Origin of the sequence: Mongoliimonas terrestris (assembly GCF_001927285.1) — a bacterium.
GTDB lineage: Bacteria > Pseudomonadota > Alphaproteobacteria > Rhizobiales > Pleomorphomonadaceae > Chthonobacter > Chthonobacter terrestris.
Genome location: NZ_MSIG01000013.1, coordinates 1 through 57671, shown reverse-complemented (window position 1 = coordinate 57671; position 57671 = coordinate 1). Strand labels below are relative to the sequence as shown.

Genomic DNA, 57671 nt, shown 5'->3' with positions numbered 1-57671 from the left:
CGCCTCGCGCTCCCGGTCACCGCGGAGGGTGCCGGCCTTGCGGTCTTCTTCGCGCTCGCCCCGGCCCCGCTCGGGCCGCCGCCCCGCTGGTCCAGGCCGTCGTCGCGCGCGCCGCCTGCCTTCGCCTGACGCCGCGGCCACCACGCCGCGCTTCTTCCGCTTTTCCAACCTTTTCCGCGACGGGGATCGCCCGGCCGCGCCCCTTGGCCGGCGGGCGTCCGCGACCCCGTGGGGCCGGACCGTCGCCCGCGTCACGAAGGCACTTCGCTCATGCGCACGCTTCTTCTCTCCGCTTCCTTCCTCGTCCTTGCCGGCGTCTCCGGCGCCAGCGCCCACGCCACCTTCGAGGTGAAGGAGGCCGCCGCCGGTTCCACCTACAAGGCCGTCCTCCGCGTACCGCACGGCTGCGACGGTCAGGCCACCCTCAAGGTCCGGGTCTCCATCCCGGACGGCGTCTACAACGTGAAGCCCATGCCGAAGGCCGGCTGGACCCTGGAGACCGTCACCGGCGCCTACGCCAAGCCGTTCGAGAACCACGGCACCACCGTCACCGAGGGCGTGCGCGAGATCGTCTGGACCGGCGAACTGGCCGACGCCCACTACGACGAGTTCGTCTTCCGCGGCAGCCTCGGCAAGGATCTCGCCGCCGACAGCATGCTCTACGTGCCGGTGGTGCAGGAGTGCGCCAACGGGGCGGAGCGCTGGATCCAGGTGCCGGCCGAAGGCCAGAAGGACTCCGACCTCGACTACCCGGCGCCCGGTATCCGCATCGCCCCGGCCAAGGCGGGTCACTGACCGGCCGCGCACCCGGGCGACCGTCGCGCCGCCCGGGTGCGCCTCCGACGGACCGCGCCGCGCCGAGACGCACGACGCGGTCCGTCCCCCGACCGGTCCCTGATCGGCCTCGGACGACCGCCGACAGGCTGTCCCGACCCTTCCCCTTCAGGCAAGGCCGCCCGAAGGGCCGCAAGGACGCGTCCTTCCTGTTTGTCTCGGCTCGATCGCCCCTTTGCCGCGAGGCCTGCTCGACCATGACCCTCCCGCCGCCGCCGCGGCCCTCCCTGCGGATCCTCCTCCGGCTCGCGCTCCTGCTCGTCTGCCTCGCTTGCGGCGACGACCGTGCCCTGGCCCACGCCGCCCTCCTGGAGACGACCCCCGCCGACGGCGCCGCCCTCGCCGCCGCGCCCGCCGCGGCGACGTTCCGTTTCAACGAGCCGGTGTCCGTGGCGGCCGTCGGCCTCGTCGGCCCGGACGGCGCAACTGTCGATCTCGCCGCCCGCACCGACGGTCCGCTCGTCACCGTGCCGCTGCCTGCGCTGCCGGCCGGCGGCTTCGCCCTCACCGTGCGGGTGGTGTCGGAAGACGGGCACCCGGTCGCCAGCACCCTGGTGTTCACGGTCGGCCCGGTCGATGCCGCCGCCGCTCCCCCCGTGGCGGCGGTGACCGACGACCCGGCCCGCGCCGCTGCCGCCTGGCTCGCCCGCTTCGCCCTCGCGGCCGGGCTCCTCATCGGCGTCGGCGGCGCCGTGGTCGCCGTGCTGGCCGATCCGGCCGCGCCGCCCGCGGGCCTGATGGTCCGCCGCCTGCCGTCGCTCGGCGCGATGGCCGCCGTCGCCGCCGTCGGGCTCACCGGGGCGGACGCGCTCGGCCTCCCGCTCGCCGCGCTGGTCGGCCCCGCGATGGCCCGAACCTGGGCCGCCGGCGCCGCCACCAGCGCCCTCCCGGCCGCGATCCTGGCGCTCCTCGCCGCCGCCGGCGCGCTCCTGGCGCTCGCCGCGCCGTCGCCCGTGCGCCGCCCGCTCGCCGTTGCGGCGCTCGCGGCGACAGCCGCCGCCTTCGCGGCGAGCGGCCATGCGGCGACGGCGGAGCCCCGCTGGCTCGCGCGCGGCACGGTAGCCGCCCACGCGGGCCTCGCCGCCCTCTGGCTCGGCGCCCTGCCGGCGCTGCACCGGTCCCTCGGTGACGCCGCCGCACCCGCCGGCCGACGGCTGCTCGCCGCCTTCGCCGTGGCGGGACCGGCCGGCGTCGGCGCCCTCGCCACCGCGGGCGTCACGCTCGCCGTCCTGCAGGGCGCCGTCACCGCCGAGGCGCTGGTCGGCACCGCCTACGGCCAGGTGCTCCTCGTCAAACTCGCCGTCGTCGCCGGCCTCCTCGGCCTTGCCGCCGTGAACCGCTGGCGCTTCGCCGACGCCGCCGGTCGCGATCCGGCCGCGCGCGTCGGCCTGCGCCGGCTGGTGGCCGTGGAGATCGCCCTCGCGGTCCTGGTGCTCGCCGTCCTCTCCGGCTGGCGCTTCACGCCGCCGCCCCGAGCCCTCGCCGCCGCGCCCGTGACCGCCACGCTGGCCGACCCCACGCTCCCCGCCACCGAAGCCGCCGCCGCCACCGTCGCCGTCGCCCCCGGACGCGCCGGACCCGTCGCCCTCGCGCTCGTCCTCCCGCCCACACCCGACGGCGCGCCGCCCCTGGAAGTCGCCGTGCTCCTCGCCCAGCCGGAGGCCGGCATCGCGGCCATCCGTCGCCCCGCCGTCCGCGACGGCGACCGCTGGCGGGTGCCGGATCTGGTGCTGCCCGTCGCCGGCCGCTGGACCGTGGAGGTCCGCGTGCTCGTCACCGCCTTCGAGGAGCGGCGTTTGGCCGGCGCCTTCACCCTTCGGTGACCCTCCCGGCCGATGAACGGCGGATGAACGCCGGGTTCAGGGGGTGGACAGGGCCGGCGTGGTGAACTCCCCACCATCGCAAAGCGTTGGACCGGATCATCACGGCGGCGCATAACCGACCGACCTCTGGGAGGTGCATGACATGAAGTCCTATCTGTTCGCGGCGCTGGTGGGCCTCGGCCTTCTCGCCGCCCCGGCGGTAGCCTCGGCGGCGCCGGGCATCACCACCGGCGACGTCAACCTGCGCGCCGGTCCGGGCACCAACTATCCGCGCCTCGGCGTCGTCCGCCGCGGCACGGAGGTGGAGATCCACGGCTGCCTGCGCGGCTATTCCTGGTGCGACATCTCCGTCGGCTACGAGCGCGGCTGGATGTCGTCGCGCTACATCGACCGCTTCTACGACGACCGCAACGTCTATGTGCCGCAGCCGCGCGCCTATCGGCCGCCGGTGGTGACCTTCGGCTTCGGCTATTGGGACCGCCACTACCGCGACCGCGACTTCTACCGCTATCGCGACCGCGACTTCCGCGACCGGGACTGGAGCCGCGACCGCGACTGGCGCGACCGTGACCGGGACCGCGACCGCGACTGGCGCGATCGGGACCGCGACCGGGATCGCGACCGCGAGCGGGCCGAGCGGGAGCGCGAACGCGAGCGGGAACGCGCCCAGCGCGAGCGGGAACGCGAGGAAGCCCGCCGCGACCGGGATCGGGATCGGGACCGCGATCGCGATCGGGACCGGGACCGCGACAGGGATCGTCCCCGCGAGGACGAGGGCACCCGCCGCGGCTTCGACAACGACCGCGGTCCGCCGTGCCCGATCGGCCAGAACTGCGACTGACCGCCGACCTGACCCCAGTCGACCCGAACCCCGCCGCCCGGACCCCCGCCGGGCGGCGGTTTGCTGACAGGCCCTGTCAGCACGCACCGGCCTGTCGGCGGCTCCGGCTCTTGCCTTTGCGGCGGGGAGGGGCAATCTAGGCGCCATGGCTCCCCGCAAATCCTCCTCCGCGCGCCCGGCCGACGCCGCGGCCGATCCGTCCGTTCCCGGCGTCTCCGCCGGCGACATCCCGGCGCCCGGCTTCGGCGAGGCGCCGCAGGCGGCCTTCGAGGGCGCGCCGCTCGCCGCGCCGTCGTCCGTCGCCGACTGGCTGACGGACGTGGCCGGCGCCGATCTGGTCGGCATGGACCCGGCCGTCACCCCCGTGGCGCGCCCCGCGCCCGCCCGCTCCGCACCCGCCCGCAAGGCCAAGTCCCCCACCGACAAGCCCACCCCCGACAAGCCGGCCAAGCCCGCCCGCTCGGCGCGCGGCACGTCCATGGGCGCCTCCACGGACCCGAAGACGCGCGCCAAGGGCGGCCTCAACCCGGTCGCCGGCATGTCGATCAGCCTGGAGGACGCGGCGGCCCTGCCGCCCGGCGGCGTCACCGCCACCGTCAAGGCCCTGGAGGAGCTGATCCAGGGCGGCCGCGATCTCTTCCGCGACGGCAAGATGTGGACGCCGCACCGCCCGGAGCGGCCGCAGAAGTCCGAAGGCGGCATCCGTTTTGAAGTGAAGTCGGCGTACTCGCCCAAGGGCGATCAGCCCACCGCCATCGCCGAACTGGTCGACGGCATCAGCCAGGACGAGCGCACCCAGGTGCTGCTCGGCGTCACCGGCTCCGGCAAGACCTTCACCATGGCCAAGGTCATCGAGGCCACCAACCGCCCGGCGCTCATCCTCGCGCCGAACAAGACGCTGGCCGCCCAGCTCTACGGCGAGTTCAAGAGCTTCTTCCCCGACAACGCGGTGGAATACTTCGTCTCCTACTACGACTACTACCAGCCGGAGGCCTACGTTCCGCGCACGGACACCTATATCGAGAAGGAGTCGTCGATCAACGAGCAGATCGACCGGATGCGCCACGCCGCTACCCGGTCGCTCCTGGAGCGCGACGACGTCATCATCGTGGCCTCTGTCTCGTGCATCTACGGTATCGGGTCGGTGGAGACCTACACGGCGATGACCTTCAGCCTGGAGCTCGGCGAGCGCATCGACCAGCGCCAGCTCCTCGCCGACCTGGTCGCCCTCCAGTACAAGCGCCAGGACATCGGCTTTGTGCGCGGCACCTTCCGGGTGCGTGGCGACACGGTCGAGATCTTCCCGGCCCACTTGGAGGACCGCGCCTGGCGCGTCTCCCTGTTCGGCGAGGAGATCGAGGGCATCACCGAGTTCGATCCGCTGACCGGCCAGAAGACGGCGGACCTGAAGTTCGTCAAGGTCTACGCCAACTCCCACTATGTCACGCCGAAGCCGACGCTCGCCCAGGCCATGAAGTCGATCAAGGCGGAGCTGAAGCACCGGCTGGACGAGCTGCACGCCCACGGCCGCCTGCTGGAGGCCCAGCGCCTGGAGCAGCGCACGGTGTTCGACCTGGAGATGATGGAGGCCACCGGCGCCTGCGCGGGCATCGAGAACTATTCGCGCTATCTCACCGGCCGCAACCCGGGCGAGCCGCCGCCGACCCTGTTCGAATACCTGCCCGACAACGCCCTCGTCTTCCTGGACGAGAGCCACATCACCGTGTCCCAGATCGGCGCCATGTACCGGGGCGACTTCCGCCGCAAGGCGACGCTGGCCGAATACGGCTTCCGCCTGCCGTCCTGCATGGACAACCGGCCGCTCCGCTTCGAGGAGTGGGACGCCATGCGCCCGCAGACCATCGCGGTCTCCGCCACCCCGGCGGCGTGGGAGCTGGAGCAGTCCGGCGGCACCTTCGCCGAGCAGGTGATCCGCCCCACCGGCCTCGTCGATCCGCCGGTGGAGATCCGCCCCGCCAAGACCCAGGTGGACGATCTTCTCGGCGAGGTCCGCCAGACCGCCCAGGCCGGCTACCGCACCCTCGTCACCGTGCTCACCAAGCGCATGGCGGAGGACCTCACCGAGTATCTCCACGAGCACGGCATCCGGGTGCGCTACATGCACTCGGACATCGACACCCTGGAGCGCATCGAGATCCTGCGCGACCTCCGCCTCGGCGCCTTCGACGTGCTCGTCGGCATCAACCTCCTCCGCGAGGGCCTCGACATCCCGGAGTGCGCCCTCGTCGCCATCCTGGACGCCGACAAGGAGGGGTTCCTGCGTTCGGAGCGCTCCCTCATCCAGACCATCGGCCGCGCCGCCCGCAACGTGGACGGCCGGGTGATCCTCTACGCCGACCAGATGACCGGCTCCATGGAGGCCGCCATCGCCGAGACCGGCCGGCGCCGCGAGAAGCAGCTCGCCTACAACGCCGCCCACGGCATCACGCCGGAGAGCGTCAAGCGCCAGATCGGCGACATCCTCCAGTCGGTCTACGAGCAGGACCACGTCACCGTGGACGCCGGCTTCGCCGAGGAGGGCACCCTCGTCGGCCACAACCTCAAGGCCCACATGGCGGACCTGGAAAAGCGCATGCGCGAAGCCGCCGCCAACCTCGAATTCGAAACCGCCGCGCGCCTCCGCGACGAACTCAAACGCCTCCAAGCCGCCGAACTCGCCGTCAGCGACGACCCCCTGGCCCGCCAGACGGACGTGGATAATGCGGGCGGGTCGTTCGGCGGGGCGCGGAAGTACGGGAACGCGGGGAACCTGCCGCCGAGCCGGGTGCGCAAGAACAACCTCGACGAGATGACGGTGGGGCGGACGGAGGTGCCGGTGGGCGGGGAAAGGCCGAAGCGGCCGAGCCCGAGCACGGCAGCGGGGACGGTGGCAGGGAAGAAGGGGAGGAGGGGGCGGTGAGGTTGGTGGTTGTTTTTCGATTCTAAATTATTGGAAAAACTCCAAATGCAGTGGATCGAGCCATAGTACAGCAAGTCACGTCTCAAGACTGCGGGGAAGCGGATCTGAGCAGGAGACGCTACACACGAATTACTATTGTGCGGCAATGCTCAACGGGACAATCGCATTTCTCAGGGAGCGCTAGTCTGGAGGCGGGCCTTTGCGGGTACAGTTCGCCGCCATCGTCATGGTCCGCGAAGGCGGACCACCCATGCTTTTGGCGGGCGACGCGGCGCGTGACGCGCGCTGCATAATGCATCCGTTCTGAGCGCCCTATGAAAATGCGTGGATGGTCCGCCTTCGCGGACCATGACGATCGGGGGCGTGCGCGGTGCACTATCGCGGCTACCGCCTCATCCCCTTCTTGCTCTCCCGCTCATTCCTCCCTCACCAACCGCCCCTACAAGTCCTCCCAGTCCCATTCCGCACCTTCCAGGCGCGGTTCCACGTCTTGATGCGCTTCTCCCGGTGCATGGCGTCGCGGATGTCGGCGTGGTGTTCGTACCAGACGAGGCGGGTGCAGCCGCGTTTGCGGGCGAAGCCCGGCACCAGCTCCGACGGTCTTCGCCGCCGAGCCACACGCACCGCGATCGTCATGGTCCGCGAAGGCGGACCACCCACGCTTTTGGCGGGCGACGACGGCGCGGGACGCGCGCGGCAGAGCGCTTCCTTTCCGCGCGCGAATGCGTGGTTGGTCCGCCTTCGCGGACCATGACGGCCGGCGCGTGTGGCTGGTCCTCCTCCGCGGACCATGACGATCGGGCGCGTGTGGCTGGTCCCCCTCCGCGGACCATGACGATCGGGCGCGCGTGGTTGGTCCGCCTTCGCGGACCATGACGAGCGCGGGGGAAGGGGCGCTGTGGGGCGCCATTTTTCACGCTCCAACGCTCCCCTCTCATCCCGATCACCCCACCGGCACAACTCAGCCCGCTCATTCCTCCCCCACCAACCGCCCCCACAAGTCCTCCCAGCCCCAGTTCGCCTCCCGGATCATCCGCACCTTCCATGCGCGGTTCCACGTCTTGATGAGCTTCTCCCGATAGATCGCGTCGCGGATGTCGGCGTGGTGTTCGTACCAGACGAGGCGGGTGCAGCCGTACTTGCGGGCGAAGCCCGGCACCAGGCCGTGGCGGTGTTCGCCGATGCGGCGGGGGAGGTCGGCGGTGACGCCGGTGTAGAGGACACCGTCGGGACGATTGGTCACGATGTACACCCAGCCGCCTTTCTCCATGGCGGAAGGTTGGCAGAAATGGCGATGAGGGTCGAGAGGGTGCGCGCCCCTCGTCCACCCCCACCTCCATCGTCATGGTCCGCGCAGGCGGACCACCCACGCTTTGGGGCGGGGTGGGTAACGCGCTGATCGGAAACGCTTATCGGCGCGCGCTATGAGAAAGCGTGGGTGGTCCGCCTGCGCGGACCATGACGATCGGGGGAGGATGTGGGGGAGGGATGGTGCGCCTGGCCCCCACCGGGCGCCACCTCCCGACTGCCTACTGCCTACTCCCTACTGCCTCACCCCACTTATCCCCCTTCCTCCCACCTCCCCTATACTCCCCCTCATCCCCACCGCGGGGGCGTGCCAGGAACCAGCACCGCGCGCGGGTGGGGATGCGGGCCCGCGGGCGATGTCCTGGCGTCGCACTCGGGCGGTTGGCACGGCGGATGCCCGGCACTAGGACCGGGACGACAAACGGTTCGGTAGGCATCGCGTGGATTGACGTGTCGTGCTGGCAACGGCCGGCGACATGCGGTCCGCGTGCGGGCGGGGCGACCCGTGCCGGGGCCGAGGAACGCCTGCCTGTAACGCGTAGCGGCTTGTAACCGCGCGCGGATGACCGGAAGACCCGCCCGTGGGCGCGGCCGAGCCGCACCTACTCTACCAATGCAACGCGGCTTGGCCGCGCCCACGGTCCCCCATCGGGGGCGAGACATCGCAAAGGCCAAACCCCCGGCGGCGATCCCGCGCGGGACCGCACGCGCGTCGGTACGGACCCGCTCGATCCCTCGAGCGCCGCGGCCCTCCCGAAGCCCGAAGCCCGAAGCCCGACTGCCCGTCCTCAGGCCGTCGTGTCGCGAGAGGGCGGCGGCAGGCGGTCGGCCGGCACGATCGCGTCGGTCAGGCCGGCGCCGCGGCCGGCCACCAGCCAGTAGGCGAGCCCGGCCACGAAGCCGGTCGCCAGCATCACCGCCCGGTCGGCGTGGAGCGTGGTGTCGCCGCGCTGGAAGCCGTCGAAGGCAAGGCTGCAGGCGAAGGCGAAGAGGCCCCAGGCGCCGGCGTGGATCACCACTGAGCGGAGGCCCAGCATCTCGGTGAGGAGGGCGTAGACCACGAAGGGCACGAAGGCGAGGGAGCCGACGACGGCGGCGGTGAGGCCGCCGTAGACGAAGAACTGGCCCCAGAACCAGCCGGCCGTCTCCGCCGTGGTGGGCTCGATCCCCACCTTGGCGGCCATGAAGAAGCCGGCGGCGACGGTCACCGCCGCCATGAAGCCGAGGAGGGTGGCGAAGATCCGGCCGACGGCACGCATGGGGATCGTCTCGAAACGCGAGGGAAGGGACGAAGGAGGATCGGACGGACGCCGGCCTGTCAGGCCGAGAATGAAAGGACGCGGCTCGCGCTCAGTCCTCGCCGTGGCCGGCCACCATGGCGCGCATGGCCCAATCGCTCTCCGCCTCCAGCGGGAGGGCTCCGGCGTCGAGGGCGTCGCGGTCGCGCTTGCGCATCCGCTCGCTCTCCGACTTCAGCTGCCCGCAGGCGGCCAGGATGTCCCGGCCGCGCGGCGTGCGGATGGGCGAGGCATAGCCGGCGGCGTTCACCACCTCGGCGAAGGCCTCGATCCGGTCCCAGGAGGAGCAGCCGTAGTTGGAGCCGGGCCAAGGGTTGAACGGGATGAGGTTGATCTTCGCCGGAATGCCCTTCAAGAGCCGCACCAACTCCCGGGCGTCGGCGAGGCTGTCGTTGATCTCGTCCAGCATCACGTATTCGAAGGTGATGCGCCGGGCGTTGGAGAGGCCCGGATAGGCGCGGCAGGCGGCGAGAAGGTCCTTCAACGGATACTTCTTGTTGAGCGGCACCAGGATGTCGCGAAGGTCGTCCCGCACCGCGTGCAGCGAGATGGCCAGCATGGTGCCGATCTCCGCGCCGGTGCGGCCGATGTAGGGCACCACGCCGGAGGTGGAGAGCGTCACCCGCCGCTTGGACAGCGACAGCCCGTCGCCGTCGGTGGCGATCAGCAGGGCCTGCTTGACGGCGTCGAAATTGTAGAGCGGCTCGCCCATCCCCATCATGACGATGTTGGAGACGAGCCGGCCTTCGCTCGGGATCCGCCCGTCGGTCGCCTGCAGGGCGTTCGGGTAGTCGCCGAGCCGGTCGCGGGCGACCAGGATCTGGGCCAGGATCTCCTCGGCAGTCAGGTTGCGCACGAGGGTCTGGGTGCCGGTGTGGCAGAAGGAGCAGGTGAGCGTGCATCCGACCTGGGAGGAGACGCAGAGGGTGCCGCGCCCCTCCTCGGGGATGTAGACGGTCTCGATCTCCACCGGCCGGCCGGCGCCGCGCGGCGGAAAGCGCAAGAGCCACTTGCGGGTGCCGTCGCGGCTGATCTGCTCGGTCACGATCTCCGGCCGCGCCAGCGTGAAGGCGTCCGCCAGGATGGCGCGCAGCTCCTTGGCGACGTTCGTCATGGCGTCGAACGAGGTCGCGCCGCGCACGTAGATCCAGTGCCAGATCTGGCCGACGCGCATGCGTACCTGCCGCTCCGGGATCCCGATGCCGACGAGCGCCGCGCCCATCTCCTCGCGGGTCATGCCGACGAGCGACGGCGTCTCGGCGGGCATCCGCGGAACCGGACCGGCCGGGGAGGGGCGTCGGGAGAGGTCGAGGGTGACCGCCATGGTGCTTGTCGTGTCCGCTCGGGCGGTCCGCGTCGAAGCGGCCGCGTCCTGCCAGGAAAGAGTGCGCGGTCCGGGCGAGCCCCAAACGCGCGAAACGGCCGCAAAGCCCCTGAGGGCTCGGCCGTTCCCGTCGATCGCGTTCATATAGCGCGGACGGCCCCCGAACAGAAGGGGGGCCGGTCGCGCCGTCAGGTCGGGGCGGATGGACCGGTCAGCGGCACTCGCCGTCGATGCGGTTCACCGCCGCGGTCACGCCGGAGAGCGAGTAGGTGTCCGTGGTGGTGGTGCCGCGGCGGGAGGTGCCGGTCACCACCATATCCGAACCGGCCCGCATGGCGGCGATCAGGCGGCTCTCCTCGGCGGCGTTCTCCACCCAGGCGCCGCTCTCCTTGGTGAAGAGCACGAAGGTGTCGTTGCCGATCTTCACCGTGGTCTTGGAGCCTTCCTTGTAGGGATAGCCCGTCTCCACGCTGAACTCGTGCCGCACGCCCTCCTTCGGGCGGTTGGTCACGAACACGTAGGCCGGATCGCGGTTGAGGCCGCTCGGCTCGGTCTTCTGCGGCTGCGTGATGGCGTAGCAAACCTTGCCGGCGTTGCCGTTGTAGGCGTAGGTGGTCCAGCGGTTGAACTGCTCGAGGAGCGTCTGGGTCTGCGCCCCCGCGACCGTCGCTGCGCCGAGGAGCATCGTGAGCGCTGTTCCGAGCGTGCGTGCGTTCGTCATGATTTCCTTATACTCCAGCGTGTCGGCACAGGCCGCGGCCTGCCGTCAACCGGCACATGGTTTCCGTCGAAGCTACGGCCCGATGGTTACCAAACCGTTGCAGGTTCACGCAAAGCCTCGATGGGCAAATCTTCGCACCCGGAAGGATCCTGCGGGAAATCCCGCACCCGGATCCGGCATGCGCCTTGGCGAGTTCGACAGTTATCGGCTATGATCCTGTCGAAGTCCGGCACGCTTGGCCGTAAATCGGGCGAGAGTTTGACGGTTCCCACCTTGGGCTTCGGCTGGCGTGGTGGTCCGGTCGGAGTATTCGGGACAGGCCGGGTCGGGCCCGGTCGCAAGACGTGTCGTCGACACGCGGTTCGCCTGCGATCGGGCGCGTCACGACCGAACGACGGATGGGGGCGTCGAGAGTGGTCCGTGAAGTCGCCGTCGCGCAAAACGACGCGTTCGCCCGTCTGGTCGAGGAGGTCGCCCGGTCGCAGGATCGCGCCGCCTTCATCCAACTGTACGATCACTATGCCCCGCGCCTGAACGCCTACCTGATCCGCCTCGGCACGCCCGCCGGTGTCGCCGAGGAGCTCACGCAGGAGGTCATGGTCACCCTGTGGCGGAAGGCCGCCCTGTTCGACCGGTCGAAGTCGTCGGTCGGCACGTGGCTCTTCCGCATCGCCCGCAACCGGCGAATCGACAGCCTGCGCCGGGACCGGCTCGGCGACCTCGACCCCAACGAGCCGTCCTTCCAGCCGCAGGACAACATCGACGCCGACGAGTACCTCGACGCTCAGGTGCGCGAGGCGCGCGTCCGCCTCGCCCTCCGCGAACTGCCGGAGGAGCAGCTTCGCCTCGTCGAGCTCGCCTTCTTCAAAAGTCTCTCGCACAGCCAGATCGCCGACGAGACCGGCCTGCCGCTCGGCACCGTGAAGAGCCGCATCCGCCTCGCCTTCACCCGGCTGAGGCGAATCCTGGAGGCCGATTCCCAGGTGGACGTGGACTGACCAGACGACCGCTCCGCCGATGCGACGGATGTCCCCGTCGACAAGCGCCCCGCCGCTGACGCACCCTCCGGCCATCACGTACCCCGGAGGCCGACCTCGTCATGCGCGCCGTTCTTTCCATCGCCCCTGGCGGGCCCGACACCCTGGTGGTCCGCGACCTGCCCGATCCGGTTCCGGGCGCGGGCGCGGTGGCGATCGCGGTCGAGGCGGCCGCGCTCAACTTCATGGACACGCTGATCATCGAGGATCGCTACCAGGTGAAGCCGGAGCGGCCCTTCTCGCCGTCCGCCGAATGCGCCGGCACCATCGCGGCCATCGGCCCGGGGGTGGAAGGCTTCGCGATCGGCGACCGGGTGTGCGCCTACACGGGCCACGGGGCCGCGCGCGAGACGGTGCTCGCCCCCGCCGACAGCCTGATCCCCATCCCGGCAGGGGTCAGCGCCGAGCAGGCGGCCGGCCTCATCGTCGCCTACGGCACGACCGTGCATGCGCTGAAGGACCGCGGGCGTCTCTCTCCCGGCGACTGGCTCGTGGTCACCGGCGCCACCGGCGGCGTCGGCCAGGCGGCGGTGGAGATCGGCCGGCTGATGGGCGCGCGGGTGATCGGCATGGTCGGCTCCGCCGAAAAGGCCGCCGGCGTTCTCGCGCTCGGGGCCGAGGCGGTGGTGGACCTCTCGTCGGAGGATCCGAAGGAGCGGGTGAAGGCGCTCACCGGTGGTGCCGGCGCGGACGTGGTCTACGACGCGGTCGGGGCGGACCTCGTCGATCCGCTGGTGCGCGCCACCGCCTGGGGCGGGCGCTACCTGGTCGTCGGCTTTGCCGGCGGCGACATCCCCAAACTCGCCCTCAACCTCGTGCTCCTGAAGAGCATCGACGTGGTCGGCGTCCACTGGGGCGCCTGGACGAAGCGCGACCCGGCCGGCCACGTGGCCAACACCCGCTGGCTCCTCGCCGAAGTCGCCGCCGGCCGCCTCACCCCCACCATCCACGCCCGCTACCCCCTGGACCAGATCGCCGAAGCCCTCGCCGAAATCGCGGGCCGCCGGGTGCGCGGCAAGGTGGTTCTGGTCCCGTGAGGCGGCGGGGTGGGGGCGACAGGAGCGGCATCGAGGATGGGGCTGCCCCACCTCCACGATCGTCATGGTCCGCGAAGGCGGACCACCCACGCTTCTGGAGGGGCGGCACCAGGGACGAAACCGCTGCGTGCCCAGGTGCTTATGCGTGGCTGGTCCGCCTGCGCGGACCATGCCGACGGAGGGAGGGGCAAGGCGCGGCGCTTCCCATCCACCGCACCACGGAAACGCCCGATGCCGCCCGCCGCGTCACAGCTTCGCGGTGTCGTCCTTCAGCGCGTCGCGGGCGGCCAGGCGGTGGCCCTCGGTGATGTTGGAGCGGACCATGGCGATGGCGGCGGCGAGCACGGTCACGTCGTCGGTGAAGCCGAGGCCGAGCAGGAAGTCGGGCACGAGGTCGAACGGGACCACGAAGTAGGCGAGGGCGGCGAGGAGCGTCGCCCGCACCCGGGTCGGCGTCTTCGGGTCGAGGGCGCAGAAATAGGCGGCGACCACCTCGTCGAACATCGGAATGGACCGGGCCGCCTTCTTGGCCACGCGCCAGAAGTCCCGGCGCACGCGGGCCTCCCGCTGGCCCTCGGGGCCGATGATCTCCGGGTCGTCATAGTGGCGCGTCGCCATGGATGGGCCTCGCTGGTCCAAGAGGGGAGGGCGATGGGCGCCCGTCGTCGACAACATGGGTCCCGAACCGGTTCGCCGCAAGTCCGCCGCCCGGTCGGCGGCAAGCCGGCGGTGGCGGGTCGAGCGGATGATCCCGCGCCGGTCCGGGCGCTCTTGGCGCCGTCCGCGCCGGCCGCTAGAAGTCGGCGGCGCATGCCGGATTGTCGGGTGGCGCCCGTCCGACCGTCAGGCCGGTCAACCGAAGAGCATGGTCCGAGGTTCCACCCCGTGTCCGATCCCGCCGGCAAGTCGCTCTCCTCCTCCGCCGGCCAGACCTCCATGCTGTCGGCGCTGTCCCGGCGTCTCGTCCGACGACCTGTCCTCGTCACCCTCACCGCCACCCTGATCGTCAGCCTCCTGCTCGTCGCCGTCCCGGGCCTCGACCTTGCGGTCAGCGGGCTCTTCCACGTGCCGGGCGACGGCTTTCCGGCCGAGCGGATCGGCGTCCTCGTCGACCTTCGCGAACTCGGTCAGGCAGTCGTGGCGGCTGTGGCGGTGGCGGGGCTCCTCGCCCTCCTGGTGCCACTCGCCGCCTGCGGCGCCCGCTTCGTCGTGCCGCCGCGGGCGGGGCTCTTCCTGCTCGCCACCCTGATCCTCGGCCCCGGCCTCCTGGTCAACTCCGTCCTCAAGGACAACTGGGGACGGGCCCGGCCCCGCGACGTGACCGCGTTCGGCGGCGATCTGCCCTTCACCGGCCCCTGGGCCATGGTGGACCACTGCGCCCGCAACTGCTCCTTCGTCTCGGGCGAGGCTTCGTCCGCCATCTTCCTCCTCGCCGTCGCGGTGCTGGTGCCCGCCGGCTGGCGGAAGGCGACGGTGATCGGCACGCTCCTTTTCGCCCTCGCCCTTTCGGTCAACCGCATCGCCTTCGGCGGCCACTTCCTCTCCGACGTGGTGATCGCCTGGCTTCTCACCCTCCTCGTCATGCTCCTCGTCCACGCCGCCGTCTTCGCCCCGTCAAACCCGCTCACCGACGACCGGATCGCCATGGGGCTCGGCCGCGCCGGCGATGCCGCCAAGGGTTTCGCCACCCGCCGGCTCGCCGCCGCCCGCCGTTTCCTCGCGCTCTTCCGCTAGAGCGCTTGTCCTCCCTGACGGAATCGTCAGGTCGACAAGAAATCGCTCCAGATTCAAAAGCCTGGAGCATTCTCTCTTCGATCAGGTCGTGCAACTTGATCGGAGACTGCTCTGGGGCGAGCCGCCGCTTGCGCGGCCCGCCAATCCGATTAAAAGTGCCCGCCGATCAGGGCGGGGCGGCAGATCGCGCCGCGACGACGCACACGGGCGACGAGGCGGGCCGAAGCGCACGCCTCCTTTCGGAGAGACCATGCGCAAGGGCGACATCAAGAAGGTCGTGCTCGCTTATTCGGGCGGCCTCGACACCTCCATCATCCTGAAGTGGCTGCAGACGGAACTCGGCGCCGAGGTGGTCACCTTCACGGCCGACCTCGGTCAGGGCGAGGAACTGGAGCCGGCGCGCCGCAAGGCCGAGATGCTGGGCATCAAGGAGATCTACATCGAGGACGTGCGCGAGGAGTTCGTCCGCGACTTCGTCTTCCCGATGTTCCGCGCCAACGCCGTCTACGAGGGCCTCTACCTCCTCGGCACGTCCATCGCCCGGCCGCTCATCTCCAAGCACCTGATCGAGATCGCCGCCCGCACCGGCGCCGATGCCATCGCCCACGGCGCCACCGGCAAGGGCAACGACCAGGTCCGTTTCGAGCTCTCCGCCTATGCGCTGAACCCGGACATCAAGATCATCGCCCCGTGGCGCGACTGGTCGTTCAAGAGCCGGACCGACCTTCTGGACTTCGCCGAGAAGCACCAGATCCCGGTCGCCAAGGACAAAAAGGGCGAGGCCCCGTTCAGCGTCGACGCCAACCTCCTGCACTCCTCCTCGGAGGGCAAGGTGCTGGAGGATCCGGCCAAGGAGGCGCCCGAGTACGTCCACATGCGGACCATCTCGCCCGAGGCCGCCCCGGACACGCCGACCGTCATCCGCGTCGGCTTCGCCCGCGGCGACGCGGTCTCCATCGACGGCGAGCTGCTCTCTCCCGCCACCCTCCTCGCCCGCCTCAACGACTTCGGCCGCGACAACGGCATCGGCCGGCTCGACCTCGTGGAGAACCGCTTCGTCGGCATGAAGAGCCGCGGCGTCTACGAGACCCCGGGCGGCACCATCCTTTTGGCCGCCCACCGGGCGATCGAGAGCATCACCCTCGACCGCGGGGCCGCGCACCTCAAGGACGACCTGATGCCCCGCTACGCGGAGCTCATCTACTACGGCTTCTGGTTCTCGCCGGAGCGCGAGATGCTCCAGGCCCTCATCGACAAGAGCCAGGAGCACGTGGAGGGCGAGGTGACCCTGAAGCTCTACAAGGGCAACGTCATGGTCATCGGCCGGGAAAGCCCCAAGTCGCTCTACTCCGACGCTCTCGTCACCTTCGAGGACGACCAGGGCGCCTACGACCAGAAGGACGCCGCCGGCTTCATCAAGCTGAACGCGCTCCGGCTCCGCACGCTCGCCAAGCGGAACCGGGGCGGCTGAACGGGGCGGCGCTCAGGCCGGGACCTTCGCCAGGAAGGCGCCGATGCGGTCGCGCAGCTGGTCGGCCGCCTGCCGAACGCGTCCCTGGGTGGCGTCCACGGAGAGCGCCGCGTCCTTGGTAACCGTGGCGGCCCGGCGGGTCTCGCCGGCCGTGTCGGACAGATGGATCGCGCCCTTCGCCGCCTCGCGGATGGTCCGGTCGATCTCCTGGGTGGCGCTCTGCTGCTGCTGCATCGACACGATGATGGCGGTGGTGAAGTCGGTGAGGGACTCGATGCGGCTCGTCACCGCGCCGCTGCGCGACGCCGCCCGCTGGGAGGCCTCGGCCACCGCCGTGATCCGCGCCTCGATGTCGGCGGTCGCGCGGCGGGTCTGTTCGGCGAGCTGCTTCACCTCGCCGGCCACCACCGCGAAGCCCCGGCCGGACTCGCCGGCCCGCGCGGCCTCGATGGTGGCGTTGAGCGCGAGCAGGTTGGTGCGTTCCGCGATGCTCTCGATCATGGCGACGAAGTCGCGGATCCGCTCCGCCTCGTCGAGCAGGCTGCGCATCTCCGACGAGGTCGCCACGGCCTCCTCCTTGGCGGCCTCCACCACGGTGCGGGCCGACAGCGCGGTGCGGTTGAGGTCGGCGACCGTCGCGTTCACCTCCGCCGAGGCGCTGGCGGTAGCCTCCATCGTGCGGGTCGACGCGTCCGCCTGCCGCACCGACGAATCGGCGAGGTTGAGCGCCTGGTCGGAGACCGATCCGAGACGCACGGCAGTGTCGCCGAGGGCGTCCAGATCCCGGCCGAGCTCGGCCATCATGCTGTCGATCCCGCTGCGGAAGCCCACGATCTCCGCCTGCATGCGCTCGCGGTTCTGCACCGCCAGAGCCGCCCGCTCCGCCTCGGCGGCGGCGTACTTCTCCATCTCGTCCTTGGAGGCCGTCGCCAACCGGGCGATGCGCCCGTCCTCGAAGGCCTGCTCCAGCCGGGCGGCGAGCCAGGCGACAACGACCGTCTGGCTGACCAGGATGACGGCGTGGATCGCCGTCCGCCCGAAATCGGCCGTGGCGGACGGAAACACCGCCGCCGGCATGATGAGGTTCAGCACCACATGGTGGAGCGCCACGACCGCCGCGTTGGCAGCGACCGCTCGCCAGTCGCACCAGCCGGCGGAGACGGCGAGGGTCGCGAAGAAGTACATGTGGATGTCGATCTGAAGACCATGACCCCGGAAGGCGAGCACGATCAGGGCGACCTGCGCCGCCAGCGCCATGGCGGTGTTGATCCGGACGGCCGGACCGGGACCCTTGGCGACGATCATCACCGAGCCGATCGCCGCAAGGCCGACCGAGCCGGCGACCACCACGACGTTCAATCCCGATACCGCGAGCGCGGCGACGGTGGCGATCAGCGCGTTGGCCCAGAGGAGGCCGAGAACGACCTTTGCGAACAGGCTCCTGAAATCATCGACGGTTGTCATGGTCACTCCGAGGACTGGATGGAAAGGCACGTCTCGCCGAGCGCCGTCGGTACGGCGAACATCGCCCCGGCCTGGCGCAGAAGGGTCGGAAAGGCGGGATCGTCCGAATGGGCGATCGCGAACACGCCGGCGCGTCCTTCGCGGATCAGCGATCCGCCGGCGCGGCCGATGGCCGTGATCGGGTGCGGGTAGTCGAGAAAGGTCGGCGAAACGACCAGCGTCCCGCCGTCCGCGCCCGTGCCGAAGACAGCGGCGGTACTGATCAGAAGAGTAAGGATGCAGAGGTTTCGGACGATCAGCACGGCGTTGCTCCCCCCGGGAACCTCCGACAAATAACCTTCGCAAGTTAAGACAAGATCAAAATTGACATATCTCCTGCAATTCATGCCAGGGGTTGTCGAGCCGGTCCGATACCCGGCCTAGCTTTCCGTCCCCTTCCGCCGAAAGCGGCCTGGGGCCGGGCGGCCTTTGTGCTGGCCGGCTCTTGCCCAAAGCCTCATCGGGGGCCACGCGGATCTTTCCGGATGCCCTCCTGCTTCCTAAGTTCGACATATGTCGGCGCTACTTATGATCGCGCCCGACCGCCAAGGAAGCAGCCCGCCCATGTCCTGGTCCATTCCGCTCGGCCGCGTCTTCGGATCGGAGATCCGGATCCACCTCACCTTCCTCATCCTGCTCCTGTGGATCGGCTTCGCCTCCTACACCCAGGGCGGACGGGCGGCGGCGATCGACGGGGTGCTGTTCATGGTGGCGGTGTTCGCCTGCGTGACGCTGCACGAACTCGGCCACGCGGTGGCGGCGAAGCGCTACGGCATCGAGACGCCGGACATCACGCTCCTGCCCATCGGCGGCCTCGCCCGGCTCGCCCGCATGCCGGAAAAGCCCGGCGAGGAGATGGTGATCGCCATCGCCGGTCCGCTGGTGAACGTCGTCATCGCCATCATGCTGATGCTGGTCGGCGCCCGGCTCGACCCGGGCGCGCTCGCCACCGTGGAGCAGGCGGAGGCGTCCTTCATCGACCGGCTGGCGGCGGTCAACGTCTTCCTCGTCCTCTTCAACCTCATCCCGGCCTTCCCGATGGACGGCGGCCGGGTGCTTCGCGCGCTCCTGGCGCTCCGGCTCGGCCGGCGGCGGGCGACCGAGATCGCCGCCGCCATCGGCCAGGGCGTCGCCTTCGTGTTCGGCGCCATGGGCCTCTTCGGCGGCAACGCTATCCTGGTCTTCATCGCCATCTTCGTCTATCTCGCCGCCTCCGCCGAAGCCGGCCAGACCGGCCTGATGGAGCGGGCCCGCAAGATGCGGGTGTCGGAGGCGATGATCCGCTCGTTCGAGAGCCTCTCGCCCACCGACACGGTGGACCAGGCGGCGGACGCGCTCATCCGCACCACCCAGCGGGAGTTCCCGGTGGTGGACGGCGGCGGGCGCCTGCGCGGTTTCCTCACCCGCGACGCCATGATTCGCGCCCTCAAGGCCACCGGCCCGACGACGCCGGTCCTGGAGGTGATGGCCGCGGACGTGCCGGCCGTGCGGCCGCAGGACTGGCTGGAGCTGGCGCTCCGCCTGATGAGCGAGAAGGAGATCCCGCTCGCCGCCGTGCTCGACCCGGACGGCCGCCTCGTCGGCTACATCAGCCAGGAGAACGTGGCCGAGCTGATGATGCTCGACGCCGCCGACTGGAAGGGTCCCGCCGCCGTCGCGCCGGCGCGCCCCTGGGGGTGACCCGCGCCCGATCGGCGCGGCGGATCCCGGCCGGACCGGCGCGGCGGACCCGAGGGCGGCGTTTCTCCCCCTTGACCCCCGCGCCGCCATCGATTCCCATGGGCGTTCCTTGCTCCGACCTTCGGTCCGTCCTTGACCTTCACGCTCCTCGCTTCCGCCTTCCTGGCCGCCATGGCCTACATCCTCACCCCCGGCCCGGCCTTCCTCGCCCTCCTCGGCATCGGGGCCGGTCAGGGGCGGCGGGCGGGCGCGCGCTTCATCGCCGGGCATCTTGCCGGCGACATCGTCTGGTCGGCGCTGGCGCTCGTCGCCATCGTCGGGGCGAAGACCATCGGCACCGTGATCTTCGACGCGCTCGGCCTTGCCTGCGGGCTCTATCTCGCCTGGATCGGCTGGTCGGCGCTCACCGCCAAGCCCCGGGCGCCGGGCGAAGCGCTCGTCACCGTGGAACGGCCGCTGACGCGCGGCCTGGTCTTCGGTCTCACCAACCCGAAGGGCTATCCGGTGGCGCTCGCCACCTTCACGGCCCTCCTCGCCGGCTCGGCCGACGCGCTGTCCTTCGGCTCGCTGCCGGTGCTCCTGGCCGCCTCGCTGGTGGGCTTCCTCGTCGCCGACCTGATCCTCGTCGCCATCATCGGCGCGGGTTTCGTCCGCCGCTTCTACCGCCGCAACGAGCGCGCCATCGTGCGCCTGTCCGGCCTCCTCTTCTGCGGCTTCGCCCTCCAGGCGATCGTGCACGCCACCCCTGGCCTTCTCGGCTGGCGCCGCGCCTGATCCGCCCTCCGTCCCAAAAGGTCCCCCCTTGCCCGACACCGTCCCGACCGACACCGCGCCCGCCGCCCTCAACCCGGCCGTCGTCGCCTGGACCGGGCCGCACGGCCTGCCGGTGTTCTCCGCCGTCAAGGACGCGGATTTCGCGCCCGCCTTCGACCGCCTGCTGCCGGCCCACGCCGCCGAGATCGCGGCGATCGCCGACAATCCGGCGCCGCCCACCTTCGCCAACACCATCACGGCGCTGGAGCTTGCCGGCGAAGGCCTCTCCCGTGCCTCCGCGCTCTTCTGGAGCCGGGCCGGCACGGACACCAACCCCACCCTGCAGGCGCTGGAGCGCGATCTCGCTCCGCGGATGTCACGGCACTATTCGGCGATCAGCATGAACGCGGCCCTATTCGCCCGGGTCGACGATCTCTGGACCCGCCGTGAAAGCCTCGGCCTCACGCCCGAGGAGACGCGCGTGCTGGAGCGGCACTGGAAGGGCTTCGTGCGCGCGGGTGCCAAGCTCGCCCGGCCCGAGCAGGAGCGGCTCGCCGCCATCGACGAGCGCCTCGCCGCCCTTCGCGCCCGCTTCGGCCAGAACCTTCTCGCCGACGAGGAGGCCTTCGTGCTCCTCCTCGACGAAGCGGATCTGGCCGGCGTGCCGGCGACGCTCCGCGACGCCATGGCGGCGGAGGCGAAGTCCCGCGGCGCCGACGGGCGCTATGCGCTCAGCCTCTCCCGCTCGCTGGTGGAGCCTTTCCTCAGCTACGCCGACCGGCGCGACCTCCGCGAGCAGGTGCTCACCGCGTTCCTGGCGCGCGGCGGGAACCCGGGCGAGCGCGACAACCGCCCGGTCATCAAGGAGATGCTGGCGCTGCGCTTCGAGGCGGCCAACCTTCTCGGCCACCCGCACCACGCCGCCCGGATGCTGGACGACACCATGGCGAAGACGCCGGAGGCGGTCACCGGCCTCCTCCGCCAGGTCTGGGACCGGGCCGTCGCCCGCGCCCGGGACGACGAGGCGGCGCTCCAGGCCCTCGTGCAGGAGGAGGGGCGCAACCACCCGATCCAGCCGTTCGACTGGCGCTACTACGCCCGGAAACGGCGGTCCCGCGCCTTCGCCTTCTCCGACGACGCGGTGAAGCCGTATCTCTCCCTAGACAACATGATCGCCGCCACCTTCGCGGTCGCCGAGCGGCTGTTCGGCATCCAGGCCGTCGAGATGCCGACGGGCCACGGCTACCATCCGGATGTGCGGGTGTTCGAGATCCGCGACGCGGACGGCAGCCTGAAGGCCCTCTTCCTCGGCGACTATTTCGCCCGGCCGACCAAGCGCTCGGGCGCCTGGATGAGCGGCTTCCAGAGCCAGCACAAGCTGGCGATCGACACGGGCACCGGCCAGATCCCGATCATCATCAACGTCTGCAACTTCGCCAAGCCCGCCGAGGGCCGGCCGGCGCTCCTGTCGTTCGACGACGCGCGCACGCTCTTCCACGAGTTCGGCCACGCGCTCCACGGCATCCTGTCGGACGTCACCTATCCGTCCGTCTCCGGCACCTCCGTGCCGCGCGACTTCGTGGAACTGCCGTCCCAGCTCTACGAGCACTGGATGACGGTGCCGGTCGTCCTCAAGGCCTTCGCCCGCCACCACGCCACGGGCGAGCCGATGCCGCAGGACCTCATCGACAAGGTGCTGGCCGCCGGCCCGACCGACGCGGCCTTCGCGGCGGTGGAGTTCACCGCCTCGGCCCTCGTCGACATGGCCTTCCACACCCGCGGCCCGGTGGACGATCCGATGGCCGTGGAGGCGGAGGTGCTGGCGGAAATCGGCATGCCGTCGAGCATCGCCATGCGCCACCGCAGCCCCCAGTTCGGCCACATCTTCGCCGGCGGCTACTCGGCCGGCTACTACAGCTACACCTGGTCGGAGGTGCTGGACGCGGACGCCTTCGAGGCCTTCCGGGAGACCGGCGATCCATTCGACCCGGCGGTCGCCGAGCGCCTCCGCCGCCACATCTACGCGGTCGGCGGCGCGGTCGACCCGGAGGAGACCTACCGGGCCTTCCGCGGCCGCATGCCGACCGTGGACGCCATGCTGGTGAAGAAGGGCCTGATGGACGCCGCCTGAGGCGGTTCCAGAGCCAGCCCGTGAAGGGCGGGCCCGTGCGACCTTTGCGAGCCCGATCTCACGCCTTGCGCAGCGCCAGCGCAAGCCCCAGCCCGATCACGGTCATCGCCGGCACGATGGTGGCGAGCGCGAGGACCGGGTCGGCGAAGAGAGTGGCGATCGCCGATCCGGCGAAGCCGCCGCCCATCTGCAGGAAGCCCATCAGGGCCGCCGCCGCGCCGGCGGCCTGCGGGAAGGGGGCGAGACCCTCCGTGGTCATCGCCGGCATGAAGAGCGCCAGCGCGAAGGCGAACACGCCGACCGGACCCATGATGCCGAGGAAGCTCGGTGGCAGCAGGCTGAGCGAGGCGAACAGCATCACCCCGCCGGTCGCGCAGAGCACGAGGCCGGGGATCACCAGCCGGCCCGCGTCCATCCGCTTCAGGAGCCGGCGGGTGACGATGCCGCCGGCGATGAAGCTGCCCGACTGCATCAGCATGCCGAGGCCGAAGGCGGTCGGCGACAGGCCGACCCTCTCGATGATCACGAAGGGCAGCATGGTCCCGAGGGCGTAGAGCCCACCGATGGTGAGACCGACGACGAGGCTCGGCCGAAGGAAGCGTCGATCGGCCAGAAGCATGCGGTAGGCCGAAACGAGACCGGCCGGCCGGGCGCGGGCCGGGTCCGGCGTCCGGTTCGTCTCCGGCAGGCCGACCGCCACCACGGCGAGGAGCACCACCCCGTAGACCACCATGCTGACGAAGATGGCGTGCCAGTCGAAGACCTGCAGCAGGATGCCGCCGATGGTCGGCGACAGGGCCGGGCCGACGGCAAGCCAGATGCCGATCGTGTTCATGATCCGGGCCGACTGCTGGCCGGTGAAACTGTCGCGGACGATGGCCCGCGAAATCGCCACCCCGGCGGCGGCGCCCACCCCTTGCACGAAGCGGGCGGCGATCAGCCATTCCGCCGTCGGCGCCACCAGCGCCACCAGGCTTGCCGCCACGTAGAGGGCCAGGAATCCGAGCACCACGGGCTTGCGCCCATAGCCGTCGCTGAGGGGGCCGCAGACCAGCTGGGCGAGGGCGAAGCCGGCGAAATAGGCCGTCAGCGTCGCCTTCACCATCGCCATCGTGGTGCCGAAGGCCGTCACCAGCGTCGGCATGGCCGGCGTGTAGAGCGCCATGGAGATCGGCCCGATCGCCACCAGCATGGCGCCGAAGGCCGAGGTGGCCCGCTCGGAGAGGATGGTCGTCTGCGAGACGTGCGGCTGCGCCGTCATGGCGTCTCGCCTGCCGCCGGTCCGATGCCGGCCCCGGCCGGTCCGTCGAGGTTCCGGCGCATGGCCGAGAGGGTGGCGCGCAGCCGGTCCACCGCCTCCGGCTCCAGGCCGGCCGTCGCCTCACCCCGAACCGTCAAGGCGATGGCGCGGACCTTCGGATAGAGTGCGTCGGCGGCGGCGGTGGCCGAGACCAGCTTCGCGCGCCGGTCGTCCGGGTCCGGGGCGCGGACGACGAGGCCGGCCTTCTCCAGCCGGTCCAGATAGCCGACCAGCGTCATCGGCTCCACCGCCAGCCGTCCGGCAAGCAGCGTCTGCCGCACCGGGCCGTAGGTGACCACGTGGTAGAGCGCGCGGGCCTCGCCCGGCGTCACCCCCAGCCCCGCCTCGCCGAGGGCCGCCTCGAAGCGCTGGCGGAAGAGGCGCGCCACATCGACGACGATGAAGCCGAGAGGTTCGTCCGGATAAGGCATGGGCGTCTCGATGATAAGGATGCCTTACCAAGAGCCGCGCCGGCCCTCCTGTCAAGCCGGCTCCGCCCGCGCTTCGCTGGCCCGCGGCCCCTCGCCCCGTCCGTTCGGCACCCTCTCCGTGGCGGCGCAGGGCAGCCATGCTGCCGGAATCGCCCTGCAAAAGCAGCAATTCCGCCCATTGTCGCGAGAACTTCTTGCTCCCGACACAATGATTCGTATAGTGCGCCGCAATAGGACGGCCCGGCTGAGTGCACTCCCCGGGCCGTCTCCCGTTTTTCGCTCCCCGGACAGCTCATGAAACTTCGCAACATCGCCATCATTGCGCACGTCGACCACGGCAAGACCACGCTCGTCGACGAACTCCTGAAGCAGTCCGGCTCCTATCGCGAGAACCAGCGCGTCGCCGAGCGCGTGATGGACAGCAACGATCTGGAAAAGGAGCGCGGCATCACCATCCTCGCCAAGGCGACTTCGGTCGTCTGGAAGGAGACCCGCATCAATATCGTCGATACCCCGGGCCACGCCGACTTCGGCGGCGAGGTGGAGCGCATCCTCAACATGGTGGACGGCGCCATCGTGCTGGTCGACGCCGCCGAGGGTCCGATGCCGCAGACCAAGTTCGTGGTCGGCAAGGCCTTGAAGGTCGGTCTCCGTCCGATCGTGGTGATCAACAAGGTCGACCGCTCGGACGCCCGCTCCCAGGAGGTGATCAACGAGGTGTTCGACCTCTTCGCCAACCTGGACGCCACCGACGAGCAACTCGACTTCCCGATCCTCTACGGGTCCGGCCGCAACGGCTGGTTCGCCGAAAGCCCCGAGGGTCCGCAGGACCAGGGCATGGCACCGCTGTTCGACCTGGTGCTCCGCCATGTGCCGGAGCCGACCGTGGAGGAGGGCGCGCCCTTCAAGATGATCGGTACGCTGCTGGAGGCCAATCCCTTCCTCGGCCGCATGATCACCGGGCGCATCACCGCCGGCACCATCAAGCCGAACCAGACCGTCAAGGTGCTGGCCCAGGACGGCTCGGTCGTCGAGCAGGGCCGCATCTCCAAGATCCTGGCCTTCCGCGGCATCGAGCGGCAGCCGATCGAGTTCGGCGAGGCGGGCGACATCGTGGCCATCGCCGGTCTCGTCAAGGGCACCGTCGCCGACACCTTCTGCGCCCCGGAAGTGACCGAGCCGCTGGCCGCCCAGCCGATCGACCCGCCGACCGTCACCATGTCCTTCATCGTCAACGACTCGCCGCTCGCCGGCACCGAGGGCGACAAGGTGACGAGCCGCATGATCCGCGATCGCCTCTTCAAGGAGGCCGAGGGCAACGTGGCCCTGAAGATCGAGGAAAGCTCGGAGAAGGACTCCTTCTTCGTCTCCGGCCGCGGCGAACTGCAGCTCGCCGTTCTCATCGAGACCATGCGCCGCGAGGGCTTCGAGATCGCCGTGTCGCGTCCGCGCGTCGTCTACCAGAAGGACGAGGCCACCGGCGACACCCTGGAGCCGATCGAGGAAGTGGTCATCGACGTGGACGAGGAATTCTCCTCCGTGGTCGTCCAGAAGATGTCCGAGCGCCGCGCCGACATGGTGGAGATGCGTCCCTCCGGCGGAAACCGCCAGCGTCTCGTCTTCTACGCGCCGACTCGCGGCCTGATCGGCTACCAGTCGGAGCTTCTGACCGACACCCGCGGCACGGCCATCATGAACCGGCTGTTCCACAACTACGCGCCCTTCAAGGGCGACATCGCCGGCCGGCGCAACGGCGTCCTGATTGCCAACGAGGCGGGCGAGGCGGTGGCCTACGCGCTTTGGAACCTGGAAGACCGCGGCCCGATGATGATCGAGCCCGGCTGGAAGGTCTACCAGGGCATGATCGTCGGCGAGCACAACCGGGAGAACGACCTGGAAGTGAACGTCCTCAAGGGCAAGAAGCTCACCAACGTGCGCGCCGCCGGCAAGGACGAGGCCGTCCGCCTCACCCCGCCGATCCGCATGACGCTGGAGCGCGCGCTCTCCTGGATCCAGGACGACGAACTGGTGGAGGTGACGCCGAAGTCCATCCGCCTGCGCAAGGCCATCCTGGACCCGAACGACCGCAAGCGCGCCGAACGGTCCAAGGAAGCCGCGGCCTGATCAGCCGTCTGTTGGCCTGAGACGCTCGATAGCCCCGTCGCCGGATACCGGCGGCGGGGCTTTTTCGTGTTCGGTAGGCTTCCTCGGTCAGGCGACCTGCCGGGCCGACGCGGTGCCGGTGACCGCGCCGGACGGTTCCGCGCTCAGCCAGCGATAGAGCATGCCGCCCGCCGCGCCGCCGAGCAGCGGCGCCACCCAGAACAGCCAGAGCTGACCGATGGCCCACCCGCCGGCAAAGAGGGCCGGACCCGTGCTCCGCGCCGGATTGACCGACGTGTTGGTGATCGGGATGGACACCAGGTGGATCAGCGTAAGGGCGAGCCCGATGGCGAGCGGCGCGAAGCCCGCGGGCGCCTTGCCGTGGGTGGATCCCATGATCACGAACAGGAAGGCCGCCGTCAGCACGAACTCCGCCAAGAAGCCGGAGAGCAGGCTATATTGGCCCGGCGAATGCGCCCCGTAGCCGTTGGCCGCGAAGCCGCCGGCGGTGCTGAAGTCGGGGGACCCGCTGGCGATCAGGTAGAGCACGAAGGCCCCAATCACCCCGCCCGCGACCTGGGCGCCGATGTAAGGCCCGACTTCGGAGGCCGGGAAGCGGCCGCCCATGGTGAGCCCGACCGTCACGGCCGGGTTGAGGTGGCAGCCCGAGATGTGCCCGATGGCGTAGGCCATGGTCACGACCGTGAGCCCGAAGGCGAGCGAAACCCCGAGGAGGCCGATGCCCACCTCCGGAAAGCCTGCCGCGATGACGGCCGATCCGCACCCGGCGAACGTCAGCCAGAACGTGCCGATTGCCTCGGCGATGTATTTCTTCATGGTGGCCCCTCCCTGCGCGATGACACGCGACCGCCGGCCGTCGGCGGATAGTTAAGGAAGAGGTAATTTATCGCGCCGGGCAAGGCTCAGCTTGCGCTTGCCACGCGGAAACGACGGCCTCGGATCGACGGACCAAAGTGCGCAGGCCGCGCGTCACGGCAGGCGTGCGGCCCGAAGCATCGGTCATGAGGGGGGCAAGGTTTCCGCTTACCGGACGGCGGACAGGGATCAAGCCGCGGCAACCGCTGGGGCAAGCATGAGCGAAAGCCCGTGCGCCCAACTCGAGCGTCCGACCCGCGAGCGGGTCGTCGATCGACGGAACGGGAGATCAGGCCGTGCCGGCCGGTGCGGCCGAGGCCGCGTCCTCGATCCCGAGCAGGAAGCGCAGGTCCGGGCGGTCCTTCGCCACGTCGGCGATGGTGTAGCGGTCCAGCACGCTGAAGAAGGCGGCGAGCGCCTCGCGGAGGATGCGGTTGTACTCGCAGCTCAGCGTCAGCGGACAATTGTGGCCGGCCTCGTCGAAGCAGTCGGCGAGAATGAAATTCTCCTCCGCCGCCCGCACCACCGCGCCGATGCGGATGTCTTCCGCCGGCTTGGCCAGCATGATCCCGCCGTTGCGGCCCCGGATCGTGCGAATGAAATGGCCGTCCACCAGCACCTTCAGGATCTTGAAGAGGTGCGTCTCCGACATGTCGAAACTCGACGCGATATCCGCCACCCGGCTCGGCCGATCAGGATTGGCCGCGCAGTAGAGCAGGATTCGAACGGAGTAGTTGGTTTGCTGAGTGAGCCGCATGCCTCTCAGATAGGATGACTTCCCCGTCCGGGTCAAGGTTTGAGTCGTTCTAAATTTAGGTGAAAATACGCAGTAGTCCTGACAGGGGTAGGGCAGCTATGGAGGCTGCAGCCTGGCCCCGATCCGATCACCGGAAGGCCATCGATGGCTAGGTCTTCATCCACGCCGCGAAGGCGTCCGCGAAATCCGGATGCCAGCGGGAGAGGGCGGGGCGGTTCAGGACCACGTCGTCCATCGCCCAGCGCATGCGCTTCTCGTCCATCGCCCGGGTCACGTCGTTGTCGGGACAGAGGATGTAGAACTCGCCGCGCTCCATGGCGGCCAGCATGAAGTCGATCACCTGTTCGGCCGTCCAGGCGGCGTCGGGCTTCACGCTGGTCCGCACCCGGGTGAAGCCGGTGAAGGTGAAGCCCGGGATGAGAAGGTGTGCCGTGATCCGCCCGTCCGGCCGCGTCCTGAGTTCGTGCGCCAGCGCCTCCGTCACCACCTTCACGCCGGCCTTCGACACATTGTAGGCCGTGTCGCCCGGCGGCGTGGTGATGCCCTGCTTGGAGCCGGTCACGATCACGGCGCCGGGGGCGTTGCGCTCCATCATGCCCGGCACGAAAGCCTGGATCGCGTTGACGACGCCGAAGAGATTGGTGCCGATCGTCTCCGTCCAGCGGTTCGGGTCGGCGAACAGCCCGCCGCCGCCCTCCCGCCCGGCATTCGCCATCAGCACCGTGGCGGGGCCGAGGTCCGCCTCCACCGCCTCGCGCAGCCGGTCCACCGCCGCCCGGTCGGCGACGTCCGTCGGCACCGCGATCACCCGGCCGTCGCCCCCGGCCACCGCCGCCACGGCCGCGCGGGCCTCCTCCAGCATGGACGCGTTCACGTCGGCGAGGGCCACCTTGAGGCCGAGCCCGGCGAAGCGCTCGGCGGCTGCGCGGCCGATGCCGCTGGCGGCGCCGGTGACGACGGCGACGCCGTCCCGGATGAAGGCGGGGTGAGAGGCCATGGGGCATGCTCCGGTGTGCGGACGGACAAAGCCGGACGATGGCCGCCCGGCGCTCGCCCCGTCAACCGCCGAGCCGGCGATGCGATCCCTCGATCGAGCCGAACCGGCCTGTCCAACCGGATCGATCGCCAACGAGAAAGGGCGGCGCCTTGCGACGCCGCCCCGCGATCTCGACGCGCCGCCCTCAGGCGAACTGGCCGTGACAGTGCTTGAACTTCTTGCCCGACCCGCACGGGCAGGGCTCGTTGCGCCCCACGTTGCCCCAGGTGCTCGGGTCGGCGGGATCGCGCGCGGTGGCAACCGCGACGCCGGCGGCCCCGACGCCCATGCCGAGGGCGGCGTTCGCGGTGGCGAACTCGTCCTCGCCCGTCACCGGGTCCAGGTGATGGGGCGCCATGCCGCTGTCGTCGAACACGGGCGGCGGCGGCGCGTCGCGCTGGACGAGCTCCACCCGCATCAGCTGGGCGGTGGTCGCCTGCCGCAGCTGGGTCAGAAGCGCCTCGAACAGCGAGAAGGCCTCGGTCTTGTATTCGTTCAGCGGATCGCGCTGGGCGTAGCCGCGGAAGCCGATGACGGAGCGCAGGTGGTCCAGGTGGGCGAGATGCTCGCGCCAGAGGTTGTCCAGCGTCTGCAGGAGGATGGCCTTCTCCACCTGGCGCATCACGTCCTCGCCGAAGCGCTGCTCGCGCGCCGCGAAGGCCTCGTCGGAGGCCTTCTTCAGGCGCTCCTCGATCTCCTCGTCGGCGATGCCCTCTTCCTTGGCCCAGTCTGCGATCGGCAGGTCGAGGTTCAGCGTCTCGCGGACGGCCGCGGCGAGCCCGTCCACGTCCCACTGCTCGGCGTAGGCGTTCTCCGGAATGTGCTTGGTGACGAGGTCGGCAATCACGTCGTGGCGCATCTCCGCCACGGTCTCCGACACGTTCTCGTCCGTCATCAGCTCGATGCGCTGCTCGAACACGACCTTGCGCTGGTCGTTCATGACGTTGTCGTACTTGAGGAGGTTCTTGCGGATGTCGAAGTTCCGCGCCTCCACCTTCTGCTGCGCCTTCTCCAGGGCCCGGTTGATCCACGGGTGGATGATGGCCTCGCCGTCCTTCAGGCCGAGCTTCTGCAGCATGCCGTCCATGCGGTCGGAGCCGAAGATGCGCATCAGGTCGTCCTGGAGCGACAGGTAGAAGCGCGAATGGCCCGGGTCGCCCTGGCGGCCGGAGCGGCCGCGCAGCTGGTTGTCGATGCGCCGGCTCTCGTGGCGCTCGGTGCCGATCACGAAGAGGCCGCCGGCGGCGAGCGCCTTGTCCTTCAGCCGGGCGATGTCCTCGCGGATCTTCGCCTCGCGGGCGTCCCGCTCCGGACCCGCCGGCATGCTGCCGAGCTCCTGGGCGATGCGCATGTCCGCGTTGCCGCCGAGCTGGATGTCGGTACCGCGGCCGGCCATGTTGGTGGCGATCGTCACCGCGCCCGGCACGCCGGCCTGGCTGATGATGAAGGCCTCCTGCTCGTGGTAGCGGGCGTTCAGCACCTGGAACACCATCTCGTCGGCGCCGCCCTGGTCGCCGTCGTAGAGCACGTCGAACGACTTCTGCTTGAAGCCGGCCTTCACCAGCATGGCCGCCAGCGTCTCGGACTTCTCGATCGACGTGGTGCCGACGAGCACCGGCTGACCCTTGGCCTTGGCCTCGCGGATGGTCTCCGTGATCGCCTTGTACTTCTCCTCGACGGTCCGGTAGACCTCGTCATCGTCGTCCTGGCGGGCGACCGGCCGGTGCGTCGGGATCTCCAGCACCTCCAGGCCGTAGATGTCGGCGAACTCGTCCGCTTCCGTGGAGGCGGTGCCGGTCATGCCGGCGAGCTTGCCGTACATGCGGAAGTAGTTCTGGAAGGTGATCGACGCGAGCGTCTGGTTCTCCGGCTGGATCTTGACGTGTTCCTTGGCCTCCAGCGCCTGGTGCAGGCCGTCGGAATAGCGCCGGCCCGGCATCATGCGGCCGGTGAACTCGTCGATGATGATGACCTCGTCGCCCTTGACGATATAGTCCTTGTCCCGCTGGAACAGCCGGTGGGCGCGGAGCGCCTGGTTCACGTGGTGGACGACCGAGACGTTCTCCACGTCGTAGAGCGAGGCGCCCTTCAGGAGGCCGGCGGCCTTCAGCCGCGCTTCCAGACGCTCGGTGCCGGCTTCGGTGAAGATGGCGGTGCGCTGCTTCTCGTCCACCTCGTAGTCGCCGGGCTCCAGGCCCGGGATGAAGGTGTCGATGGTGTTGTAGAACTCCGAGCGGTCGTCGAGCGGGCCGGAGATGATCAGCGGCGTGCGCGCCTCGTCCACCAGGATGGAGTCCACCTCGTCGACGATCGCGAAATGATGCCCGCGCTGGACCATCTGGTCGCGCTGGTACTTCATGTTGTCGCGCAGATAGTCGAAGCCGAGCTCGTTGTTGGTGGCGTAGGTGATGTCGCAGCCATAGGCCTGCCGGCGCTCGCCGTCTGAGAGGCCGTGCACGATCACGCCGGTGGAGAGGCCGAGGAAGCCGTAGACCCTCGCCATCCACTCCGCGTCGCGGCGGGCGAGGTAGTCGTTCACCGTCACCACGTGCACGCCCTTGCCGGCGAGCGCGTTCAGGTAGGTCGGCAGGGTGGCGACCAGCGTCTTGCCCTCGCCGGTCTTCATCTCCGAGATGGCGCCCTCGTGAAGCACCATGCCGCCGATCAGCTGCACGTCGAAATGGCGCTGGCCGAGCACCCGGCGGGCCGCCTCGCGCACGGTGGCGAAGGCCGGCACCAGGAGGTCGTCCACGGTGGCGCCGTTGGCGAGCTTCTCGCGGAATTCCGCGGTGCGGGCCTTGAGCGCGTCGTCGCTCAGCGCCTTCACCTCGTCCTCGAGCGCGTTGATGGCGGCCACGCGCGGCCGGTATCCCTTGACCCGGCGGTCGTTCGCCGAACCGAACAGCTTTCGCGCCAGCGCGCCGAAGCCGACCATGGCAGCCCATCCTTACCTTAGAGCGGACGTCGCCCGTCTCCCGTTGGCAAGGAGGAGGGACGGCGCCTTCAAACCGAATTCCGGCGCTGTCGGCAAGGATTTCGCCGCTCCCCAGGGGCGCCGGCCGGATGTCGGTCGGGCGTCGGCGAGGGGGCGGCGGAACCCGCAGGCGGCGGGGCGCCGGGCGGCGCAAGGCGGAAGCGGCGGCAGGGCGCCGCGCATTCGACCGCCAACGGCCCGACCCTACCTAAGAGCCGGGTCCGGCCTTGTCAACGTGGCGCCTTGAGAGGGGGCCGGTCGGCAGGCTATACGCGAGGCCAAGCCGCGCGGCCTTGGTTTCGCCGGACGAAGGCCCCATGTGGTCGCCACCTGGCGGCCGAGGCCGTCATCCGCGAGCCTGCCTCGCGCGTGGCGGTCGTCGCCATCCACCTTGAGCCCCGGCACCCGCCGGACCGACCCATTCCACCGACAACAATTATCTGCTCTCAACGGATCGAAGGAAACGTCCATGACATACACCACGCGCCGCTCCCTGGCGGTCCGCGCCGCCGCCCTCGCCGCGACGGCTCTCGTCGCCCTCTCGTCGGCGCTGCCGGTCTCGGCCCAGGATGTGCTTGCCCGCGTCAACGGCAAGGACATCACCAAAACCGAGGTGGACCTTGCCATCGAGGTGTTCGGCGAGCAGCTCGCCCAGGTGCCGGAAGCGGCGCGCCGCTCCATCGTGATCGACGCCCTCGTCGACATGCACGTGATCGCCGACGCGGCCGAGAAGGAGGGCCTCGCCGACAGCGAGGTCTACAAGAACCGGATGGCCTTCCTCAGCGCCCAGGCCCTGCGCAACACCTATATCGAAGAGAAGGTGCAGTCCGCCATCACGGACGAGGAGCTGAAGGCCCGCTACGAGAAGGACCTCGCCGGCTACCAGGCGCCGGAGGAGGTCAAGGCCGGTCACATCCTCGTGAAGACCGAGGACGAGGCCAAGCAGATCATCACCGACCTCGACGGCGGCGCCGATTTCGCCGCGATCGCGTCGGAGAAGTCCGAGGACCCGGGCTCCAAGGTCAACGGCGGCGACCTCGGCTTCTTCACCAAGGGCCAGATGGTCCCGGCCTTCGAGGAGGCGGCCTTCGCCCTGGAGCCTGGCACCTACACCAAGACGCCGGTGCAGAGCCAGTTCGGCTACCACGTGATCAAGGTGGACGAGAAGCGCACCCAGCCGGCCCCGGCCTTCGAGGAGGTCAAGGACCAGGTCGCCGCGGTCGTCCAGCGCGAGAAGTTCCAGGAGATCCTGCAGACGCTGAAGGCGGATGCCGAGGTGGAGCGCATGGACCAGGCGGCCGAAGGCGCCGCGCCGGCCGGCGCGCCCCCGGCGGCGGGCGCTGCCCCGGCGGAAGCGCCGAAGCCCTGATCGTCCGATCCGGAGCGGATCGAGGCCCCGCCGGCGACGGCGGGGCCTTCTTTATGGCGGCTACTCCGGCACGGTCGCCGAGATGGCGATGGAGCTGTACCAGGCCGACAGGTCCGAGATGTCCTCGTCGCTGAGGCTCTGCGCCACCACCGACATGATCTCGTGCTCCCGCTTGCCGGACCGGAAAGCCTTCAACTGGGTCTCCAGGTAGATCCTGTTCTCCCCGGCGATGTGCGGCGCGATCGGGATCTTGGCGATCCCGTCGATACCGTGGCAGGTCCGGCAGGCGCCGGCCTTCTGGCGGCCGGCGGCCGCATCGGCGGCGACGGCGGGGGTCGTAACGACGAGGCCCGCGAGGGCTAGAATAAGGACCGGCTTCATGAGGATTGCTGACGCTTTGCTGTTGGAGACGCGGCCGGGCGGCGAGGTCCGGTGCCGGATCCCGCCGCCCGTCCAGTCCCGCTCCGATGGGGACCGCTCGCTCAGTTGCCCGCGTAGCTGATCCGATAGATCGCCCCGGCGAGGTCGTCGGAGACCAGGATGGACCCGTCGCGCAGCTGCGCCACGTCCACCGGTCGGCCGAGATACTCGCCGTTCTCGTCGATCCAGCCTTCCGCGAAGGGCTCGGTCGTCGCCTTCCCCTCGCCGTCGATGAAGGTCACCATCACGCGGGCGCCGACCGGCGTGGTGCGGTTCCACGATCCGTGCTGGGCGGAGAAGATCGCGTTCTTGTACTTCGCCGGGAACATGCTGCCCGTGTAGAACATCATGCCGAGGTCGGCGGCATGCGCCACGGTCTCCACCACCGGCATCACCACCTCGACCGGCACGTCCTCGCCCTTGTACTCGTTGGTGCGCACGTTGCCGCCGCCGAACCACGGATGGCCGAAGTGCTGGCCGATCGCGGTCTGCCGGTTGATCTCGCCCGGCGGGATGTCGTCGCCCATGCCGTCGACCTGGTTGTCCGTGAACCAGAGCTCACCGGTGACCGGGTGGAAATCGTGTCCGACCGAGTTGCGGATGCCGCGGGTGAAGACCTCCCGGCCCGTGCCGTCGGTGTTGACGCGGATCACGCCGCCGATGCCCTGCTCGGCATAGAGGTCCAGCTTCTCCTTCGGGGACACGTTGAACGGCTGGCCGAGGGAGATGTAGAGCTTGCCGTCCGGGCCGATCTTGCAGACGCGGGCCGTGTGATTGAAGCTTTCCTCTTCCGGCGGGATCAGCTTGCCGCCGGGGATCACCGGGACAGCCACCACGTCCGGGCTCTCGTAGAAGAACTCGGCGGCCGGATAGACCAGCACCCGGTTCTGCTCGGCGATGTAGAGGAAGCCGTCGGGCGAGAAGCACGGGCCGTTCGGAATCGCCTTGGCGAGCGACGGCGCGAAATTCTTCACCTCGTCGGCCACCCGGTCCTTGTCGCGGTCCGTCACCGCCCAGACCTCGGTCTTGCGCGTGCCCACGAAGGTGACGATGCCCTGCGGACCCACGGCCATGTGCCGGGCGTCGGGCACCAGGGCGTAGAGGTCGATCTTAAAACCGTCCGGCAGCTTGATCCGCTGCAGCGTCTTGCGGATCGCGTCGGCGCTCGGGCTGTTCTGGTCGATCACGGTGAACTCGGTCGTTCCCGTGGTCTTGAACGTGCTGAGCTTCTCCAGATCCGCTTGGGCATATGCTGCGCTGCAAAGAAAAAGCGATGCAATGGCCGCGGTGGTGAAACGCGTCATCATTGGTATTTCCTCCCATATGCGTTCAGGCGGCGCACCCGGATCTTTTGTCCGGTTCATCCATGCTTGCGCGAGGGAAGATTCATCGCCGCCACGACTGGAGCGTCAACTGTATCGCTGGGCGCGTCAACGGGTTTGTCGGACCGGATCAATTTCGACTTTAGTGGAACGCGCGCCGCAAGCGCCCGGCCGGGCGTCGACCCGCGCGTCGGGCGCGCACGGAACCGGGCATTCCCGCCGCCTGCCCCCTCTTGCCTTCCCCCCTTGCCTTCCGACCGGCCATCCCGCAAAACCTCCGGCGTCCCTCCCGCGCGCCCGCGCGCGCCCACCCGTCCCGGATGCCCCTCCATGGCTCACGCCGTTTCGCCGCTCGCTCCCACGTCCCTGCCGGACGCGCCCGCCATCGCGGGCGTGCGCTTCGCCACCGCCGAGGCCGGCATCAAGTACCGGGGGCGCACGGACGTGCTGCTCGTCGCCCTCGACGAGGGCACCGAGGCCGCGGGCGTGTTCACCCGGTCCAAGTGTCCGTCGGCGGCGGTGGACTGGTGCCGCGAGAACCTCGCTCAGGGCCGCGCCCGGGCGCTTCTCGTCAACTCCGGCAACGCCAACGCCTTCACCGGCCGCAAGGGCCGCGACACCGTGCGGCTCTCCGCCGACCATGTGGCGCGGGTGTTCGGCATCGATCCGGCGACGGTCTTCCTCGCCTCCACGGGCGTCATCGGCGAGCCGCTGGACCCGGCGAAGTTCGGCGCCGTGCTCGACGACACCGCCGCCCGGCTCGCCGCCACGCCGTGGATCGAGCCGGCCAAGGCCATCATGACCACTGACACCTTCCCCAAGGTCGCCACCCGCACGGTGGACCTCGGCGGCGTGCCGGTGACGATCAACGGTGTCGCCAAGGGCGCCGGCATGATCGCGCCGGACATGGCCACCATGCTGTCCTTCGTGTTCACCGACGCGCCGATCGCCGCGCCTGTCCTGCAGGCCCTGCTGTCCGCCGGGGTGGAGACCTCGTTCAACGCCATCACGGTCGACAGCGACACCTCCACCTCCGACACGCTCATGCTGTTCGCCACCCAGGCCGCCGCCGCCCGCGGCGCCCCGCGCATCGAGGCGGTCGACGATCCGCGGCTCGCCGGCTTCCGCGCCGCGCTCCATGACCTTTTGCAGGACCTCGCCCACCTGGTGGTCAAGGACGGGGAGGGCGCCACCAAGTTCGTGGAGATCACGGTGACCGGCGCGACCAGCGACGTCTCCGCCAAGCGCATCGGCCTCTCCATCGCCAACTCGCCGCTGGTCAAGACCGCCATCGCCGGCGAGGACGCCAACTGGGGCCGCATCGTCATGGCGGTCGGCAAGGCCGGCGAGCCCGCCGACCGGGATCGCATCGCCATCTGGTTCGGCGACACCCGCGTCGCCGTTGAGGGCGAGCGCGACGCCGGCTATTCGGAGGCGGCCGCCACCGCGGCGATGCAGGGCCAGCACGTCCGGGTCCGCGTCGACCTCGGGCTCGGCGACGGGGTCGCCACGGTGTGGACGTGCGATCTCACCAAGGAATATGTGGCCATCAACGGCGACTACCGCAGCTGACCGGCCCGGGCGCCCCGCCCGCCTCTCGTTCGGAAAGGACCCGCCCGATGACCCTGGAGCCCACCGCCAAGCGGCTCGTGCTGGTGGTCGCCTGCGCGCTCCTCGACGCCGACAACCGGGTCCTCATCTGCCAGCGGCCGGAGGGCAAGTCGCTGGCCGGTCTGTGGGAATTTCCCGGCGGCAAGGTGGAGCCGGGCGAAGCCCCGGAGGACGCGCTGATCCGCGAGATGGAGGAGGAGGTCGGAATCACCATCCGTAAACCCTGCCTCGCGCCCCTGACCTTTGCGAGTTTCGCTTACGAGACTTTTCACCTTTTGATGCCACTTTATGTCTGCCGACGCTGGGAAGGCCGTGTCACCGCGCGGGAGGGCCAGGCGATCGCCTGGGTCCGCCCGAACCGGTTGCGCGACTATCCCATGCCGCCGGCCGACGAACCCTTGATCCCGCATCTCATCGATCTCGTCTGACGATCGCCGATGAGGTGCCCCGAAAAGGTCGAGCCGTGCGCATGATCCGCCGTACCACACCACGCTACCCGGGCCGCATCGGTCGCTTTGCCGAGGACCGTCGGGGTGCCGTGGCCATCGAGTACGGCCTCTTGCTGGCGATGATCGTCGTCGCTCTCGTGGGTCTGGCCTCGCTCGGCTCCGCCGTCCGGACCACGCTCTACGAGGATATCTCCACGAGCTTCAACCGTGGCGAAGACGAGGGGTGACTCGGTCCGCTTTCGAGCGGTTCGAGCTGAAATTGAAAACCGAGCCCGTGGTTGACTGACCGCCGCCGGCGCGAGCGCGTCCGGAGCGCCCGCCCGTCAGAGCGGATTTTCCGTCGTCTTCAGGGCCTCGGCCAGCCGCATCTTGGCGCTGCCGGGCTTCAACGGCTTCTGCTGGCTTTCGTGCGGTGCCCATCCGGAGAGCGACACCAGCGTCATCGTCGCCCGCACCCGCCCGTCCGCATCCCCGTTCGCCGCCTGATAGTGCTCCGCCGCCCGCCGCAGAAGGCCCGGGCCGGTGAGGCTGCGGCGGCGCTCCGCGAGCGGGTTGGCGGCCCCCATCCGGGCGAGGTCGCGCATCAGGTCGAAGGGCGTCGCGTAGCGCAGCGTCAGCCGGTCCTGGTCGGCCACGGGCAGGGCGAAACCCGCCCGCTGCAAAAGGCCGCCGAGATCGCGCACCTCCACGAAGGGCGCCACCCGGGGCGACACGCCGCCGGTGGTCTCCGCCTCCGCGGCAAGGAAGGCCTGGCGCAGTTCGGAAAGGCTGTCGCCGCCGACGAAGGTGGCGAGGAAGAGCCCGTCGGGCTTCAGCATGCGGCGGATCTGGATCAGCGTGCCCGGCAGGTCGTTCACCCACTGCAAGGTGAGCCCGGCCACCACCAGGTCGACGCTCGCGGGTCCGAACGGCGGCACCTCGTCGTCGATGACGAGGTCGGCCGGCAGGTCCTCGTCCGGGCCAGCGGCGAACACGTCGGCGCGGAACACGCGTCCGGCCTTGCCGCTGTCGCGCACCGCCCGGGCGATCGCCGCCGTCGGCCCGCCGATCGCCACCGCCGTGTCGAACCGGCGCGCCACGGGCGCCAGGCGGTCCGCGATCTCCTCCGCCACCCGATCCACCAGGAAGTCGGTTCCTGCCGGGGCGGTGGCGATGGCCGTCCGCCGGCGCCGGGCGATCAGGGCCCGGTCGAACACCCGCGGGATCGCGGACCCGGCGTCTGGCGCGAAGCCCGGCCGGCGGGCCGGCGTGGCGGAGGGGTCGGCAGGCGGTTCGGGCGGCATGGCCATGGGGTGCGTGCTCCTGAGACCTGGTTCTAGGGCAGGAGCCGGCTCCTGTCCAACCGCCGGCCGCATCGGCCACGGGCACGCTGGCGCGCCGCGTCGCTTGCGGCTAAGCTCCCGCCATCGCACGGAAAAGCGGGTTTGACATGTGGTATCCCGAGCATGTTTCCCCGCCGCCGGCGGCGCGCGACGTGGACTGGGCGCTCCGGGCGCGCGGCCTCGTCCAGGGCTTCGTCCGCCGGATCGTCGACGGCGCGCTTCCCACCTCCTGTGCGCTTTGCCGCGAACCGGTCGCGGGCGACCACGGGCTCTGCGTGCCCTGCTGGCGGAAGGTGCGGTTTCTGGAGCGGCCGTGGTGCGAGGTCACGGGCCTTCCCATGCGTCTCGACCTCGGCCCCGGCGTTCTCTCCGCCGCCGCTCTCGCCGACCCGCCGCCCTATCGGCGCGCCCGCGCGGCCGTCGTCTACGACGAGACCGCCGCCGCTCTCGTCGGCGCCTTCAAATACGCCGACCGTACCGACCTCGCGCCGCTGATGGTCGCCTGGATGCGGCGGGTCGCCGCCGAGATGGCGGACGTGGACATGGTAGTGCCCGTGCCGCTCCACCGCTGGCGCCTCCTGTCGCGCCGCTTCAACCAGGCGGCCGTCCTCGCCGCCGGCATCGCCTCCCACCTGGACCGGCCGCACCGGCCGCTGGTCCTCGCCCGCCGGCGGGCGACCGCGCGCCAGGTCGGGCTGTCGCGACAGGGCCGGAAGGCCAACATCGCGTATGCCTTCGCCGTCCCGCCGAGGGCCCGCCGCGCGCTCGCCGGCCGGCGCGTCCTCCTCGTCGACGATGTGCTCACCACGGGCGCGACCGTGGAGGCGGCCACCCGGGCGCTCCTTCGCGGCGGCGCCCGCAGCGTGGATGTGCTGGTGTTCGCAAGGGTTGTCGCCGGGCTGGAGGGGTCCCTATATTCGGGCAGCCACAGCCCCGCTCCGCCCCTCCTCTGAAGGTGACCCGACCCCATGGCCGACGTGCTGATCTACACCCGCGACCTCTGCGGCTACTGCGCCGCCGCCAAGGCTCTTCTCGACCGCAAGGGCGTCGCCTACACGGAGATCAACGCCACCGGCGACCAGGAGAAGCGCAAGGAGATGATGGACCGGTCCGGCCGTACCACCTTCCCGCAGATCTTCATCGGTGAAACCCACGTGGGCGGCTGCGACGACCTGCATGCCCTGGAGCGCAGCGGCAGGCTCGACGGCCTGCTCGCCGCCTGACACACTGACGGCGGGCTCCAATGCCGCCCCATTCCTGCCGCCCCGTCCCCGGATGACCACGCCCGAGAAGGTCCCGCCCATGTCCGCCCGCCGTGTCGCCTGCGTCCAGCTCCGGTCCGGACGCGACCCGCTCGCCAACCTCGCCGTCACCGAGGCGCTCGTGCGCGAGGCCGCGGCGGCCGGCGCCACCTACGTCCAGACGCCTGAGATGACCAATCTCCTGGAGCGCTCCCGCGACGACCTCTTCGCCAAGATCCGCCCGGAGGCGGACGATCCCACCCTGTCGCGCCTGCGCGCCGTCGCGGCGGAACTCGGCATCCACCTCCACATCGGCTCGCTCGCCATCCTGCGCGCGGACGGCAAGGTGGCCAACCGCGGCTTCGTGATCGGACCGGATGGCGGCATCCTCGGCGCCTACGACAAGATCCACATGTTCGACGTGGACCTTGCCAACGGCGAAAGCTGGCGCGAGAGCGCCACCTACACGCCCGGCACCGACGCCGTGATGGTGGACGCCGGCGGCCTGCTCGTTGGCCTCGGCGTCTGCTACGACGTGCGCTTCCCCCACCTCTTCCGCGCCTACGGCCAGGCCGGCGCCCACCTGATCACGGCGCCCGCCGCCTTCACCCGGCAGACCGGCGCGGCTCACTGGCACGTGCTGCAGCGGGCGCGCGCCATCGAGAACGGCTGCTACCTCATGTCCGCCGCCCAGGGCGGCGTGCACGAGGACGGCCGCGAGACCTTCGGCCACTCCATCGTGGTGGATCCGTGGGGCGTGGTGGTCGCCGAGTGCGACGGCGACGCGCCGGGCATCCTGGTGGCCGACATCGATCCGGACGCCGTCGCCACCGCGCGCGGCCGCATCCCGTCGCTGCGCAACGAACGGCCGTTCGGCCTCGTGCCGGCCGAGCGGGCCCGGCTGAGGTCCCTCGGGTGATCCGCTACGCCCTCGTCTGCGACAAGGCCCACGGCTTCGACGCCTGGTTCCGGTCCGCCGCCGATTTCGACACGCAAGCGGAGCGGGGTCTCCTGTCCTGCCCGCACTGCGGGTCGGTCTCGGTCGCCAAGGGCCTGATGACCCCGCAGGTGCGCACGGCGGAATCCCGCGAGAAGACCCGGCTTCCGCCGCCCCAGCCGACGACCGATGCCCCGTCCGACACCGGGTCGGACATGATGGTGCCCGTGCCGGCGGCCCTCGCCACGCCGGAGGGCCGGGAAATCCTCGGCCGGCTTCGGGCGCTGAAGGCGAAGCTCATCGAGAATTCCGAGAACGTCGGCGCGAAGTTCGCCGAGGAGGCCCGCCGCATCCACTATGGCGAGGCGCCGGAGCGCCCGGTTCACGGACAGGCGACGGTCGAGGAAGCCCGCGCGCTGGTGGAGGAGGGTGTCGGCATCCTCCCCCTCCCGGTGCTTCCCGACGAGCAGAACTGACCTCTCCCGCCGGGCCGCGAAGCATCGGCCGTCGAGCCGAACCTCAGGCCGGACGCGCGGCGAGCACCATGTAGTTCACGTCCGTGTCGCGGCTCTCCTTCCAGAGGTCGCGCAGCGGGTCGTAGACCACGCCGGCCCGGTCGAGCAGCGTCAGCCCCTCCGCCTGCAGCGGCCCCTCGATCTCCTCCGGACGGACCAGCTTCTCGTACGCGTGCGTGCCGCGCGGCAGCCAGCGGAGCACGTATTCGGCGCCGATGATGGCAAGGCCGAGCGCCTTCATGGTCCGGTTGATGGTGGCCACCACCATCAGGCCGCCGGGCCGCACCATGCGGGCGGTGAGGCCGAGGAAGGCCTCCACGTCGGCCACGTGCTCCACCACCTCCAGCGCCAGCACCACGTCGAAGGTCTCGCCGGCGGCGGCCAAGTCCTCGGCGGTGGCGGCCCTATAGTCGACGGCGACGCCGGCGCGATCGGCGTGAAGCCTTGCGACCTCCACATTGGTGGCGGACGGATCCACCCCCACCACGGTAGCGCCGAGCCGGGCGAGCGGCTCGCTGACGAGCCCGCCGCCGCAGCCGATGTCGAGGATGCGAAGGCCCGCGAAGGCGTCGAGCGCGCGGGCGTCGCGGCCGAAGTGGGCGGACACCTCGCGCTTCAGATAGCCGAGCCGCACCGGATTGAACTTGTGCAGCGGCTTGAACTTGCCCTTGGGGTCCCACCATTCGGCCGCCATGCGGGAGAAGCGCTCGACCTCGGCCGGATCCACGGTCGTCCTTGCGTCCTGCATGCCATCTCTCCCGTCGGCCGAGCGGTCGGCCCTCACGGCGGAACACATAGCGCGCGGCGGCCCGATTGGAAAAGGCGGCCCGATCAAAAGGGTCGATGGGGACGGTGCTGTTTCGCCCCTTGCGCCGGTCCGCGCCTTGGTATGATCAATCGGTGGTTCTTTCTGTCCGAGGCTTTCCGCGCATGCCCCTCGATCCCTACGTCGTCGACCTCCTGGCCAAGGCCCGCAGCCTCGGCCGGCCGCCGCTCCGCCGCCTGACGCCGGCCGAAGCGCGCGCCTTCGTCGACGCGGACACCGCCGCCAAGCCGCGCGGTCCGGATCTTTTCGCCGTCGAAGCGGTCGAGGTGCCGGGACCCGCCGGCCCGCTCCGGCTCAGGATCTACCGGCCGGCGGCCGGTGTCCGCCCCGCCGTCCTCTACCTGCACGGCGGCGGATTCGTCTTCTGCGACCTCGACAGCCACGACGGCATCTGCCGCCTGCTCGCCGCACGGTCCGGCCGCACGGTGGTGGCGGTCGACTACCGGCTCGCCCCCGAACACCCGTTTCCGGCCGCCGCCGACGACGGCCTCGCGGTGCTTCGCCTCATGGCCGAGCGGGCCGATGCCTTCGCCATCGATCCGGCGCGCATCGTCGTCGCCGGCGACAGCGCCGGCGGCAACCTTGCCGCCGTCACGGCGCTGCGGGCGCGCGACGAGGGCGGACCCCCGATCGAAGGTCAAATTCTCGCCTACCCGGTCACCGCGTCCTACGATGCCGGCTTTGAAAGCTACCGCATCTTCGCGGAAGGGTTCGGCCTGACGGCGTCCGACATGGTCTGGTTCTGGGACCACTATGCCGACGCGCGCGGCCGCGCGCACCCGCACGCCGCTCCGTTCCTTGCGACAAGCCTCGCCGGTCTGCCGCCCGCCTTCGTCTTCACCGCTGAATACGACGTGCTCCGCGACGAGGGAGAGGCCTATGCCCGCCGGCTCCTGGAGGCCGGGGTCCTGACCCGCTTCGAACGGGTGCGCGCCCTCCACCACGGCTTCCTCCACCTCGTCGACCATCCGCCGGCCGCGGCGGTGTTCGACGCCATGGCGGACTGGCTCGCCGGGCTGGAGCGCTAGCGCGGCCCGCGACCGATTGCGGGACCGGCAACCATCCTGTATGGAGGGCGCGCTTCGGGCGCGCGTGTCGCTCGCCTCCCGCTCTTTTCTGTCTGCAACGGGCGACCCCGCCCTTAAGAGTTCGGCATTTCCCAAGATGGCCCGGCTGGTGATGAAATTCGGCGGCACGTCCGTCGCCGACCTTGACCGTATCCGCAACGTGGCGGCCCACGTGAAGCGCGAGGTGGACGCGGGCCACCAGGTGGCGGTGGTCGTCTCGGCCATGTCGGGCAAGACCAACGAACTGGTGGCCTTCTGCCGGGGCGCCGCGCTTCTCCACGACGCCCGCGAGTATGACGCGGTGGTGGCCTCCGGCGAGCAGGTGACGTCCGGTCTCCTCGCCATCACGCTGCAGGCGATGGGCGTCGACGCCCGGTCCTGGCAGGGCTGGCAGGTGCCGATCGTCACCGACCAGGCGCACGGGGCCGCCCGCATCGCCTCGATCGACGGCACGCGGGTCATCCAGCAGATGGAGGAGGGCCGCGTGGCGGTGATCGCCGGCTTCCAGGGCATCGCCCCGGACGGCCGCATCTCCACCCTCGGCCGCGGCGGGTCGGACACCTCGGCGGTGGCGATCGCGGCGGCCCTGAAGGCGGAGCGCTGCGACATCTACACCGACGTGGACGGCGTCTACACCACCGATCCGCGCGTGGTGCCGAAGGCCCGTCGGCTCGACAAGGTGTCCTTCGAGGAGATGCTGGAGATGGCGTCCCTCGGCTCCAAGGTGCTTCAGGTCCGCTCGGTGGAGCTTGCCATGGTGCACCGGGTGCGGACCTTCGTGCGGTCGTCCTTCGAGGACCCGGCCAACCCCAAGACCATGCCGAACGGCGACCCGTTCGGAACGCTTATTTGCGACGAGGACGAAATCGTGGAACAGCAGGTCGTCACCGGCATCGCCTATTCCAAGGACGAAGCGCAGATCTCGATCCGCCGGGTCGCCGACAAGCCGGGCGTCGCCGCCGCCGTCTTCGTGCCCCTGGCGGCCGCCAACATCAACGTCGACATGATCGTCCAGAACGTGTCGTCGGACGGCAAGGAGACCGACATCACCTTCACGGTGCCGGCGGTCGACTACGAGCGCGCCGTCAGCGTGCTGGAGAGCAACCTGGAAGGCATCGGCTACCAGGCGATCGAAGGCGCCAAGGACGTCTGCAAGGTGTCGGTCATCGGCATCGGCATGCGCAGTCACGCGGGGGTGGCGGCGGACGCCTTCCAGGCGCTCGCCTCCAAGGGAATCAACATCCGCGCGATCACCACCTCCGAAATCAAGATTTCCGTTCTGATCGACGCCGCCTACACTGAACTTGCGGTGCGGACTCTTCACTCGGTATACGGACTCGACAAGGCCTGACCGGCGGCGCGGACGACCGCGCGGCCAAACCATCCGGCCACCGAAGGCGGCAGGCGCGACCGGGTGGATCACGGGAGTGGCACGGGTGACCGGCGGACAGGCCTCCGTCGGGCTCCGGGCCATGAGGAAAGCGGACGATGCGGGGGTCACTCTTCGGTCCGCGCGTGTTGCTGCGTCGTCTCCGCGAGGTGATGGCGGAGCCGATCAGCGCGCAGGAACGGCTCGACAAGATCGTCGTCACCATCGCGGCCAACATGGTTGCGGAGGTCTGCTCGGTCTATGTCCTGAGGGCGGACAGCGTGCTGGAGCTGTTCGCCACCGAAGGCCTCAACCGCGAATCCGTGCACAAGGCCGCGCTCAAGGTCGGCCAGGGCCTCGTCGGCCACATCGCCGCCGAGGCGCAGCTCCTCAATCTGCCGGAAGCCCAGGCACACCCGGACTTCTCCTACATCCCCGGCACCGGCGAGGAGGCCTACCACTCCTTCCTCGGCGTGCCCATCCTGCGGGCCGGCCGCACGCTCGGCGTGCTCGTCGTCCAGAACCGGGCGCGCAAGCACTATTCCGAGGAGGAGGAGGAGGCGCTCCAGACCACCGCCATGGTGATCGCCGAGATGATCGCCTCCGGCGAGCTCGCCTCCCTGTCGGCCACCGAGGAGGCCGGCCTCGACCTCGCCCGCCCGATCCACCTGGAAGGCGTCGCCCTCTCCGACGGCGTCGGCCTCGGCTACGTGGTGCTGCACGAGCCGCGCGTGGTGGTGACCGACCTCATCGCGGAGGATCCGGAGAAGGAGGTGCGGCGCCTGGAACAGGCGATCGCCAACCTCCGGCTCTCCGTCGACGACATGATCGAGCGCGGCGAGGTGGCCCACCACGGCGAGCACCGGGACGTTCTGGAAGCCTACCGCATGTTCGCCTACGACCGCGGCTGGGCGCGGCGCATGGAGGAGGCCATCGTGCGCTCCGGCCTAACCGCCGAGGCGGCGGTGGAGCGGGTGCAGTCCGACACCCGCGCCCGCATGATGCGCCAGACCGACCCTTACCTCCGGGAGCGGCTGCACGATTTCGACGATCTCACCTTCCGGCTCCTCCGCGAGCTCATGGGCAAGTCCGACAAGCCGCCGGAGCTGCCGCGCGACGCCATCATCGTCGCCCGCAACATGGGCGCGGCGGAGCTTCTCGACTACGACCGCACCAAGGTGCGCGGCCTCGTGCTTGAGGAGGGGGCGACCACCAGCCACGTGTCGATCGTCGCCCGCGCCCTCAACATCGCCACCGTCGGCCAGGTGCAGAACGCCGTGACGCTCGCCGAGAGCGGCGACGCCATCATCGTCGACGGCGAGACCGGCCTCGTCCACCTGCGTCCGCCCGCCGACGTGGAGCACGCCTACGCGGAGAAGGTGCGCTTCCGCGCCCGTCGGCAGGAGCGTTTCCGGCGCCTGCGCAACAAGCCGTCGGTCACCCGCGACGGCATCGAGATCGCGCTCCTCGTCAACGCCGGCCTCCTGTTCGACCTGCCGCACCTGGACGAGAGCGGCGCGGACGGCATCGGCCTCTTCCGCACCGAGCTGCAGTTCATGATCGCGTCCGCCTTCCCGCGGATGAACGAGCAGCACCAGCTCTATTCCAAGATCCTCGACGGGGCGGCCGGACGCCCGGTCACCTTCCGCTCGCTCGACATCGGCGGCGACAAGGTGCTGCCCTACCTCAGCCGGTCGGTCCACGAGGAGAATCCCGCCATGGGCTGGCGGGCGATCCGCCTCGGCCTCGACCGGCCGGCGCTCCTGCGCACCCAGATCCGCGCGCTCCTGAAGGCCGCCGCCGGCCGGGAGCTGCGCCTGATGTTCCCCATGGTCACCGAGGTGGCCGAGTTCACCGCCGCCCGCGCGCTCGTCGCCCGGGAAACCCGCTTCCTCGCCGGCCACGGCTACACGCCGCCCGTCTCCGTCCGCCTCGGCGCCATGGTGGAGGTGCCGGCGCTCCTCTTCGACCTCGACGCCCTGATGGCGGCGGTCGACTTCGTGTCGGTCGGCTCCAACGACCTCTTCCAGTTCATGTTCGCCGTCGACCGCGGCAACGGCATGGTGTCGGACCGGTTCGACGTGCTGGCACCGTCGTTCCTGCGCGCGCTCCGCTCCATCGCCCGCACGGCGGCCGCCCACGGCAAGGTGGCGACCCTCTGCGGCGAAATGGCCGGCAAGCCGCTCACCGCCATGGCCTTGATCGGCGTCGGCTTCCGGTCCATCTCCATGACGCCGGCGTCCGTCGGTCCGGTGAAGGCCATGGTCCGGTCCGTGGACCTGGCGCAACTGGAGGCTCGCATGAGCGAGGTGCTGGACGCGCCGGGAGGCGGCTCCCTCCGCGCCATGCTGGAGGACTTCGCAGCCGCCCACGAAGTGCCGCTCTCTTGAGGCTCGGCGTGTCGTTGCGACGCGAATGCCGTTCAAGGCCCGGCCGCGACAGCTTGGACAGTTCAGTTCGGACATGATCACTGGCTTCGACACCAAACTTGAAGGCGTGCTCGATCGCTTCGCGATCATCGAGGCGCGCATGGCCGGCCAGCCGGATGCCGAGACCTATGTGCGGCTGTCGCGCGACTATGCGGAGCTGGAGCCGCTGGTCGGCCGCATCCGCGCCCTGCGGGCGATCGAGCGCGAACTCAGCGACCTCGACCACCTGATCGCCGACGCGGCCACCGACGGCGACATGCGCGCCCTTGCCGAGTCCGAGCGGCCGCACGTGGTGGAGCAGATCGCCACGCTAACCCAGGACATCCGCCTCTCCCTCCTGCCGCGCGACCGGGCCGATGATTTCGGCGCCATCCTGGAGGTGCGCGCCGGCACCGGCGGCGACGAGGCGGCGCTCTTTGCCGGCGATCTCTTCCGCATGTACCAGCGCTACGCGGACGCCAAGGGCTGGAAGGTGGAGGTGCTCTCCGCCGCCGAGGGCGAGATGGGCGGCTACCGCGAGATCATCGCCGCCGTCGAAGGACGCGGCGTCTACGAGCGGCTGAAGTTCGAATCCGGCGTCCACCGGGTGCAGCGGGTGCCGGCGACGGAATCCGGCGGCCGCATCCACACCTCCGCCGCCACCGTTGCCGTGCTGCCGGAGGCCGAGGAGGTGGACGTGGACATCGACGAGGGCGACCTTCGGGTCGACACCTTCCGGGCGTCCGGCTCCGGCGGCCAGCACGTGAACACCACCGACAGCGCCATCCGCATCACCCACGTGCCGACCGGCGTGGTGGTGGCGGTCCAGGACGAGCGCTCGCAGCACAAGAACCGCGCCAAGGCCATGAAGCTCCTGCGCGCCCGCCTCTACGACGCCGAGCGCGAGCGGCTCGCCTCCGAGCGCGCCGCCCAGCGCAAGGGCCAGGTCGGCTCCGGCGACCGGTCGGAGCGCATCCGCACCTACAACTTCGGCCAGGGCCGCGTCACCGACCACCGGATCAACCTCACCCTCTACCGGCTGCTGCAGGTCATGGAGGGCGACCTGGACGAACTGGTCGCCGCCCTCCTCAGCGAGGATCAGGCTCAGCGGCTGGCCGAGGCGGACATGTGAGCCGGCCGCCCGTCACCGTCGACGATCTTCTGCGCCAGACCCGCGCGCGTCTCCGCGACGCCGGCCTGCCGACTGCGGCACTCGACGCCCGGCTTCTCGTCGCCCACGCGCTCGGCTGGAGCCCGGTGCGCCTCGTGGCCGACGGCGCGTCCACTCCCGATCCGGCCGCTCTTTCGGCCGTGGAAGCCCTGACCGCGCGGCGCCTCGCCGGAGAACCGGTCGGCCGCATCCTCGGGCGGCGCGAGTTTCACGGCCTCGACCTTCATCTCGGCCCCGACACGCTGGAGCCGCGGCCCGACACGGAAATCCTGGTGGATGCGGCGCTCGCGGCCGTGCGGCGCGGCGCGGTGCCGGGTGCGGCTGCGGACGGGGAGGGGCTACTGCTGGTCGATGTGGGCACCGGCACCGGCGCCATCGCGCTTGCCATGCTGGCGGCCCTGCCGAAGGCGCGCGCCGTGGCGGTGGACCTGTCCGCCGGCGCCCTCGCCGTCGCGGCGGCGAACGCCGAACGGCTCGGGCTCGCCGATCGGCTCGATGCCCGGCTCGGCTCCTATCTGGATCAGGTGTTCGAGCCCGTCACCATGGTGCTCTCCAATCCGCCCTACATCGAAAGCGACGCGATCGCGGGCCTCGACCGGGAGGTGCGCGACCACGATCCGCGGCTGGCGCTCGACGGCGGCCCCGATGGCCTCGACGCCTATCGGGCGCTCGGTCCCGCGGCCTACGCCCGATTGTTGCCGGGCGGAACAATCGGTCTCGAGATCGGTTCGGGTCAGGCGAGCGCGGTCGGCGACGGCCTGGCGGCTGCGGGATTCGTCGACATCCGGACGATCCTGGACCTCGCCGGCCATGACCGCGTGGTCATGGCGGTGAAACCGGCCGCCGACACGGGACGATAAACCGGCACTCCACAGGTTTCGGCGGAAAAAAAGCTTGGAAGTTCTGTGCGAAGCGGCTAGGTTCAACGTGCCGAGAGACGGGTAACGGCCGATACGCAGTGTTTCGCCCTGCGGGCACTCCGTCCAATCTGAAATATCCACTGGGGGGTGGATCGGTCATTTTCCGGCTGATCGAAGAGTGATCGTCGATGGCTGCGGGGAGTCAGAGGCCCGCGCCGGTTGGCAGACACCAGTCTTCGGATCCGGTTTCTCATCGGCACGCTTTCGTTTTCGGAACGTTCGAACGAATGGCTCAGCGCGCATCCTCCGCCCTGCAACGGGCGAGGTCTCTCGTGATCGGTACGCCGATTCGGCGGATGGCGTCATGACGCCGTCTTCGGTGCGCTTTCCGAAGGACCAGCGGTCGGGGACCTGTCCCCGAAGGTCGCAGACCGTCCCACACCCGCGCTTTTCCGGATTGTCGAATGCGCGTGACGGCCAACGCCAGTCAGGCGCTCAAAGCTAAAGAGATAGCGGACATATGAGGCAAGTTCAGCAGAACAACAAGCGGATGCGCGGGCGAAACCGCAAGGGCCCCAATCCGCTGACCCGCTCCTACGAATCAAACGGACCAGACGTCAAGATCCGCGGTACGGCCATGCACGTCGCGGAAAAGTATACCCAGCTTGCGCGGGACGCTTCGTCGTCCGGTGACCGCGTCATGGCGGAAAACTATCTTCAGCACGCGGAGCACTACTACCGGATCATCGCCACGGCGCACGCGCAGGCACAGCCGTCGTTCGGCCGGGACGACTCCGACGAGGATGGCGACGATTTCGACGCCGGCTTCACGGATCGCTTCGATCGGCCGAACTTCAGCGCGCAGGGCGGCAACGGCAACGGCTTCTACGGCCAGGACCGCGGCGAGAGCCAGGACAACCGCTACGAGCGGCCCGAGCGGAACGACCGGCCGCAGCATGGTGATCGTCCCCAGGGCGACCGTCCCGAGCGCCAAGGCGGCGAGCGCTACGACCGCCCCGATCGCCGGGATCAGCCCCAGCATGCGCGCGGCGAGCGGTTCGACCGCCCTGAGCGTCAGGATCGGCCCGATCGTCCGGACCGCCCGGAGCGGAACGATCGGCCCGAGCGGAATGATCGCCCGGACCGCAACGACCGGCCGCGCCCGCAGGGCGGCGAGCGCTACGAGCGTCGTGAGGCCGCCCCTGAGGCGGTCGATCGTCCGCCGCAGGCAGCACCGGAAGGCGCGGGCGATCGCCCCGAGCGCAGCGAGCGGCGCGAACGGCGTCAGCGCTTCGACCGCAACACCTTCGATCGCCGCGAGCGGGGCGAGGGCCGTCCCTTCGAGCCGCGTGAGCGTCCCGCCGGTCCGTCCCCCATGCCGCTCGACGCGCCCCAGCCGGACGTGAGCTTCCCGGTGGACGTGGCTCCGGTCGCGCCGGCCCCGGCGCCCGCGCCGTCGCCGGCTCCCGTCGCCGCCGAGCCCGCGCCCACGATGGCCGCCGTCGCCACTGCGCCGGTTGCTCCCGAGGCCGCCGCCGACGCCATGGCACCCGCCGCCGAGGGCGACGCGGAGCGGCCGACCCGCCGCCGCCGCGCCACCCGGCCGCGCACCCGCCGGACGGACGCGGAGGGCGGCGAGGCGCCGTCCGACGCCCCGGCCGACGTGCCCACCGGCGACTGATCTCCCCCGCCGGCGACGGATCACCGGGCGCCGGCCCTTCAGGCGCTCGTTTCGACAAGGCCCGCCGGTTCCGCCGGCGGGCTTTTTCGTGGCCTGCGCCAGGCGTCGTCCTTGCGGGAGACCAGCGGCCGGCGCACCGTTTCGCGCGACCCCCGGGTCCGGATTCGCCCGGACCCTCTTCATGCGGCCGGCGTCCGACACCATATCGGCGAGGACAAGACAGGGCGGTCCCTCCGCGCTTCCAAGAAGGCGGGCGGGCCGTGCCGAAAGGGAGACGAACCACCATGAACATCGAGAAATACACCGAACGGGCCAGGGGCTTCCTGCAGTCGGCGCAGACCCATGCCTTGGGCCGCGGCCACCAGCAGTTCCTGCCCGAGCACATCCTCAAGGTCCTGCTCGACGATCCGGAGGGCATGGCGGCCGGCCTCATCCAGGCCGCCGGCGGCCGCCCCAAGGACGCGCTCGCCGCCACCGACAAGGCGCTCGACGCGCTGCCCAAGGTGGCGGGCGGCGGCGGTGGTCAGCTCTATCTCGCCGGGCCGACCGCCAAGATCTTCACCGCGGCCGAGCAGATCGCCGACAAGGCGGGCGACAGCTACGTCACCGTGGAGCGGCTGCTGATCGCGCTCGCCCTGGAGCCGGACGCCGGCACGTCGAAGATCCTGAAGGACGCGGGCGTCACCCCGAACGCGCTCAACACCGCCGTCAACACCCTCCGCAAGGGCCGCACCGCCGACAATGCCTCGGCGGAGAACGCCTACGACGCGCTGAAGAAATATGCCCGCGACCTCACCAAGGCGGCCCGCGAGGGCAAGCTCGACCCGGTGATCGGCCGCGACGAGGAGATCCGCCGCACCATCCAGGTGCTTTCCCGCCGCACCAAGAACAACCCGGTGCTGATCGGCGAGCCCGGTGTCGGCAAGACCGCCATCGCGGAGGGTCTGGCGCTGCGCATCATCAACGGCGACGTGCCGGAGAGCCTGAAGGACAAGGACCTGCTCGCTCTCGACATGGGCTCGCTGATCGCCGGCGCCAAGTATCGCGGCGAGTTCGAGGAGCGCCTGAAGGGCGTGCTGCAGGAGGTGCAGGCGGCTGAGGGCGGCGTCATCCTCTTCATCGACGAGATGCACACCCTCGTCGGCGCCGGCAAGTCCGACGGCGCCATGGATGCGTCCAACCTCCTGAAGCCCGCGCTCGCCCGCGGCGAGCTTCACTGCGTCGGCGCCACCACCCTCGACGAGTACCGCAAGTATGTGGAGAAGGACGCAGCCCTCGCCCGGCGCTTCCAGCCGGTGTTCGTCAGCGAGCCCACGGTGGAGGACACCATCTCCATCCTCCGCGGCATCAAGGAGAAGTACGAGCAGCACCACAAGGTGCGGGTGACCGACTCCGCCCTCGTCGCCGCCGCCACCCTCTCCAACCGCTACATCACCGACCGCTTCCTGCCCGACAAGGCCATCGACCTCGTCGACGAGGCGGCGGCGCGCCTGCGCATGCAGGTGGACAGCAAGCCGGAGGAGCTGGACGAACTCGACCGGCGCGTTATCCAGCTGAAGATCGAGCAGGAGGCTCTCAAGAAGGAGAGCGACGCCGCCTCCAAGGACCGCCTGCAGCGGCTGGAGAAGGAACTCGCCGACCTGGAGCAGCGCTCCGCCGAGCTTACTGGCCGCTGGCGCGCCGAGAAGGACAAGCTCGGCTACGCGGCCGACCTGAAGGCCCGGCTCGACGCCGCCCGCAACGACCTCGCCATCGCCCAGCGCAAGGGCGAGTACCAGCGCGCCGGCGAGCTCGCCTACGGGGTCATTCCGGGACTTGAGAAGGAACTGAAGGACGTGGAGGCGGCCGGTGCCACCGGCGGCATGGTGGAGGAGGCGGTGACGCCCGACCACGTGGCCCAGGTGGTCTCCCGCTGGACCGGCGTGCCGGTCGACCGGATGCTGGAGGGCGAGCGCGAGAAGCTCCTGCGCATGGAGGACGAACTCGCCAAGCGCGTGATCGGCCAGGCGGAGGCGGTGCACGCCGTCTCCACCGCGGTCCGTCGCGCCCGCGCCGGCCTGCAGGATCCCAACCGGCCGATCGGCTCCTTCATGTTCCTCGGCCCCACCGGCGTCGGCAAGACGGAGCTCACCAAGGCGCTCGCCCACTATCTGTTCGACGACGAGCACGCCATGGTGCGCATCGACATGTCCGAGTACATGGAAAAGCACGCCGTCTCGCGGCTGATCGGCGCCCCGCCGGGCTACGTCGGCTACGAGGAGGGCGGCGCCCTCACCGAGGCGGTCCGCCGCCGGCCCTACCAGGTGGTCCTCTTCGACGAGATCGAGAAGGCCCATCCGGACGTCTTCAACGTCCTCCTGCAGGTGCTCGACGACGGGCGTCTGACGGACGGGCAGGGCCGCACGGTGGACTTCAAGAACACGCTCATCATCATGACCTCCAACCTCGGGTCCGAGTATCTGGCCGCCCAGGCGGACGGCGAGGACGTGGACGCGGTGCGCGAGCCGGTGATGGCGGTGGTGCGCGCCCACTTCCGGCCGGAATTCCTGAACCGGCTCGACGAGATCGTGCTCTTCCACCGCCTCAAGAGGACCGAGATGGGCGCCATCGTGGAGATCCAGCTGAAGCGCCTGGAGAAGCTTCTGGAGGATCGCAAGATCGTCCTCAAGCTCGACGACAGCGCCAAGGCCTGGCTCGCCGACAAGGGCTACGACCCGGTCTACGGCGCGCGCCCGCTGAAGCGCGTGATCCAGCGCCAGGTCCAGGACCCGCTCGCCGAGAAGATCCTCGCTGGCGACATCCACGACGGCGTCACCGTCAAGATCACCGCCGGGTCCGACCGGCTGCTCTTCTCCAGCGTCGGCGCGACGGAAGCTGCGGCGGCGTGAGGGTGGAGCGGCGACCGGGAGAGGTTGAAAAGGTACTCCCCGAGGTCGCGAGAACGGAGGGGCGCTTCTGAGGGAAGGGATGTTCACGTCCCACCCTCGGCGGTTCCCCCTCTCCCCAACCCTCCCCCTCCAGGGGGGGAGGGCCCCTGTCGAGCGCGTCTTCCAACGCTGCCTCAAGCCCGATGCTACGTCGGCCACCCAACGCACCGGCCCTCTCCTCACTCACCAACGCGCCCCCTCTCCCCTTGAGGGAGAGGGTTGGGGAGAGGGGTGAACCTCCGCCCTCTGCCGAAACACACCCCCCCTGCCTCATCTTCGTGCACCGCACCATCTTGCCCAACCCAGAAAGGTAAGTCATACTGACTTACATAGCATCTCCGCCCCGCTCCAACCTCGAGGCCCGGCCATGACCATGGTCACGTCTCCGTCCCTTGCCCATTCCCGTCTGGAAGACGCGCTCGCGCTCCTCATGGGCACGCTCTTCGTCGGGCTCGGGCTGACCATCCTGAAGACCGCGGGCCTTGCCATCGGCGGCACCGCCGGCCTCGCCTTCCTGGCGCATTTCGGGCTGGACCTGCCGTTCGCGGCGGTCTTCTTCGCCCTCAACATGCCGTTCATGATCTTCGCCAAGCTCGCCTTCGGCACGGGCTATCTTCTCAGAACCCTGCTCGTCACCATCGCCCTGTCGCTCTTTTCCGGCCTCCTGCCCCCGCTCTTCACCATCGGCCATGTGGAGCCGATGTTCGCCGCCATCGCCGGCGGCCTGATGGTCGGCATGGGCATGCTGGCGCTGATCCGTCACCGCACGGGCGTCGGCGGCGTCGCCATCATGGCGGTATGGCTGCAGCAGCGCTTCGGCCTCCGGGCCGGATGGGTGCAGATGGGGGTTGACGCCGCAGTGGTGACGGGGGCTTTCCTGGTGATGGACGCAAAGGCCGTGGCGCTCTCCATCCTCGCCTCCGTGTTCATGAACCTCGTCATCGCGCTCTATCACCGGCCCGGACGCTATCTTGGCTTCTGACGCTTCGAAGAACCTGCCCGACCCGCCGGAACTCGCCCACACGCCGCTCGAGGATGCGCTGGCGCTCTTCACCGGCACCCTGTTCGTGGCGCTCGGCCTCGTCTTCCTGAAGTCGGTCGGCCTTGCGACCGGCGGTACGGCGGGCCTTGCCTTTCTCATCCACTATGCCGGCGGCTGGCCCTATGGGCTGGTCTTCTTCGCCGTGAATGTCCCGTTCTACCTGTTCGCCTACCGGGTGTTCGGCCTTGCCTACACGGTGAAGACCTTCGCCGCCGTCGCGCTCCTCTCCGCTGAGGCGGAGGTCCTGCCGCACCTCTACCAGATCAGCGATGTCGATCCGGTGTTCGCGGCGGTCGCCGGCGGCATGCTGTCGGGCGTCGGCCTGCTGATCCTGATCCGCCACCGGTCCAGCCTTGGCGGCGTCGGCGTGCTCGCCGTCTGGGCGCAGGAGCGCTACGGCCTTCGGGCCGGCAAGGTGCAGATGGGCATCGACGCCGCCATCGTGCTCGGCGCCTTCACCATCCTGCCGCCGGGGGCGGTGCTGTTGTCCGTGCTGGGGGCCGTGGCGCTCAATCTGGTGCTCGCGGTCAACCACAAGCGCGGCCGGTATCAGGGATTCTGACGGAGCGCAGGCAAGCCCCAACGGGCGCCGGCCGGTCAGGCCGTAACGCTCTTGAAGGTCGGAAGAGTCCGAACCTCAAGAGCCGGGTATGAACGGCTCCGGCGGCGGGTGAACCTGTCCGCTGCATCGAGCCGGATGGCCTCGCCTCCCGGCCTACTCTGCCCGTACGCCGGATCGTTGGTCAGCCGCCGCCCGTGGTCGCCGCCGCCGCCAGCTTGGCCGGCGGGCCGACGCCGAGCAGCGTGTCGATGCGCTCGCGCTCGGTCAGGTAGGTGGAGAGCACGGGACCGGCCAGGGAGCGGCCCTGCGGCAGCTTGATCCGCATCGGGTCCACATAATTGTTGTTGACCAGCACCTCGTAGTGCACGTGCGGCCCGGTGGAGAGGCCGGTCGACCCCACATAGCCGATCACCTGGCCCTGCCGCACCTTGGTGCCCTTTTTCATGCCCTTGGCGAAGCCGGACATGTGGCCGTAGGCGGTCTCGTAGCCGTTGGCGTGCTGCACCACGATGTAGTTGCCATAGCCCGACTTCCAGGCGGCGTAGGACACCGTGCCGTCGCCGGCCGACATGATCGGCGTGCCCCGCGGCGCCGCCCAGTCCACGCCGGTGTGGCGCTTCACATAGCCGAGCAGCGGGTGACGGCGCGATCCGAAGCCCGACCGGAAGGTGCCGCCCGAGACCGGCTTGCGCAGCAGGAACTTCTTGGCGCTCTTGCCGGCCTCGTCATAGTAGTCGATCGACCCGTCGTCCGGTGCCTTGTAGCGATAGTAGCGGCGGGTCTTGCCGTCGATGGTGATCGCCGTGAAGACGATCTCGGAGGCATCCCGGGTCTCGCTCTCGTCCTCGTCGAGGGAGTAGACCACCTCGATCTGGTCGCCGGGGCCGACACGGGTGTTGAAGTCCATGTCGAACGAATAGATGCGCACCAGCTCGTCGATGAGTTCCGGCGACATCTGATTGGCGAGCGCGGTCTGGTAGAGGCTTTCATAGAGCCGCGGGCGGACCACATCGTCGCCGTCGTCGGCGGCGCCCGCCACTTCGAAGGCCTCGTCCCCGTCAGTCCGCGGTTCCTCGGCCACCACATAGCCGCCGCTGTCGGAAAGGGCCACCGTCCCCCGGTGCTTGCCGCCGCGGTAGAGCGACACCCGAACCGGCTGATAGCGCCCGCTGTCGTCGTTCACGGCCGCGATGGCGATCCGCAGCCTGTCGCCCGCCTGGGCGCCGACGATGTCGAATTCCTTGCGGAAGCGGAGCGCGATCTCGGCGGCCTCCTCGTCGGTCGCCTCGTTGGCGATCAGCACCTGGACCAGGTCGTCGCCCTTCTCCACCGTCACGGACGCCTCTTCCGTATAGCCGCCCGCCTCGGCCGCCGCGTCTTCGTCGGTGCTCCCGATGAAGGAGACGTTCTCCGAAAAGATCCGCACGCCATACTGCTCGAAGGCGCTGCGCTCGGCGAAGCCGAAGTCGAACCGGGCCGGATCGACCAGCTGGAGCGAGGCCTCCTCCACGTTCGCGCCGTCGAACTGGGCGGCGTCGCGCACCTTCTCCTCGGTCGCCGCCACGTCGAGCGGCGACAAGGGCGTGAAGGAGGCGTCGGCCGTCGGAAAATCCGTGACCTTGACGGTCATCTTGCCGTCCACGTCGGCGCCGTAGAGCGTGTCCGGCATGCCGTCGCGGGTGTCCACGTTGGCGTCGGCGAAGATGCGCAGTGGGTTGAACGTCGGGATCTCGTCCACGATGTCCGACGAGGAGGCGACCAGCGGTGCCGACACCCGTGCGAACGGGCGGAGGCGGATCAGGTCCCGGTCACCGTCGCGGCTGATGGTGGAGACGCGCAGCACCTGGCGGGTCGGAGCCGGACCCGCGTCGGCGACGATGCGGTCGCCCTTCGGCATCAGGTCCGCCGGCCGGTCCGGGCCCGCGGGCACGGCCGCCATGGCGGCACCGACCGGGACGGCGAACGTCTGGCGACCGTCCATGGCGACGAAGAGAGCACCACCCATCAGCGACGTGGACGCCATGGCGGCCAGCACGGTGCCGGTCAGCCAGCGAAGCGAGACCTGCCGACGATCGGGCGGACCGGACCGGTTGTCCGACGTCACGAGCGGCGGCTCGTCGCCCAGGTCGACATGCAGCGAGGCGTGGTCGTTCCAGACCGCGTTCATCTCGGTGTCTTGGCCCCCCTCGAACCGGCGCAGGCCGGTTGTGCGTCACGGACGAATGCCCGATCCAATGGCTCCGGTCCGCCCGCCTGTCCGTCGCCCGTCTTTGAAGAAGGGCGCCGGTGGACGGATAAACCGGGATGAGATCGACACACCCGAAAGGGGTCGGGACCGAAACGGCCCGGTGCCCCCACGCGTGCCCCGTTCGCGGGTAGCCAAGGCCTTGGAAGCCTTGGCGCAAGAGCTGCGACCTTGCCGTGGCAATGGACAATTTGTCAACAAATTGCAGGGCCGGCCGCGTGGCGCGTGTGCGTTCACGCCCTTCTTTTGGTCTTCTCAATGGGGCAGCAATGCGGCGAAAGACGATCCGGAGGTGCGAAGCCACCCCGAGGACGACCATCCAGGCGACCCGAGTCCCCAACCCCTTGTTCCCGCTTGTCTTCCCACATTCGTGTCGTTTTCTTGAAGGCACGTGTTGACATGGGGCGGATGGGGGGACTATATCCCGCTCCATCG

At 70.1% G+C, this 57671-nt stretch carries 48 protein-coding genes (1 of these 48 running past the window's edge); 30 read left to right on the top strand and 18 right to left on the bottom strand.

Annotation, left to right across the window (positions count from 1 at the left end; translation table 11 throughout):
* The 5 genes from BUQ68_RS17340 to uvrB all read left to right on the top strand — a co-directional run.
* A protein-coding gene (locus BUQ68_RS17340; RefSeq protein ID WP_075217268.1) for a hypothetical protein crosses the window boundary here: on the top strand, positions 1–129 show its end. The gene continues 273 nt to the left of window position 1, outside the view; 129 of the gene's 402 nt are visible here — the last part of the coding sequence; the start codon falls outside the window, past its left edge; the stop codon is at positions 127–129.
* A gap of 141 nt (positions 130–270) precedes the next feature.
* Positions 271–795, top strand: a complete 525-nt coding sequence (locus BUQ68_RS17335) for a YcnI family copper-binding membrane protein (RefSeq protein WP_075217267.1) — start codon at positions 271–273, stop codon at positions 793–795.
* Between the two features lie 236 nt (positions 796–1031).
* Positions 1032–2657: a copper resistance CopC/CopD family protein gene (locus BUQ68_RS17330; RefSeq protein WP_075217266.1), complete on the top strand. Its 1626-nt coding sequence runs from the start codon at positions 1032–1034 to the stop codon at positions 2655–2657.
* 142 nt (positions 2658–2799) lie between these two features.
* Positions 2800–3498, top strand: a complete 699-nt coding sequence (locus BUQ68_RS17325; RefSeq protein WP_075217265.1) for an SH3 domain-containing protein — start codon at positions 2800–2802, stop codon at positions 3496–3498.
* A gap of 145 nt (positions 3499–3643) precedes the next feature.
* Complete coding sequence (uvrB, locus tag BUQ68_RS17320; RefSeq protein ID WP_083656668.1) at positions 3644–6418, top strand: excinuclease ABC subunit UvrB; 2775 nt, start codon at positions 3644–3646, stop codon at positions 6416–6418.
* A gap of 970 nt (positions 6419–7388) precedes the next feature.
* Here the strand turns inward: uvrB and BUQ68_RS17315 are convergent.
* The 4 genes from BUQ68_RS17315 to BUQ68_RS17300 form a co-directional block, all read right to left on the bottom strand.
* Positions 7389–7688 (bottom strand): GIY-YIG nuclease family protein, encoded by a 300-nt coding sequence (locus BUQ68_RS17315; protein ID WP_075217264.1) that lies wholly within the window; start codon positions 7686–7688, stop codon positions 7389–7391.
* 826 nt (positions 7689–8514) lie between these two features.
* Entirely contained in the window at positions 8515–8985 is a 471-nt protein-coding gene (locus BUQ68_RS17310; protein WP_075217263.1) for a hypothetical protein, read from the bottom strand.
* A 91-nt stretch (positions 8986–9076) separates the two neighbouring features.
* Positions 9077–10291, bottom strand: coding sequence for a dual-specificity RNA methyltransferase RlmN (gene rlmN, locus BUQ68_RS17305; protein WP_245293302.1), 1215 nt, complete (start codon positions 10289–10291; stop codon positions 9077–9079).
* A 268-nt stretch (positions 10292–10559) separates the two neighbouring features.
* Complete coding sequence (locus BUQ68_RS17300; protein ID WP_075217262.1) at positions 10560–11069, bottom strand: invasion associated locus B family protein; 510 nt, start codon at positions 11067–11069, stop codon at positions 10560–10562.
* A 413-nt stretch (positions 11070–11482) separates the two neighbouring features.
* Between BUQ68_RS17300 and BUQ68_RS17295 the strand changes: the two genes are divergently transcribed.
* Entirely contained in the window at positions 11483–12067 is a 585-nt protein-coding gene (locus BUQ68_RS17295; protein ID WP_245293297.1) for a sigma-70 family RNA polymerase sigma factor, read from the top strand.
* 101 nt (positions 12068–12168) lie between these two features.
* Entirely contained in the window at positions 12169–13143 is a 975-nt protein-coding gene (locus BUQ68_RS17290) for an NADPH:quinone oxidoreductase family protein (protein WP_075217260.1), read from the top strand.
* A 246-nt stretch (positions 13144–13389) separates the two neighbouring features.
* Here BUQ68_RS17290 and BUQ68_RS17285 read toward each other — a convergent pair whose 3' ends face one another.
* Entirely contained in the window at positions 13390–13761 is a 372-nt protein-coding gene (locus BUQ68_RS17285) for a YkvA family protein (protein WP_075217259.1), read from the bottom strand.
* Positions 13762–14028: 267 nt separating this feature from the next.
* Here BUQ68_RS17285 and BUQ68_RS17280 point away from each other — a divergent pair, with 267 nt between their 5' ends.
* Positions 14029–14877: a phosphatase PAP2 family protein gene (locus BUQ68_RS17280; RefSeq protein ID WP_175577840.1), complete on the top strand. Its 849-nt coding sequence runs from the start codon at positions 14029–14031 to the stop codon at positions 14875–14877.
* Between the two features lie 250 nt (positions 14878–15127).
* Positions 15128–16348 carry an argininosuccinate synthase gene (locus BUQ68_RS17275; RefSeq protein WP_075217258.1) on the top strand — a complete coding sequence of 407 codons (1221 nt, stop codon included), beginning with the start codon at positions 15128–15130 and terminating at the stop codon, positions 16346–16348.
* 12 nt (positions 16349–16360) lie between these two features.
* On the opposite strand, the gene BUQ68_RS17270 is transcribed toward BUQ68_RS17275, so the two are convergent.
* Both BUQ68_RS17270 and BUQ68_RS17265 read right to left on the bottom strand, forming a co-directional pair.
* Positions 16361–17812 carry a methyl-accepting chemotaxis protein gene (locus BUQ68_RS17270; protein WP_075217257.1) on the bottom strand — a complete coding sequence of 484 codons (1452 nt, stop codon included), beginning with the start codon at positions 17810–17812 and terminating at the stop codon, positions 16361–16363.
* 2 nt (positions 17813–17814) lie between these two features.
* Positions 17815–18114: a hypothetical protein gene (locus BUQ68_RS17265; protein ID WP_075217256.1), complete on the bottom strand. Its 300-nt coding sequence runs from the start codon at positions 18112–18114 to the stop codon at positions 17815–17817.
* Between the two features lie 301 nt (positions 18115–18415).
* Here BUQ68_RS17265 and BUQ68_RS17260 point away from each other — a divergent pair, with 301 nt between their 5' ends.
* From BUQ68_RS17260 to BUQ68_RS17250, 3 genes are all read left to right on the top strand, one after another.
* Positions 18416–19531, top strand: a complete 1116-nt coding sequence (locus BUQ68_RS17260) for a site-2 protease family protein (RefSeq protein ID WP_075217255.1) — start codon at positions 18416–18418, stop codon at positions 19529–19531.
* A 132-nt stretch (positions 19532–19663) separates the two neighbouring features.
* Positions 19664–20305, top strand: a complete 642-nt coding sequence (locus BUQ68_RS17255; RefSeq protein WP_075217254.1) for a LysE family translocator — start codon at positions 19664–19666, stop codon at positions 20303–20305.
* 28 nt (positions 20306–20333) lie between these two features.
* On the top strand, positions 20334–22415 hold the full coding sequence (locus BUQ68_RS17250; protein ID WP_075217253.1) for a M3 family metallopeptidase: 2082 nt from the start codon (positions 20334–20336) through the stop codon (positions 22413–22415).
* 58 nt (positions 22416–22473) lie between these two features.
* Here BUQ68_RS17250 and BUQ68_RS17245 read toward each other — a convergent pair whose 3' ends face one another.
* Both BUQ68_RS17245 and BUQ68_RS17240 read right to left on the bottom strand, forming a co-directional pair.
* Positions 22474–23676 carry a multidrug effflux MFS transporter gene (locus BUQ68_RS17245; protein WP_075217252.1) on the bottom strand — a complete coding sequence of 401 codons (1203 nt, stop codon included), beginning with the start codon at positions 23674–23676 and terminating at the stop codon, positions 22474–22476.
* Positions 23673–24146, bottom strand: a complete 474-nt coding sequence (locus BUQ68_RS17240) for a MarR family winged helix-turn-helix transcriptional regulator (protein WP_075217251.1) — start codon at positions 24144–24146, stop codon at positions 23673–23675. The genes BUQ68_RS17245 and BUQ68_RS17240 overlap by 4 nt, the downstream gene beginning before the upstream one ends.
* Positions 24147–24440: 294 nt before the next feature.
* On the opposite strand from BUQ68_RS17240, the gene typA reads away from it, so the two are divergent.
* A complete protein-coding gene (gene typA / locus BUQ68_RS17235; protein WP_075217250.1) occupies positions 24441–26270 on the top strand; it encodes a translational GTPase TypA in 1830 nt (609 codons plus the stop codon).
* 87 nt (positions 26271–26357) lie between these two features.
* Here typA and aqpZ read toward each other — a convergent pair whose 3' ends face one another.
* The 4 genes from aqpZ to secA all read right to left on the bottom strand — a co-directional run bounded on the left by aqpZ (position 26358) and on the right by secA (position 31853).
* Entirely contained in the window at positions 26358–27086 is a 729-nt protein-coding gene (aqpZ, locus tag BUQ68_RS17230) for an aquaporin Z (protein ID WP_075217249.1), read from the bottom strand.
* Between the two features lie 328 nt (positions 27087–27414).
* Positions 27415–27882, bottom strand: coding sequence for an Rrf2 family transcriptional regulator (locus tag BUQ68_RS17225; protein ID WP_075217248.1), 468 nt, complete (start codon positions 27880–27882; stop codon positions 27415–27417).
* Positions 27883–28030: 148 nt separating this feature from the next.
* Positions 28031–28879: an SDR family NAD(P)-dependent oxidoreductase gene (locus BUQ68_RS17220; protein ID WP_075217247.1), complete on the bottom strand. Its 849-nt coding sequence runs from the start codon at positions 28877–28879 to the stop codon at positions 28031–28033.
* Positions 28880–29063: 184 nt separating this feature from the next.
* Positions 29064–31853 carry a preprotein translocase subunit SecA gene (gene secA / locus BUQ68_RS17215; protein ID WP_075217246.1) on the bottom strand — a complete coding sequence of 930 codons (2790 nt, stop codon included), beginning with the start codon at positions 31851–31853 and terminating at the stop codon, positions 29064–29066.
* Positions 31854–32361: 508 nt separating this feature from the next.
* On the opposite strand from secA, the gene BUQ68_RS17210 reads away from it, so the two are divergent.
* Complete coding sequence (locus tag BUQ68_RS17210; protein ID WP_075217245.1) at positions 32362–33261, top strand: peptidylprolyl isomerase; 900 nt, start codon at positions 32362–32364, stop codon at positions 33259–33261.
* A 60-nt stretch (positions 33262–33321) separates the two neighbouring features.
* On the opposite strand, the gene BUQ68_RS17205 is transcribed toward BUQ68_RS17210, so the two are convergent.
* Positions 33322–33642: a c-type cytochrome gene (locus BUQ68_RS17205; protein ID WP_075217244.1), complete on the bottom strand. Its 321-nt coding sequence runs from the start codon at positions 33640–33642 to the stop codon at positions 33322–33324.
* Between the two features lie 101 nt (positions 33643–33743).
* Complete coding sequence (locus BUQ68_RS17200; RefSeq protein WP_175577839.1) at positions 33744–34988, bottom strand: PQQ-dependent sugar dehydrogenase; 1245 nt, start codon at positions 34986–34988, stop codon at positions 33744–33746.
* A gap of 345 nt (positions 34989–35333) precedes the next feature.
* Between BUQ68_RS17200 and argJ the strand changes: the two genes are divergently transcribed.
* The 3 genes from argJ to BUQ68_RS17185 are packed head-to-tail and all read left to right on the top strand — an operon-like array spanning position 35334 to position 37290.
* Positions 35334–36575, top strand: a complete 1242-nt coding sequence (gene argJ, locus BUQ68_RS17195) for a bifunctional glutamate N-acetyltransferase/amino-acid acetyltransferase ArgJ (protein WP_075217243.1) — start codon at positions 35334–35336, stop codon at positions 36573–36575.
* Between the two features lie 47 nt (positions 36576–36622).
* Positions 36623–37042 (top strand): 8-oxo-dGTP diphosphatase MutT, encoded by a 420-nt coding sequence (mutT, locus tag BUQ68_RS17190; protein ID WP_075217242.1) that lies wholly within the window; start codon positions 36623–36625, stop codon positions 37040–37042.
* Between the two features lie 41 nt (positions 37043–37083).
* Positions 37084–37290 carry a Flp family type IVb pilin gene (locus tag BUQ68_RS17185; protein ID WP_075217241.1) on the top strand — a complete coding sequence of 69 codons (207 nt, stop codon included), beginning with the start codon at positions 37084–37086 and terminating at the stop codon, positions 37288–37290.
* 96 nt (positions 37291–37386) lie between these two features.
* On the opposite strand, the gene BUQ68_RS17180 is transcribed toward BUQ68_RS17185, so the two are convergent.
* Positions 37387–38352 (bottom strand): methyltransferase domain-containing protein, encoded by a 966-nt coding sequence (locus BUQ68_RS17180; RefSeq protein WP_245293296.1) that lies wholly within the window; start codon positions 38350–38352, stop codon positions 37387–37389.
* A gap of 140 nt (positions 38353–38492) precedes the next feature.
* On the opposite strand from BUQ68_RS17180, the gene BUQ68_RS17175 reads away from it, so the two are divergent.
* The 4 genes from BUQ68_RS17175 (at position 38493) to BUQ68_RS17160 (ending at position 41039) form a co-directional block, all read left to right on the top strand.
* Positions 38493–39338, top strand: coding sequence for a ComF family protein (locus BUQ68_RS17175; protein ID WP_083656666.1), 846 nt, complete (start codon positions 38493–38495; stop codon positions 39336–39338).
* 15 nt (positions 39339–39353) lie between these two features.
* Positions 39354–39608: a glutaredoxin 3 gene (grxC, locus tag BUQ68_RS17170; protein ID WP_075217240.1), complete on the top strand. Its 255-nt coding sequence runs from the start codon at positions 39354–39356 to the stop codon at positions 39606–39608.
* Positions 39609–39687: 79 nt separating this feature from the next.
* Positions 39688–40545 (top strand): carbon-nitrogen hydrolase family protein, encoded by an 858-nt coding sequence (locus BUQ68_RS17165; RefSeq protein ID WP_075217239.1) that lies wholly within the window; start codon positions 39688–39690, stop codon positions 40543–40545.
* Positions 40542–41039 (top strand): DUF1178 family protein, encoded by a 498-nt coding sequence (locus BUQ68_RS17160; protein WP_075217238.1) that lies wholly within the window; start codon positions 40542–40544, stop codon positions 41037–41039. The genes BUQ68_RS17165 and BUQ68_RS17160 overlap by 4 nt, the downstream gene beginning before the upstream one ends.
* 43 nt (positions 41040–41082) lie before the next feature.
* On the opposite strand, the gene ubiG is transcribed toward BUQ68_RS17160, so the two are convergent.
* Positions 41083–41826, bottom strand: coding sequence for a bifunctional 2-polyprenyl-6-hydroxyphenol methylase/3-demethylubiquinol 3-O-methyltransferase UbiG (gene ubiG, locus BUQ68_RS17155; protein WP_075217237.1), 744 nt, complete (start codon positions 41824–41826; stop codon positions 41083–41085).
* A gap of 182 nt (positions 41827–42008) precedes the next feature.
* Between ubiG and BUQ68_RS17150 the strand changes: the two genes are divergently transcribed.
* From BUQ68_RS17150 to BUQ68_RS17110, 9 genes are all read left to right on the top strand, one after another.
* Positions 42009–42932, top strand: a complete 924-nt coding sequence (locus BUQ68_RS17150) for an alpha/beta hydrolase (RefSeq protein WP_075217236.1) — start codon at positions 42009–42011, stop codon at positions 42930–42932.
* Positions 42933–43068: 136 nt separating this feature from the next.
* Positions 43069–44322: an aspartate kinase gene (locus tag BUQ68_RS17145; RefSeq protein ID WP_075217235.1), complete on the top strand. Its 1254-nt coding sequence runs from the start codon at positions 43069–43071 to the stop codon at positions 44320–44322.
* A 137-nt stretch (positions 44323–44459) separates the two neighbouring features.
* Positions 44460–46730, top strand: coding sequence for a phosphoenolpyruvate--protein phosphotransferase (ptsP, locus tag BUQ68_RS17140; protein ID WP_075217234.1), 2271 nt, complete (start codon positions 44460–44462; stop codon positions 46728–46730).
* Between the two features lie 73 nt (positions 46731–46803).
* Complete coding sequence (gene prfA / locus BUQ68_RS17135; protein ID WP_075217233.1) at positions 46804–47880, top strand: peptide chain release factor 1; 1077 nt, start codon at positions 46804–46806, stop codon at positions 47878–47880.
* On the top strand, positions 47877–48779 hold the full coding sequence (gene prmC, locus BUQ68_RS17130) for a peptide chain release factor N(5)-glutamine methyltransferase (protein ID WP_075217232.1): 903 nt from the start codon (positions 47877–47879) through the stop codon (positions 48777–48779). Before prfA ends, prmC begins: the two co-directional genes overlap by 4 nt.
* A 520-nt stretch (positions 48780–49299) precedes the next feature.
* Entirely contained in the window at positions 49300–50460 is a 1161-nt protein-coding gene (locus BUQ68_RS17125; protein ID WP_083656665.1) for a DUF4167 domain-containing protein, read from the top strand.
* Positions 50461–50744: 284 nt separating this feature from the next.
* Positions 50745–53348, top strand: coding sequence for an ATP-dependent chaperone ClpB (gene clpB / locus BUQ68_RS17120; RefSeq protein ID WP_075217230.1), 2604 nt, complete (start codon positions 50745–50747; stop codon positions 53346–53348).
* Positions 53349–53754: 406 nt separating this feature from the next.
* Positions 53755–54369, top strand: a complete 615-nt coding sequence (locus BUQ68_RS17115; protein WP_083656664.1) for a YitT family protein — start codon at positions 53755–53757, stop codon at positions 54367–54369.
* Positions 54359–54991: a YitT family protein gene (locus BUQ68_RS17110; RefSeq protein WP_083656663.1), complete on the top strand. Its 633-nt coding sequence runs from the start codon at positions 54359–54361 to the stop codon at positions 54989–54991. Before BUQ68_RS17115 ends, BUQ68_RS17110 begins: the two co-directional genes overlap by 11 nt.
* A gap of 181 nt (positions 54992–55172) precedes the next feature.
* Here BUQ68_RS17110 and BUQ68_RS17105 read toward each other — a convergent pair whose 3' ends face one another.
* Positions 55173–57158, bottom strand: coding sequence for a M23 family metallopeptidase (locus tag BUQ68_RS17105; RefSeq protein WP_083656662.1), 1986 nt, complete (start codon positions 57156–57158; stop codon positions 55173–55175).
* Positions 57159–57671 lie beyond the last annotated feature (513 nt).

Excerpts from the sequence above, each read along its gene's own strand:
- BUQ68_RS17125 (WP_083656665.1), top strand. The coding sequence starts at position 49,300 with ATGAGGCAAGTTCAGCAGAACAACAAGCGGATGCGCGGGCGAAACCGC.
- uvrB (WP_083656668.1), top strand. The coding sequence starts at position 3,644 with ATGGCTCCCCGCAAATCCTCCTCCGCGCGCCCGGCCGACGCCGCGGCC.
- BUQ68_RS17205 (WP_075217244.1), bottom strand. The coding sequence starts at position 33,642 with ATGAAGCCGGTCCTTATTCTAGCCCTCGCGGGCCTCGTCGTTACGACC.
- BUQ68_RS17270 (WP_075217257.1), bottom strand. The coding sequence starts at position 17,812 with ATGACAACCGTCGATGATTTCAGGAGCCTGTTCGCAAAGGTCGTTCTC.
- prfA (WP_075217233.1), top strand. The coding sequence starts at position 46,804 with ATGATCACTGGCTTCGACACCAAACTTGAAGGCGTGCTCGATCGCTTC.
- BUQ68_RS17200 (WP_175577839.1), bottom strand. The coding sequence starts at position 34,988 with ATGATGACGCGTTTCACCACCGCGGCCATTGCATCGCTTTTTCTTTGC.
- ptsP (WP_075217234.1), top strand. The coding sequence starts at position 44,460 with ATGCGGGGGTCACTCTTCGGTCCGCGCGTGTTGCTGCGTCGTCTCCGC.
- BUQ68_RS17180 (WP_245293296.1), bottom strand. The coding sequence starts at position 38,352 with ATGGCCATGCCGCCCGAACCGCCTGCCGACCCCTCCGCCACGCCGGCC.
- BUQ68_RS17115 (WP_083656664.1), top strand. The coding sequence starts at position 53,755 with ATGACCATGGTCACGTCTCCGTCCCTTGCCCATTCCCGTCTGGAAGAC.
- typA (WP_075217250.1), top strand. The coding sequence starts at position 24,441 with ATGAAACTTCGCAACATCGCCATCATTGCGCACGTCGACCACGGCAAG.
- BUQ68_RS17220 (WP_075217247.1), bottom strand. The coding sequence starts at position 28,879 with ATGGCCTCTCACCCCGCCTTCATCCGGGACGGCGTCGCCGTCGTCACC.
- BUQ68_RS17315 (WP_075217264.1), bottom strand. The coding sequence starts at position 7,688 with ATGGAGAAAGGCGGCTGGGTGTACATCGTGACCAATCGTCCCGACGGT.
- mutT (WP_075217242.1), top strand. The coding sequence starts at position 36,623 with ATGACCCTGGAGCCCACCGCCAAGCGGCTCGTGCTGGTGGTCGCCTGC.
- BUQ68_RS17325 (WP_075217265.1), top strand. The coding sequence starts at position 2,800 with ATGAAGTCCTATCTGTTCGCGGCGCTGGTGGGCCTCGGCCTTCTCGCC.
- BUQ68_RS17105 (WP_083656662.1), bottom strand. The coding sequence starts at position 57,158 with ATGAACGCGGTCTGGAACGACCACGCCTCGCTGCATGTCGACCTGGGC.
- BUQ68_RS17330 (WP_075217266.1), top strand. The coding sequence starts at position 1,032 with ATGACCCTCCCGCCGCCGCCGCGGCCCTCCCTGCGGATCCTCCTCCGG.
- BUQ68_RS17335 (WP_075217267.1), top strand. The coding sequence starts at position 271 with ATGCGCACGCTTCTTCTCTCCGCTTCCTTCCTCGTCCTTGCCGGCGTC.
- BUQ68_RS17210 (WP_075217245.1), top strand. The coding sequence starts at position 32,362 with ATGACATACACCACGCGCCGCTCCCTGGCGGTCCGCGCCGCCGCCCTC.
- BUQ68_RS17310 (WP_075217263.1), bottom strand. The coding sequence starts at position 8,985 with ATGCGTGCCGTCGGCCGGATCTTCGCCACCCTCCTCGGCTTCATGGCG.
- BUQ68_RS17225 (WP_075217248.1), bottom strand. The coding sequence starts at position 27,882 with ATGCGGCTCACTCAGCAAACCAACTACTCCGTTCGAATCCTGCTCTAC.
- BUQ68_RS17300 (WP_075217262.1), bottom strand. The coding sequence starts at position 11,069 with ATGACGAACGCACGCACGCTCGGAACAGCGCTCACGATGCTCCTCGGC.
- BUQ68_RS17175 (WP_083656666.1), top strand. The coding sequence starts at position 38,493 with ATGTGGTATCCCGAGCATGTTTCCCCGCCGCCGGCGGCGCGCGACGTG.
- BUQ68_RS17285 (WP_075217259.1), bottom strand. The coding sequence starts at position 13,761 with ATGGCGACGCGCCACTATGACGACCCGGAGATCATCGGCCCCGAGGGC.
- secA (WP_075217246.1), bottom strand. The coding sequence starts at position 31,853 with ATGGTCGGCTTCGGCGCGCTGGCGCGAAAGCTGTTCGGTTCGGCGAAC.
- grxC (WP_075217240.1), top strand. The coding sequence starts at position 39,354 with ATGGCCGACGTGCTGATCTACACCCGCGACCTCTGCGGCTACTGCGCC.
- argJ (WP_075217243.1), top strand. The coding sequence starts at position 35,334 with ATGGCTCACGCCGTTTCGCCGCTCGCTCCCACGTCCCTGCCGGACGCG.
- clpB (WP_075217230.1), top strand. The coding sequence starts at position 50,745 with ATGAACATCGAGAAATACACCGAACGGGCCAGGGGCTTCCTGCAGTCG.
- rlmN (WP_245293302.1), bottom strand. The coding sequence starts at position 10,291 with ATGCCCGCCGAGACGCCGTCGCTCGTCGGCATGACCCGCGAGGAGATG.
- BUQ68_RS17185 (WP_075217241.1), top strand. The coding sequence starts at position 37,084 with ATGATCCGCCGTACCACACCACGCTACCCGGGCCGCATCGGTCGCTTT.
- BUQ68_RS17275 (WP_075217258.1), top strand. The coding sequence starts at position 15,128 with ATGCGCAAGGGCGACATCAAGAAGGTCGTGCTCGCTTATTCGGGCGGC.
- BUQ68_RS17150 (WP_075217236.1), top strand. The coding sequence starts at position 42,009 with ATGCCCCTCGATCCCTACGTCGTCGACCTCCTGGCCAAGGCCCGCAGC.
- BUQ68_RS17260 (WP_075217255.1), top strand. The coding sequence starts at position 18,416 with ATGTCCTGGTCCATTCCGCTCGGCCGCGTCTTCGGATCGGAGATCCGG.
- BUQ68_RS17165 (WP_075217239.1), top strand. The coding sequence starts at position 39,688 with ATGTCCGCCCGCCGTGTCGCCTGCGTCCAGCTCCGGTCCGGACGCGAC.
- BUQ68_RS17245 (WP_075217252.1), bottom strand. The coding sequence starts at position 23,676 with ATGACGGCGCAGCCGCACGTCTCGCAGACGACCATCCTCTCCGAGCGG.
- BUQ68_RS17145 (WP_075217235.1), top strand. The coding sequence starts at position 43,069 with ATGGCCCGGCTGGTGATGAAATTCGGCGGCACGTCCGTCGCCGACCTT.
- aqpZ (WP_075217249.1), bottom strand. The coding sequence starts at position 27,086 with ATGAAGAAATACATCGCCGAGGCAATCGGCACGTTCTGGCTGACGTTC.
- BUQ68_RS17290 (WP_075217260.1), top strand. The coding sequence starts at position 12,169 with ATGCGCGCCGTTCTTTCCATCGCCCCTGGCGGGCCCGACACCCTGGTG.
- BUQ68_RS17240 (WP_075217251.1), bottom strand. The coding sequence starts at position 24,146 with ATGCCTTATCCGGACGAACCTCTCGGCTTCATCGTCGTCGATGTGGCG.
- ubiG (WP_075217237.1), bottom strand. The coding sequence starts at position 41,826 with ATGCAGGACGCAAGGACGACCGTGGATCCGGCCGAGGTCGAGCGCTTC.